Origin of the sequence: Desulfurivibrio modestus (genome assembly GCF_044068625.1) — a bacterium.
GTDB lineage: Bacteria > Desulfobacterota > Desulfobulbia > Desulfobulbales > Desulfurivibrionaceae > Desulfurivibrio.
The window spans coordinates 112,971-170,339 of sequence record NZ_JBIPKH010000001.1; the positions used below are offsets into that span (position 1 = coordinate 112,971).

Consider the following 57,369-nt stretch of genomic DNA (forward strand, 5'->3'; position numbering starts at 1 on the left):
AAGCGTGCTTCCCGACGGGGTGGCGGCCCGGATCGCCATCGAAGCCGGTCGCAGCGACGGCTGGTACAAGTATGTCGGCCGCCGGGGCAAGGTGATCGGTCTGGATCGTTTCGGGGAATCGGCCCCGGCCGAGCAGCTTTTCCCGCTCTTCGGCTTCACGGTGGAAAAGGTGCTGGCGGCTGCCGCCGAATTAACCGGCAAGTAGTGGCTGCTGTTCTACGAATTGGGGGAATAACGGCCTCCAGCCCCCTGGTGGCCGCTCCCCTGGCCGGGTACTCCGACCTGGCCTTTCGCCTGCTTTGCCGGGAGTATGGGGCCGGAATCTGCTGGTCGGAGATGATCAGTTGCCACGGGGTGGTGCGCCGCCAGTCCCGGACCCTGGATCTGGCGGCGACGGTGGCGGCGGAACGGCCGGTGATTATGCAGCTCTTCGGCTCCGAACCGGAGATCATGGCCGAGGCGGCGGCCATCCTGAGCGAACTGCCCATCGACGGCCTCGATATCAATATGGGCTGCCCGGTGCGCAAGGTGGTCAAACGGGGGGCGGGCTCGGCCTTGATGAAGGAGCCCCGACTGGCCGCCAACCTGACCCGGGCGGTGGTGGCGGCCACCAGGCTGCCGGTAACCGTCAAGATCCGCTCGGGCTGGAACCACCAGGCGATCACCGCCCCGGAGTTCGCCAAAATGCTGGCCGACTGCGGGGCAGCCGCCATCACCATCCATGGTCGCACCTGGAGCGACGGCTTCACCGGCCGGGCCGATCGCCGGGTGATCGCGGCGGTGAAAGCGGCGGTGGATATTCCGGTGATCGGCAACGGCGATATCGTAAGCCATGGCGAAGCCCTGGCGATGATGGCTGAAACCGGTTGCGACGGGGCGATGATCGGCCGGGGGGCCTTGGGTTCCCCCTGGGTTTTCACCCCGGATTGCCCCGAACACCCGCCCCTGGCTCCCCGCCTCCGCGCCGCCCTGCGCCATCTCCTTTTGCTCCGGGAGTTCCACCCCCGCTGCAACCCGATCCACGCCAGGAATCAGTTGGGCCGCTATTTCAGGGCCCTGCCCAACGGCGCCCTCCTGCGCAAACAGATTTACGACCTCGGTGACACCGACCAACTGGAAAACTTTTTGCGCGGTTTACTTGCCGGGGAACAGCAAGGAAAAGCTGGGGCGCTTTAGCGCTGGCCGCGGATAAACTCCTGGTAGAGATCCACATCACGACGGCTGCCGACCACCAGGGGAACCCGCTGGTGAAGGCCATCGGGCTGGATCTCGCTGATCTCCAGGCCGTCATCGGTGATGGCCCGCCCGCCGGCCTGCTCCACCAGAAAGGCCATGGGAGCGGCCTCATAAAGGAGACGCAGCTTGCCGTAGGGTTTGGTGGGGTCCTTGCTGTCGCTGGGATAGAGAAAAACGCCGCCGGCGATCAGGTTGCGGTGGAAATCGGCGACCATCGAACCGATATAGCGGGCGCTGTATGGGCGGCCGGTGGCCCTGTCCTCCTCCTTGAGGTATTCGATATAGCGGCGCACCGGCTCCTGCCAGTACCGATAGTTGCCCTCATTGACACTGAGATACTTGCTCTTCTCGGGAATCCGGATGTCGGGATGGGAGAGGAAAAACTCGCCCACGCTGGGATCCAGGGTAAAGCCCTGGACCCCTTCGCCGGTGGTGAAAACCAGCATGGTACTGGAGCCGTAGATGATGTAGCCGGCCGCCACCTGCCGACCGGCGGGCTGGAGCAGGTCCGACTCATCCCCGGGTCCGCCGTCGGGGGAGAGCCGGCGATGGATGGAGAAGATGGTGCCGATGCTGACATTGACATCGATATTGCTGGAACCGTCCAAGGGATCAAAGGCCAGGGTGTATTTACCCTCGTAGCCCTCCACCACCGGAATGATATCGGCCTCCTCCTCGGAGGTCATGGCGCAGATATAGCCGCAGCGAGCCATCCGTCGTTTGATGGTGTTGTTGGCAAAATCATCCAGTTTCTGAACATGCTCGCCCTGAATATTGGTCTTGCCGCTCATCCCCAGAATATCGGCCAGGCCGGCCATGTTGACCTCGGCCGAGATGGTCTTGGCCGCCACGATCAGTTCGTTGAGCAGGCCGGTGAGATCACCGGTGGCCTCGGGATGGAGGCGCTGGCTGTCCATGATATGACGACTTACCGTTATTCCCAAAGGTCTGGTCATGCTTGTCTCTCCCTGATCCCAAAGCTGTCATCTTGAAGGTCTGGCCGCTGGCGGGTCCCGCTTGCCGGATCAACTTAAGCAAGATGGGGAAGGCGGTCAAACAAATTCCGCTTTAAAGCGGCCTTTTGCCCCCCTTTGCGCTTGACAGCCCCGGCGAAAAAACTCATTTTGGCCCGATGTCTGCCATGGAACCGCACCCCCCAACCGCTCCCAGGGCCCACCTGCCCGCCGGGGAGTGGCGCTCATACGTGATCCTCTTTGCCGGCAACCGCAACTATCTGCGGTTCTGGCTGGCCGGGGTGATCAGTCAGTTGGGCAACTGGTTCAACTATATCGCCGTCTTTGTCCTGCTCAACGAGTTGGCCGGCTCCGGGGTGGCGGTAAGCTGGTTCCTGATCGCCAAGTTCATGCCCACCGCCATTCTGGCCCCGGCGGCCGGGGTCATCGCCGACCGTTTCTCCCGCAAGAGGATCATGATCGCCTGCGATCTGGGCCGGATCTTCGTGGTGCTGGCCTTTCTGCTGATCCGCGACTCCTCGCTGATCTGGCTGGTTTTCGTGCTGGCCCTGATCCAGGAGGCGATGTGGAGCTTTTACGATCCGGCCCGGCGGGCCTCGGTGCCCAATATCTGCCGCCCCGAGGAGCTGCACCTGGCCAACGCCCTTTCCGGGGCCACCTGGTCGATCATGCTGGCGGTGGGGGCGGCCCTGGGCGGCCTGGTCACCGCCGCCTGGGGCTGGCAGACCGCCATTGTGCTCGATGCCCTCACCTTCGCCCTTTCCGCCCTGCTGCTCAACACGGTTATTCTGCCCCATACCTCCCGCCAGCGGGAGGGCAAGACGGGATGGCGGGAATACACCGGGCTTAATGATCTGGTGGCCGGCTTCAGCTACCTGGCCGGGCACCGGCACGTGGCCGCCCTGCTGCTGGTCAAGAGCGGCTGGGCCCTCTCGGGGGGGATCATGGTGATGCTGGCGATCTTCGGCGAGCAGGTTTTCCAGGTGGGGGGCCAGGGCGGAGGCGGCAGCGGCATCCTCTACAGCATGCGCGGGGTGGGGGCGGCCATCGGCCCGATCCTGGCCTGGCGACTGCTGGGGGAGAGCGACCAGCAGATGTACCGTTCCATCGGCCTGGCCTTTTTTCTGGCCTGTGCCTGCTATCTCGGCTTCAGCCAATCCCCCACCCTGGCCTGGGCGGCCCTCTTCGTGATGCTGGGCCATCTGGGCGGGTCGGTACAGTGGGTATTCAGCACCACCCTGCTGCAGAAAAAGGTGGAGGACCAGTTCCGGGGCCGGATCTTCGCCGCCGAGATGGCTCTGCTCACCCTGATCCTGAGTTTATCGACCTATTTCACCGGGGCGGCCCTGGACCGGGGCGCCGACCCGCGCACGGTCACCGCCGTGCTGGCCCTGCTCTTCCTGCTGCCCGGCACCCTCTGGACCATCTACGCCAAATTGCGTCTCCGGGCCAGCAAGGCCCGCTGAGGCGGCGGCCGCCAGGGCCAAATAGTGTTCACCCTCCCCGGGGCGGCCATGTTTCAGGCAACCCCGACCATAGATCAGAGATTTACGAACCAGTTCCCGGCGGGCCAGCTCGACCTGAGCGGCGGTAAGCTTGGCCTCGGCCAGCAGTTTTCGCAGGGCCTTGATCCGAAACCGATCCATGCCCAGGCGATAACGCACCGAAAGCTGGTCGCTGCGGCCACCATGTTTCTCGGTCAAGGGCAGGTCGACAAACAGCACCGGGAAGCGGGCCGTTACCCGTAGCCAAAGTTCGTAATCCTCGCAGCAGGGCAGTTCCTCGTCAAACCCGCCCACCTCCTCCAGCAAGCGGCGCCGCAACATCACGGTGGACATTCCGATCACGCACAGCTCCAGACTGCGGGCGAAGAGATCACCCCCCTCCTTGCGATGGCGTTTTTTGGGGTTGAGATGCTCGCCCCGCCGCCGCCAGACCTCTTCGGTATGGGAGAGCGGCAGGCGGGAATTGGCGGCCATGGCCGCCGCCTGGATGGCCAGCTTGCCCGGCAGAAAACGGTCATCGCAGTCAAGGAAGGCCAGCAGGTTGTGGGAGGCCTGGCGAACCCCCAGATTACGGGCCGCCGACGGGCCCCGGTTTTCCTGAAAAAGATAGCGCAACTCCAGGGCCGGGGCGGCGGAGAGGGTCAACTCCCCCGCCCAGTCGCGCACCACCTGCCGGGTATGATCGCTGGAGCCGTCGTCCACCACCAGCAGTTCCAGGGGGCGATAATCCTGCTCCACCACCGATGCGATGGCTCGCTTAAGCCAATCGGCCCGGTTATGGGTGGGGATAATAACGGAGACCGGTTCCACCATGGCCAGATCAATCCGGTTTGGGGACGACAAAATTTCCATGGATCAATTTACGACCCCGGCTGCTGGTGAGCTGGCTGACGGAAAAAAGCAGGGAGGAGGTCTCATCGGCCTGCACGGCGGTTTCCCGACCGATCAGTTCGACTCCGGCCAGATCGAGGCGGCTGGCGGTCACCGCCAGGGCCGTATCCCCCTCGACCCGCAGGCCGCTGGCCACCACCACCGAATCGACAATCCGCAAAACGGTCCCCTCGCCCCGGATCACCCCCTGCTCAATGGTGACCCGCGATCCCCGGATGGTCACCCCGTTGGCATGGAGATCCACCAGCCGGATCTCGCTGCAGTCGACAATCTCCAGCCGATCATAACGACCGCTGAAGGTCAGGCCCTGCTCATTCTGGCAGATTCCAATCCGGCCGGTGGGTTCAAGGGGGGGAACCCTGGGCGGGGGGCTCTCAACCAGAGCCTTGTTCAGGGCCGCCCGGAACAGCTTGGGCTGCTGGACCATCGGGACATGACCGGCGCCGGGAATCACCAGCAGGCTGGCCTGGGGCAGCAGGACTTCCAACAGCAGGCCGGTGCGCAGAGGGGTGACCTGATCCTCCCCCCCCCAAATGATGAAGGTGGGGGCCTGCACCGTTCGCAGGGTCCGGCTGAAATCCTCCTGGACCAGGGCCAATCCGGCGATCCGCCCCGGGTCGCCGGCCAGAACCCGGGCGCGCAGGGTTTCGCTGGCCAGGATCTGCTCCACATCCATGGGCAACTGGGGCAGGCTGGTGATCAGGTTCCCCACCCACTCGTCAATCCGCTCCAGCGGCCGGGTGGGCAGCTGGGGCAAACGTCCCCGCAGATTGGGATCGAGCATGTCCCGGGTTATTATTTTCCGATGGAGAATACCGGCCACATCGATCAGCACCAGCCGTTGCACCTGGCGAGGGTAATCGGCGGCAAAACGCAGGGCCACCCCCCCACCCAGCGAATGCCCCACCAGCACCACCGGTTCGGTGCTGAAACGATCAACCAGCCAACGCAGATAGGCGGCATACTCCTTGGGCGAGTAAAGGCGATTGAGCTTGTCGGAACGGCCAAACCCGGGCAGATCCACCGCCAGCACATGGTAATCGACGGCCAGCTCCTCAATGAGTCCGGCCCAGGTGGAGGAGGCTTGATCACCCAGGCCGTGCACCAGCAACAGAGTTGGGGAGTTGCCCCGACCCGCCTCCAGGAGAAAGGCCTGGCCACCAAAAATCGGCTCATCCACCAGATGCTCCCGGACCGGGGGGGGGTGAGCTCCCACCGCCAACGGCCAGCAGCAGAGCAAGAACAACAATATTTGCAATTTTAATAAGCGCATCCTGGGCTCTCAAGGGCCGAATTGGGAGGTTGAATCGCGGGTGGTGGCCAATCAGTCGCGCAGCAGTTGCCGGAGCAGCCCTTCGAGTTCAGCCAGCAGAAAGGGTTTGCTCAAGCGACCGTCGAAACCATGATCCCGGTAGTTGGCCAGCACCCCCTCATGGGCGTAGCCGCTGGCCACCACCACCTTCACGGTGGGATCGATGGCCCGCAGTTTACCCACCGCCTCCTGGCCGCCCATGCCGCCGGGCACGGTCAGATCCATGATCACCAGATCAAAGGGCGTTCCCGCCGCGATGGCCTGCTCAAAAGCGGTGACGGCCTGGGCGCCGTCGGTAACGGTATGAACCTGATGCCCCAGGTGCTCCAGGGCCCGCCGGGCCACGCCCAGCACCATCTTGTCGTCGTCCATCACCAGAACCCTGGCCTTGACCGAGGCCTCCGGCCCTTGCGGACCGCTCTGGGCCGGAGCCGCCTGCTCGCCGCTGGCCGGCAAGAAGATGGTAAAGGTGGTCCCCACCTCGGGCCGGGAGACCACTTCGATCCGCCCGTCATGCTTGGCGACAATGGAGTGGCAAATGGCCAGCCCCAAACCGCTGCCCTCCGCCTTGGTGGTGTAGTAGGGGTCAAAAATGCGCTCCAGCTCGGGGACGGAGATCCCGGGGCCGCTGTCACTGATTGAGATGGCGACCAAGTTAACCTGTTGCCCCCCCGGGCGATCATCCCCTTCCCCCACGTTGCGGGCGGCGATCACCAGCCGACCCTTGCCCCCCATGGCCTGGCTGGCATTGATCACGATATTCTGGATCACCTGGCTGATCTGCCCCTGGTCGATTTCGGCCGGCCACAGGTCAGCGGGAATCTGATAGTCACAGCTCACCCCACTGCCCCGCAGGACAAAATCGGTGGAATCCCGGATCACCGCCCCCAGAGATGCGACCTGGCGGACCGGCGCCCCTCCCCGGGCAAAGGTCAGCAACTGCTTGGTCAACCCCTGGGCCCTTAAACCGGCCTTTTTGGCCTCGGCCAGCAGGCCGGCCTGCTCCCCGTCCTCCCGCCGGGCCGAACCGGCCAGCTCGATGTTGATCATGATCGCGGTGAGCAGATTGTTAAAATCATGGGCAATTCCGGCCGCAAGCATCCCCACCGACTCCAGCTTTTTTATCTTCAGCAACTCCCGCTCAACCCGACGCTGCTCGGTCATATCCCGAAAAACCAGCACCACCCCGATAACGGCGCCGCTGCGGTCGCGGATGGGAGCGCCACTGTCGGCAATGGGCCGCCGGGTGCCATTCTTGTCGATCAGCAGGGTATGGTTCTCCAGGGCCACAATTTGACCGCTGGCCAGCACCTTCTCCGCCGGATTTTCACAGACGCGGCCACTGCGTTCGTTGATGATATTAAACACTTCCGTCAAGGGGCGGCCGACGGCCTCCACCTGGCTCCAGCCGGTGAGCTGGCTGGCCACCCCGTTGAGCAGCATCACCCGACCCCGCCGGTCGGTGGTGATCACCCCATCCCCGATACTCTGCAGGGTGATGGCCAGGCGCTCCTCACTGGCCTGCAACTCCTCAAACGCCCGGTTCAGTTCAGCCTCCCGCTTGCGGATCACCTCGACCTGCGCCGCTGCCTCCTCGACATTGCGGTGCAGGGAAGCGACCATGGCGGCAATATTCTCCCGGAGCCGGGACAACTCCAGCAGGTAGGTGCCGGTGGGCGGGACTACCTCCTCACCCGCCTCCACCCGGGTGGCATAATCGGTAAGCCGGATCAGGGGCAGGACCAAGAGCTGGCGGATCGCCAGGGTCAGCAGGACCGCGATCAGCAGCACCACCGCCAGCACCAGCAGATTGAGCCGCAGAAAGGTGTGACGGGGGGCGAAAAGCTCGGCCTCGCTCACGCAGATACCCAGGTAGTTCTGCCAGGGTTCATAAAACATCATGGCCGCCATCCGTTTTTCCCCGTCGACGCTGAAGCGATAGACCTCCGGCTGCCGCCGGCCCTGCAACTGAGCAAACAGCTCGGCAAAGTCGTGATCTTTCTGCACGGCAAATTCCCGGGTCAGCACCGAACCGCCATCCTCCCCGATCACCATGACCATGCCGCTCTTCATGTAGCTGAAGCGGGAGAACTCCTGGAGGGCGGTCGTTCTGATCTCCTCCAGGTGAACCTGGCTGTCCTCCAACCCCACCCGCTGCAGGGTTTCGTAGCGGCGGTCAACGGGGTCAACCAGGGCCTGGAGCTTTTCCAGCAGCAGATCGGAGCCCAACTGGCAGATAATGTTGTCCAGCAGCCGGTTGCCCGAGTAGAGCAGAGGCAGGGAGAGAATCAGGATTAAGCCCGTCATACCCAGCAGGAACAGGGTGCGGATGGAGCGGATGCGGGGGGGCTGGTGGGTCATTGGCGGTTTCAACACTCCTCTCTCCCCCTCTCAGCGGAGGACAAAATCCACCGCCTCCAAGGCGGCAAAAGGGATGGCGAGCTGGAGACGCTCGGCGTTTTTCAGGTTGATAAAGGCCAACTGCATGGACCGGCGGGGCTGGATTTCACCGATGGAGGTGATGCCGTCGAAAATATCCGCCGCCATCTCGGCGGCTTGGGCCCCGCCATACTCGAAGGGGTTGAACAGCCCGGCCACGATATTGTCCTCAGCCATGTACCGGCCCAGGGTTTCCCGATCAATATCGAGGGTGTAGGAGGTGATCACCGGGATCCCGCTGACGGCCAGCTCCAGCCGATGCTGGAACACCCCGACGATGCCGCCGAAGGCATCGATCTCCTGCTCTCGCAGGGCGGCGATCACCGGCTCTACCCCCGCCGCCAGGTCAAGATAAACAAGATTTAAACCATGATGTTCCGCCGGGGATATCTGTTGATAGGCCTTTTTGTAAACCAGGTCGGCGGGAATCCGCGAATCGTAGATATAAGCGTAATTACGGCTGGCCGGCAGCAGCAGGCGGGTCAAACGGAGGATCTTTTCCGGGTGATACATCAGATAAAGACCGGAAAGATTGGTCTCCGGGGGGGCGGTAACCGACGGCAGCATCTCCAGGGCCACCGAGTGCAGTACCGGCACGAACAGTTGCGGCACCCCGGTATCCCGCAGAATCTCCCGGGCATGAAGGGAGACCCAGCCGCAGGTGACGAAAAGATCGGCCGAATCAAGATAACGATTCACCGCGGCCACCACATCGGGCACCGCGCTGAGGTCACTGCTCCGGGTCAGAATATCGAGATATTCGATTTCATACCCTTCCCGATAACCCCGGGCGGTCATTCCCGCCTTGAACCGGTTAACAACCGAAGCGAAGTGACCGGGTTCGATGGGGTAACGGATAAAGACCACCCGCAAGGGGTGTGCGGACTCCCCGGAAACGGCCTCCTCAGGGGCGGCACCGGCCAGGGATAAGGGTGAAAGGAGCAGCAACAGCACAAAGAAAAAAGATGGCCAGATCCGGCACTTTCCCATGGTCACGTCCCGGTGGAATTGGTGGCTGGCGGCGGCAGAAAAAAATGCCCAATATCCACTACAAAGTAGTAGTGTTAACTCATCACCTGATGGGTGTCAATTATATTCTCACTTCAGGACAGATAGAGGATCTCGCCGGCATATTCGGTAACCCGGCGCCCGTCGGCGGCCAGCCGCAGCACCAGCCCACCGCCCGGGTCGATCTCCTCCACCACCGCCTCGTACTGGGGGGACTGCTGGATATCGAAGCCGAAGAGAACCCGGCGGCCGATGGTGTCGCTCAGCCCACGCCAGGCCGCAAGCAGGGGGTGGGAAGGGGGCGGTTCGCCGCTGTCGCCCTCCTCCGCCAACTGGCGGGCCTCCACATAGTGGAGCAGACCGATATTCCAGCGCAGCTTGGCCAGCAAACGGGCGGCCACCAGCTGCAGATCCAGCTCACCCCCCAGGACCTCTTTCATGGAGAGGGCCAGGCCATTGAGCTCGGCGGGGAAAAGATCGTTGTTGACGTTGATGCCGATGCCGATCAGGACGTACTCTTCGCGACCCAGTAGCCCCCGGTCGGTTTCAATCAGGATCCCGGCCAGTTTGGCCGGTCCCACCAGAATATCGTTAACCCACTTGATCCGGGCCTCTACCCCAAAGGAGCGCACGGTTTCGGCACAGGCCACTCCGGTGGCCAGGGGGTAGAAGCGACCATGCTGGGGCAGCAGGGTGTTGACCAGAACCAGGGTCAACCAAAGTCCGCCGGGGGGGGCATGCCAGGAGCGGGCAAAACGGCCCCGACCGCCGCTGAGCTCCCGGGCGATAAAGACCAGACCGCTGGGAAAGGCTCGATCAGCGGCCTCATATTCCCGGATCAGCTCCCTCGCGTAATCCATGCAGCGGCGCTGGTGGGCGAAAACCTCCACCTGACTGCCCACCATCGCTCCCCGGGCCAGCACCTCATCCGCCATTGCGGCCGGGAACCGCCGTCGCCGATGGGCCAGCTCCTCGGCCAGTCCGCTTAATCCCATTCGGCCTTAACGCGGGTGATGATCCGCTCAATCAGGGAGAGGCGATCCTTGGGGCAGACTCCGAAGAGGGGCTCGCCCTGCTCCACGCTGACCCCCGGCTTGAAATAGACCGAATGGATGATTCCCGGCTCGCCATCGTAGTAGACCGGGGTATCGCGCTTCATCAGGGACATGGTCAGCACCTCATCCCCGGGCTTGATCGATACCGCCCGCAGGCCGTACTTGTCCACCCTGGCCTGGAGATCCATGGAGAAGAAATATTTGGCCTTTTCCGGGGCCTTGTAGGGGGTCAGCACCTGGCGGAGGATATACTCGATGATCTCCCGCTTGGTCAGGGGGTGCTTGATGGTCATGATCTGCTCGCCGGCCTCGACGAAATTGCCCTCCAGATCGGCACGAATCATATCCACCTGCCCGTTGGTCCTGGAGGTGAAACGCTTGGGATTACGCTCCCTTTCCAGTTCGTAGAGCAGGGTCCCGGGGATGTGGCGAAACTTGCCGGTCACCCCCTCGACCTGGTCACCCTTGGCCACCTTGAAACGCAACCGCCCGGTATGGGAGGTATGCACCGCCATATAGTCGAAGGGATCAGCCCGGTAACGGCTTAAAATAGCGTCGAAATCAATATCCTGTTCCAGCATGGCCATACTAGTCCGTTATCTGTAGTAGAGATTACCGCCGCCCATGGTCATCAGCGATTTATGCAGGTTGCGGCGAAATTCGCGACGATCCCAGATTCCCTGGATATGACCGCGTTTCAAGGCGCTGCGGGCGCTGTGGTAATAGGGCGGCACATCCTCGCCGGTGGTTTCCCGGATCACCCGGGGCCCGGCAAACCCGATCCGACTGGAGCGGATGGCGAACTGATAGGGGGAACAGCCCAGGAAGCTGGCCACCGGCCCGGCATAGGAGTTGTTGTCGTAAACCACCAGATAGAGGCCGCCGGAACCGATATACTCCCGGACCGCCATGGTACATTTAGGCATCTGGATCACCCCCAGAGTCCCCTCGTGGATGCGAATCCCGCCGGTGGTATGGACGTAGGCAAGCAGGGGTCGGCGCTTGATCTTGGCGACCTCGCAGGCCCGGACAAACTTCTCCCCCTCCGCCGCTCCCACCGTCCCGTTACGGAAATTGCTGTAGAGCATGGCCACCACGATGTCGATCCCCATCACCCGGGCATCGAAGGTGATCATCGCGCAGGGGCGGTCGGTTTTCTTGCGAGCGAGCTCCAGCTTCTTGTCGATCCCCGGGAAATCCAGGGGGTTGATCGAGGCCAGATCGGCATTGAACTCCCTAATGGAATCCGGCTCGAAGAGGTGGCGCATATACCACTGATATTCAAGAGGAAAATGGTGGCCACAGGTTTCACAGACCCCACAAAACTCACCATAGAGGTCGGGAACCCACAGATCCTTGCAACCATGCCGTTCGGCGTTGGGGCAGGTGACGGTGCGATCTTCGTTGGCCAGCGAGGAGGTGTAGATCTCGCCGTACTCCACCTGCTCCTCGCTGCCGCCCCCCCACAGGGTTCCGCTGCGGGTCGGACGTCCTCCCGGTTTGCGGGAGATGAAGTCGTAGGCGGCGGAAAAGGGGGCGGAGACCTGCTTGATCAACACCGAACTCTCACCGGAGACATCCTTGATCACCTTCTTGACCTGCTTGTGCTGGCTCTTGAGGATGTCGTAGCGGAAGGTGTAATAGAGCTTGGCCAGGCTCTGACCGGCCCGGCGGTAAAAAGCGGCGTAACCGGAAAGTTTCTCCTGGTAGCCCTGCCGGGCCATCTCCCGATACTTGCGGGAACGGAGCTGCAGCAGCCGCTCGATCTCGTCGTCGGCCAGCTCCCAGGAGACATCGATCCGCGGCTCATCATCCAGGCCGGCCTCGCCGCCCTTCTCCAGTTTCAATTCGTAGGCCCGAAAGGCGCGCAGGCTCTTGGTCTTGAGCACCACCTCGTCGGTCGCCCGGATCATCTCCGCTTTAACCCGGCGGAAAAAAGCGAAATCATCACGCTTGGCCCCCAGAATCGGCTCGGGAATGACACGATCAATGGTCCCCAGCCGCAGATTGTCGGCGGCGGTGATCGCCAACCGGTCGGCACAGGTTTCCACCAGGTCCTTGGGCAGCTTGTCCCCCTCCCTGACCTTACCTTCGATGGCGGCGGCCCCCTCCGGCGAGATCACCGAATAGTAGCCGTGGGAGAACATCAGGCGCATGTCGCCCATCCCCACCGCCTCGGCCCCGCCGGAACCGCCTTCCGAGGTCACGGCGATCATCGGCACCCGCAGTTTAGCCATCACATAAAGGTTGCGGGCAATCTGCTGGGCCGCGCCGGGATACTCCTCCACCGGAAAGGCGCCGGGGGTGAAGATGTAGAAATGGATGGGAATCCCTTCGGTTTCCGCCACCCGCATATAGCGCAGGGCCTTTTCGTTGCCCCAGGGCTTGGTACTGCCGCCGTTGCGGTACTCCTCGCCGTGGCCCTTCTCGTGGCCGATCACCATCACCTGCTGCATGATGGTCTTGTTCTTGATCCGCCGGCAGATGCTGGCCCGGGCCGCCACCAGGGCCGGATCGATATTGGCATCCTCTTCGCCACCGAGTTCGGTGTACTCCTCGTAGACGTTCTCCAGGAGATCCTTGAGGGAAAAACGGAGGGGACTGCGGACAATCCTGACCCGCTCCATGGAGCTCAGGGTCTCTTCGCAGCGGGCTTCCAGGAATGAGACCGACTCCTCGAGGGAAGCGATCTTCTCCGCCAGGGCTTCCTGGCTCAGGTCGTAAAAGGAATCCCGCACTCCCTTCAGGCTTTCCTGCAGGGCCGGGAGGTTGCCCCAGTCGGGGCCTTCCTTGATCTGGCCGAGATAGACAATTCTTTCCTCGACCTTGAGCAGGCGTTTGCGTAAGTGTTCCATCTAGTTCAAACCATCCAAATTTAGAAGGTCAAGAGGCGATCCATGTTGTCCGCCAGATACTGCAGGTTGGTGACAATCGGCAGACCAGCCGCGTTGCTACCTTCGATGACCATTTCATTGAGGAAACGCCGAGCCCGTTCTTTGGCTTCGGCCATGGAGTCACCCCAGACCAGGGCCAGGGCCAGATTGGGATCGTAGTCACTGGGGATCACGTAGGGACGGTCGGTGGGAACGTGGGTGTAAACCGCGGACCACTCGTGCTGGGGGTAGCTGAAACGGGAGATGGTGCCGATCCAGGGGGCAAAACCCCGCTGGGTATCCTCGGCCACAATCCGCAGCTCGATACTGGTGCCCCGGAACTGGATATCGTTCTGGTTGTAGCCCAGCTTGTCGCCCAGGGCCAGGCGAATCTGTTCCCGCAGCAGATTGGGGTGCTGGCCGTTGATATAACTGATCCGGGCCGAGACATCGTTCTCCACCTGGATGCGGGTGTTAACCTCCAGCAGGTAGGGGCGGCCATCGCGGCTGACGATCCACTCCCAGGTCCCGACATTATCATAGCGGACATGGGAGGCCAGTTTCAGGGAGTACTCGACAATCCGCTCGAGCACCGCCGGGCCGTCGAACTCGTAGGGGAAACAGGTGGGATCAAAACCGGGGGCGGCCTCCAGTCGCTTCTGGCGGCCGGTACTCTGGATCGTGCAGTTCCGGGTTCCGAAATGGACCCGCTCGCCATGGCGACTGCAGAGCAGCTGCACCTCCAGGTGGTTATAATCCCGCAGGCACTGTTCGATCAGCACCCCGGGGTCCCCAAACTGCCGTTTGGCGTAGTTCTGAACCTGGCGATAGACCCGGCGGAACTGCTCGATCTCGTGAACCTCCTCGATTCCCATCCCGCCGCCGCCGGCCGCGGCCTTAACCAGAATCGAGGGACGATGGATCTTGCGCTCGGCCTGGTCATCGAGGAGATGGCGGGCGATCTCCTCGGCGTCGATCTCATTATAGATCGGGCCGTCGGTGCCGGGAATGGTGGGAATCCCCAACTGGTTGGCCACCCGTTTGGTGTTGATCTTGTCGCCCAACTCCTTGATCACCTCCCAGGTGGGGCCGATGAATTTCAAGGGTCGGTCGCGAATCGTCACCCTCCGGGCAAAACGGAAATCCTCGGAGAAAAAGCCATAACCGGGATGGATGGCCGTGCATTTGGTGTGGTCGGCCACCGCCAGAATATCGTTGGGATCGGTGTAGCTGGCCACCCGCCAGGCCCGACGATTGTTACCCTTGCCGTCGAGATTGAGCCGAACATGTTCGGAGTGCTCATCGGCGGCGGTGTAAACCACCACATAGTCCAACCCCAGGTCCTGACAGGCGCGCATGATCCGCAGCGCGATCTCACCTCGATTGGCGATCAGTACTTTGTCCTTCACTGTGCTCCTCTATTCCGCTCCGGTAAACTCCGGCCAAAAGAAAAGGAAAAGAGCAAACGGAACCATTAAGACTCCTGTTTGACCACTTTTCCTTGAATTTCCCCATTATTACCCGATTCTGACCCAAAAGGGAAGTTTGAAATCGGGGTTCCATATACTTCGTTGTCGCCCCGCCGTCAATTTTTTTATCCGCTTTTCCGGACCAGGCGGCGGCATCCGGTGTGATCGTTATCTCTTGCCGAGCCGAAGAAAAGACGATATATAGCGGGATAATTCAAATCCAAATCACTCGTCAGCGCAAACCAGCCACTGCCCATAACCAAGATGCCAAACTCATCCGATCAGCCCCCATCGCCCAAGGCGGAAGAATCCCTCTTCCGCCGCCTGCTGAACCTGCTGGGGATCAACAGAACCCCCGATTCCGCCGAAGAGATTGAACAGGAGATCCAGGAGATCCTTGACGAAGGGGAGGAGCATGGCCTGATCACCCCCGAGGAGGGGGAGATGATCGCCGGGATCATGGAGTTGAAAGATACCCTGGCCTACGAGATCATGACCCCCCGCGCCGAGATGGTGATGGCCGAAGCCGGCAGCCCACTGCCCGACCTGATCCGCTTGATCATCGACAAGGGTTTCAGCCGGATTCCTATCTACCAGGACAATCCCGACCAGGTGATCGGCCTGATCCACGCCAAGGATATCCTGCCCTACTGCCTGCAGGGCGACCAGCAGCCCACCGCCGGCATCCTGGCCAAGCCCGTTGAGTTTGTCCAGGAAAAACGCAAGATCATCAAACTGCTCAAATATTTCAAAGAGAACAAAACCCACCTGGCGGTGGTCACCGACGAGTTTGGTGGCGTCAGGGGTCTGATCACCCTGGAGGATATCGTCGAGGAGATTGTCGGTGACATCAGCGACGAACATGACCGGACCACCCGGCGCTGGAAGGTGGTGGATTCCCGCACCGTGCTGGCCGACGCCAAGGTCGATATCGAGGAGGTGGAGGAGTTTTTCGGCACCGAACTGCCCGAGGGCCCCTACGAGTCGGTGGGGGGGCTGATCCTGCACCACCTCGACCGGGTGCCGGGGGCCGGCACCACCCTCAATATCGACTCCCTGGTCTTCGAGGTCCTGGCCGCCGATCAACGCCGGGTGATCACCGTTAAAATTCAGCAGAAAGAGTGAGCGGCGTGTATCGGTTGGCCCTGGCCGCCGCCAGCGGCCTGTTGCTCTATCTCTCCTCGCCGGGCTCCGGCGGCCACGGCCTGATCGCCTGGCTGGCCCTGGTTCCGCTGCTGCTGGCAACCCGCGGCCTCGCCTCCTGGCGCCACTGTGCCCTGCTGGGCCTGCTGGCCGGACTGATCTACCATCTCCCCCTCCTGCGCTGGATCATGGTGGTGCTGGGGGAACACGGCGGCGTGGCCATGCCGGTGGCGGCCCTGGCCCTGGTCCTGCTGGCCCTCTACATGAGTCTCTATCTTGCCCTGCTGACCGCCCTGCTGCCCCTGCTCACCCCCTGGGGCGCCCCCCCCGACCGGGGCCGAGGGGATCGGCTGGCCCTGCTGGTCATGCCCTGGGCGGTGCCGGTGATCTGGGTGGGCCTGGATCTGCTGCGCTCCCGGCTCTTCACCGGCTTTCCCTGGCAGGATCTTGCCTACAGCCAGTACCGGTTCCCCCTGCTGATCCAGGCCGCCGATCTGGCCGGCCATTACGGGATCAGCTTCGTCATCGTCCTGGTCAACACCCAGCTGGCCCTGCTGCTCAGCCGCACCCGGCGCCACCAAGGTTTCCCGCTGCCCCTGCTGCCCGCCCTGCTGCTGCCCGTGGCCCTGGTGCTTTACGGCTCCTGGCGGCTGGCCCAGTTGGAGCAAGACACTCCGACCACCACCATGGTCAGTGTCGTCCAGAGCAACATCGCCCAGGATGACAAATGGGATTACGACCACCAGGCCACCACCGTGGAGCGCTATCTGGAGTTAAGCCGGCAGGCCCTGGCCGCCCGGCCGGAACTGATCGTCTGGCCGGAGACCGCCCTTCCTTTCTTTCCCTTGGAACACGAGCTTTTTCAGCGGGTGGAAAGCTTCGCCGCCGCCCAGGAGAGCTGCCTGCTGGTGGGGGCGCCCCACCGGGAACGGGATGCCGCCGGGATTACCCGTTATTTCAACAGCGCCCTGCTGCTCGCCCCGGTCAAGCCCGGCCAGGAGACGGACCCCCTGGCCGGAATCTACCATAAGCAGCACCTGGTACCCTTTGGCGAATATATTCCCCTGCGCCGCCTGCTCCCCTTCTTCGCCCCCATTGTCGAGACCTTGGGCGACTTCACCCCCGGCCCCGGCCCGACCCTGCTCAACTGTAATCAGCGCCGACTGGGGGTGCTGATCTGCTATGAGGCGATCTTTCCCCGCCTGGCCCGGCAGATGACCGCCGGCGGCGCCGACCTGCTGATCAACATCACCAACGACGCCTGGTTCGGCCCCACCAATGCTCCCCACCAGCATCTCTCCATGGCGGTGCTGCGGAGCGTGGAAAACCGCCGCTCCCTGGCCCGGGCCGCCAACACCGGCATCAGCGCCCTGGTGGGACCCGACGGCCGAATCCGCCAGGCCACCGGCCTGTTTGTCGCCGACCAGCGCAGCGCCCTGCTGCCCCTGCCGGCCCATTCCGGCCAGACCAGCCTCTTCACCGACGGCGGCCATCTCTTCGCGCCCGGGTGCCTGCTGCTGCTTATTGCTGGCATCATCAGGCGGGTTTATGTTAGAATGATTCCTTTAAGATATCGCCCTTAAGGGGCCGTTACCCCTGCCCCCTAACTGCCGCAAAGGAAACCGCAATGAGTATCAGCAACGCCGCCGAACTGAGGGAAAAATCAGCCAATCTCAAGGCCCGCCTCCTTACCCTGCGGAGCCATCTTTGACCTGGACAACAAGCTGCTCCGTATCCAGGAGCTGGAACATCGCAGTGCCGCCCCCGACTTCTGGAACAACCCCGACCAGGCCGCCGTCGTCCAGAAGGAGCAGGGGGCCCTGCAAAATATCGTCGACGCCTTCAACGAGGTAAACAGCGCCCGGGAAGAGGCCGATCTGCTGCTTGAGCTGGCCGTCGCCGAGGGTGACCGCGAGGTGGAACGGGAGGTGGCCCGCAGCCTGGCCAAACTGGATGAGCGGATCGAGGGCCTGGAACTGGAGTGCATGTTCAACGGCGAACATGACTTGAACAACGCCATCCTCACCATCCACGCCGGGGCCGGCGGCACCGAGGCCCAGGACTGGGTGGAGATCCTCCTGCGGATGTACCTGCGCTGGACCGAACAGAAACGTTTTGCCACCGAGATCGTCGATATTCTGCCCGGGGATGAGGCCGGGATCAAAAGCGTTACCGTGATGGTCAAGGGCCGCTGGGCCTATGGCTACCTGCGCTCGGAGATGGGGATCCACCGCATGGTGCGGATCTCCCCCTTCGATGCCGGCGGGCGGCGGCACACCTCGTTTGCCTCGGTATTCATCTTCCCGGAACTGGACGACGATATCGAGGTGGAGATCAACGACAAGGATCTGCGGATCGACACCTACCGGGCCAGCGGGGCCGGCGGCCAGCACGTCAACAAGACCAGCTCGGCCATCCGGATCACCCATCTGCCCAGCGGCATCGTGGTCCAGTGCCAGAATGAGCGCAGCCAGCACCGTAACAAGGACACCGCCATGAAGATGCTCAAGGCCCAGCTCTATGAACGGGAACAAGCCAACCGCCGGGAGGAGCAGCAGCATCTCCATGGCGACAAGAAGGAGATCGCCTGGGGCAGCCAGATCCGCTCCTACGTGATGCAGCCCTACCGGCTGGTCAAGGACCACCGCACCAACCACGAAACCGGCAACGTGGACAGCGTCCTCGATGGCAACCTGGACCCCCTGATCAAGTCCTACCTGCTTTGGCAGCATTAAAGGCCGGCTCCGTAAGAGGCCCCGGCGACCGATGAAAAAGCGATCCCAGCCGGCGGCCAAACCCGGCGAAACACCAACCTGCGCCAAATGCGGGGCCTGTTCCACCGTCTGCCCGGTTTATCGGGTCACCGGCCGGGAATACCACACCGGCCGGGGCAAACTGCACCTACTGGAGAAGCTTGACCCGGCCGCCGCCTCGGCTGCCTACGCCGAGATCCTTTCCCGCTGCCTGCTCTGTGGAGCCTGCAGTGCCGTGTGCAGCCGTAAAATTCCGGTGGCCGCCCAACTGGCCGCCGCCCGGGCCGAATTAAACCGCCGGGCCGGCGAGCAGGCGCTGAAGCGCCATCTCGTTGGCGATCTGCTGGCCAGGCCCCGGCTGCTGGAGCTGCTGGCCCCGCTGGCCCGGCGGTTCAACCCGGCCCCAATCCCCGCCGATTCCGGGCTTAATCTGCGCCTGGGCCTGCCCCCGCAACTGCCGGCCGAAGCGGAGAAGCCTCCGAAACCGGCTACGGCGCCGCCAACCACCACCCCCTACCTCTTTGCCGGTTGCTACGGGACTTATCTCGCCCCCGCCATCGGCCACGCGGTCCAATCCTTGCTGGGCAAGGCCGGAGTTGAAGCTCCCCAGCGGGCCGCCGGCTGGGGTTGCTGCGGCCTGGCGGCTTATGGCGCCGGCCGCCTGGATCAGGCCAGAGGGTTGGCCCGGCGCAATATCGCGGCCCATCCCGGCCCCGCCTCCATCGTGGTCTCCTGCGCCTCCTGCGCCGCCCACCTGAGCCACTATCCCCAACTGCTGGCCGACGACGAGCAGTGGCGCCCCAGGGCAGAGGAATTTGCTGGTCGAATCAAGGAATTTTCCCTGTTCCTCCAGGAGACCACCTCCGACCAGCCCCTGCCCCCGACCCCAGGACCAGGGCCAGAACCCGGACCACGGTTGAAAATTCTCTACCACGACCCCTGCCACCTGCGCTTCATGCTGCCGATCACCAAGCCCCCCCGCAAGCTGTTGAGCGCCTTGCCGCAAACCGAACTGGTGGAACTGCCCCGGGGGCCCCGTTGCTGCGGCCATGGCGGCCTTTTCAATCTGGCCCACCCCACCGACGCCGCCGCCATCCTGGCGGAACTGGCCGCCGAATGCCGGCAAAGCGGAGCCGAAATCGTCACCAGCACCTGCACCGGCTGCCTGCTCCACTGGCAAAAGGCGGCCACCCAACAGCTGATCCCGGCCCGGGTTCTCCATCTGGCGATCCTGCTCGACCGGCTGACCTCCTCCGCCGGGAGCTAACAGCCCGTTGAAAAACGGGCTGTTAGCGGCCCATGGATGGGCCGCCGAATTCATTGGCACTGAAAGTGGCAATGAATTCGTGAGGTTGGCCAAAGCCATCTTTGGCCAACCGTTAGTTGAAAAAGCCAGGGATGGCTTTTTCAACGGACTGCTAAAGGAGCCGTCTCAGCCCTTGCGCATTTCGCCCCAACCTATATAATGGCGCCTTATTTTCACTCCTCGCCGCGAAAAAAGAAAATAACCCCGCAAAGGAGACCCCCATGCCATTTCGTCGTTTTTTCGTAGCATTGCTGCTCACCATCTGTGCCCTGACCGCCCCTCTCCAGCCGGCAGTCGCCCAGGTTTCCTGGGAGCTGGAGCAGACCATCACTTCGCCGGAGAAAATCATCGATCTGGCCTCATCCCTGGACGGTAGCCGGATCTACCTGCTAACCAAGGATGGAATGGTCCGGGTTTACGACGGGGAGGGCAACCTGGCCGGGACCATTGCGGTGGGCAAGAATGTGGAGCGGATCAGGGCCGTGGGCCTGCAGGCCGCCGGAATTCCCGAAAGATTGCTGGTGGCCGAAGGCAGCCAGGTCAGGGAGCTCTCCCTCCAGTTCGCGGTGAAGATCGACATTGACGGCGCCCCATTCCTCGGACCCGCCGATGCCCCGATCACCATCGTCGAATTCAGCGACTTCCAGTGCCCCTTCTGCGCCCGGGTCAAACCCCTGATCGAAGAGGTGATGCGGCGCAACCCCGACCAGGTGAAGGTGGTCTTCAAACATTTCCCCCTACCCTCCCACCAGCTGGCCCGCCCGGCGGCGGTGGCCGCCATGGCCGCCCAGAACCAGGGTAAATTCTGGGAGATGCACGACCGGATCTTCGCGGCCCAGAAGGAGTTGAGTCCGGCAAAAATCCGGGCCATGGCCCAGGAGCTGCAGCTGGACATGGCCCGCTTCGACCGCGATATCAACAGCCCGGAGATGGCCCGCCGCCTGGAAAAGGAGATCGCCGACGGCCAGCAGGCCGGAGTGCGCGGCACCCCGGCCCTCTTCGTCAACGGCCGACCGGTATCCCAACGTACCCCGGAAGGAATTCAACAGATGATCGACGAGATCCTGGGCCGCTAACCTCCCGGAAACAGCCACCATTCAGCTCGGGAGCCGCCCAGCTTGATCAGAGAAGAGATCACTTTTGCCGACAATCACCTCGCCCTGCTCCTCTACGGCGATCTCAACCGCAACCTGAAGATCATCGAGGAGAGCGGCGGGGTGGCGATCCAGGTCCGAGGCGCCACCCTTGCCCTCAGCGGCCGGGAACACGAGGTGGCCTTGGCCGCCTCGGCCCTGCACAAGCTCTATGAGCTGATCCGGGCCGGCTACCCCCTCTACCCCCCCGACGTGGCCTATGCCATGCGGGTGCTGGAATCCTCACCCAAGGCGGTGCTCAAGGATATCTTCCTGGACAAGGTCTATATCACCGCCGAGCACAAGGTGGTTTCGCCCAAAAGTATCAACCAGAAGCACTATATCGATGCCATCCGCCGGCACGACATAGTCTTCGGCATTGGCCCGGCCGGGACCGGCAAGACCTATCTGGCGGTGGCCATGGCGGCGGCGGCCTATGCCGCCCGCCAGGTCAAGTCGATCATCCTGGCCCGGCCGGCGGTGGAAGCCGGTGAACGACTGGGGTTTCTGCCCGGCGATCTGGCCCAGAAGGTCAACCCCTATCTCCGTCCCCTGCAGGACGCCCTCCAGGATATGCTGGGTTCCAGCCGGGCCTCGGAGCTGTTGGAAGAGGGAGTGATCGAGATTGCCCCCCTGGCTTTCATGCGGGGGCGCACCCTGAACAACGCCTTTGTGATCCTCGATGAGGCCCAGAACACCACCTCGGAACAGATGAAGATGTTTCTGACCCGCCTGGGCTTCAACTCCAAGGCGGTGATCACCGGCGATATCACCCAGGTTGATCTGCCGCCGGAGAAGAGATCGGGCCTGGTGGAAGCCCGGCGCTTGCTGGGCAAGATCGGAGGCATCGCTTTCTGCGACTTCAGCGAGGTCGATGTGGTCCGCCACCCCCTGGTGCAGAAGATTATCCTGGCCTACGCTAAGCAGGAGCGGCGCCGAAAATGACGGTCCTGCTCACCCATCAGGGAGGGGAGATCAGCTCCCGGGAGTTGGCGCGGCTGCAAAGCCGGGCCGAGCTGCTCCTGGGCCTCTGTCGACGACTCCGGGCCGAATTGAGCGTCCTGCTGGTGGATGACGACCGGATGCGGCGACTCAACGCCCAATACCGGAACAAGGACCGGCCCACCAATGTGCTGGCCTTCCCCCAACAGACCGGGGAGCCGGGCCCGGCTGCCGGGGTTGACAGCGGCCCCGATCTGCTGGGAGATGTGGTGATCTCCCTGCCCACCGCCGCCCGGGAGGCGGCGACCCAGGGGATCACCTTCGAGCGCCGCCTGGCCTGGCTGCTGATCCATGGCCTGCTTCACCTGCTGGGCCACGACCATGAACGCTCGGAACGGGACGCCGCGGCCATGGAGGCCGCCGAACAACAACTGCTGGGGCAACTGACCAGCGCAGAAAGGAGAAGCAGGATGATCCAGCTTGCCGTCAATGTCGATCACGTGGCAACCCTCCGTCAGGCCAGGGGAATCAATGAACCTGACCCGGTTTTGGCTGCGGGAATCTGTGAACTGGCCGGGGCCTCGGGGATTGTCATCCATCTGCGGGAGGATCGCCGCCATATCCAGGACCGTGATCTGCTCCTCCTTCGCCAGACCGTGAAAAGCAAACTCAATCTTGAAATGGCCGCCGCCCCGGAGATCATCGCCATGGCCCTCAAGGTGAAGCCGGACATGGTTACCCTGGTGCCGGAAAAGCGGCGGGAGCTGACCACCGAGGGGGGGCTGAACGTTTCCGGCCAGCGCAAGAAACTGGCCAAGGTAATTGAGGATCTCAACCGGGCCAGAATCCCGGTCAGCCTCTTCATCGACCCGGACCCGGCCCAGATCGCGGCGGCGGCCGAGGTTGGAGCCACCTTCGTCGAGATCCATACCGGCCGCTACTGCGACGCCAGTACCGAGGCCGATCGGGACCAGGAGTTCGCCCTGGTGGCGGCGGCGGCGGAAGAGGCCCTGGCTGCCGGCCTCAAGGTCAACGCCGGCCACGGCCTCAACTATCTCAATACCGGCCGGGTCGCCGCCCTGGGCACCATCGAGGAGTTGAGTATCGGCCACGCCATCATGGCCCGGGCGATCATGGTGGGCCTGGAACGGGCGGTAAAAGAGATGCTGGCGGTTATCCACTCCTGACCGACTCCATCCTGGGACAACCTGTTTTTCGTTGACAAGCATAGCGGTGGCGTCTGATAATGTGGTCGCTTTGCTCTGATTATGACAAAGCAACCATACTTATCCGTCCCCGCTTCTCCTCTCCTGCAAAAGGAGGAAAGCCATGCAGCTTTCCGCTTATCGCCAACCCACGGGCCGCAGTGGCAGCCACAAACATTCCTCCGCTCACCGTGAGCACGTCCTGATAAAACGCCATGTCGATGATGGCCCAACCCATGCCCCTTTGTACCTGCAAAGGTCGCTGTTAAACGCCATCGCCGGTTTTTCCTTCATCCCTGCCAACCACCCAACCGGATACTGCCAGCCCAAGCTGACCATCGGCAACCCCTATGACGCCTATGAGCAGGAGGCCGACCAGGTGGCTAACGCAATCATGCGACTGCCTGACAAGACAATTCCGGCTGCAGGCCAAGAGTTGGAGGAACCGTTTTACGACGCAAGGATCCAGACCAGCCCGATTACAACGGGGGCAATCCAACGTTTATGCCCCCATTGTGTTGAAGAGAGGGAAGATGAAGGAGAAGAGGAAACGGTACAAAGAAAGGCCGGGAACGAACCAGCGATTGCTTCCGGCCAGCGGCTGGCCCATTACCTGCGCTCCGGGAATGATGGCAAGCCAGTTCCCGGACAGGTGCGCGACAAGGCTGAAGCTGTGCTGGGCAGGGACTTAAGCCGGGTGCGCGTTCACCAAAACCAGGCCGCCCAAGACGCTGCCCGCCAGATCAATGCCCGGGCATTTACCCACAGCAACCATATCTATTTGGGCCGGGGGCAAAGCGCCAACGACACCAAACTGATGGCCCACGAGTTAACCCATGTGGTCCAACAAACCGGCGGAGACCGTCGTGGCGGAAACGCCGCCAGGGTTTCCCCGGTTTCACCGCGAATCGCAAGATGGCGCCTTGATGTGCCGGCAGGGGTTGCCACCAGTGACCGCAACAGCGATACACTATGGGGCCTGGCCCGCCTGTTGACCGGCCAAGGATCATGGTGGCCTTTGGTTACCCCCATCAACATGCAGTCTCCACGGGCGGGCCACCCCGAATTTTGGCGTTATATCTGGATCGGAGACACCTTCAGTATCAGCGGCCTGACGATGCTGGTGGGCTCCCTGCCCTGGAACCCCAACACCATTGTCACCTTTTTGGCTCGCCGTGGAGACCAAGACACCATCCAAAGCCTGCTGGCAGCCGGCTACGGCATTTATCGGTTTACCACCACCATGGTAACCTGGCGGGATAATGCAACCGGAGTTGAGACAGAAGAAGATGAAACCGGCTCTTTGGGGGGAACCTGCGAAACCGGCCGGGAGATGGGCTGCGTGGGGGCCAGGGAAATTCTGATCCGAACCGGACTGCCCACCGATGAAGCGGCCTCCACCCTGTTTCATGAGCGCGGACATGTGATCAGTGGTGAACCGGATTACCTGGAACAAGAGATCCAGGTGCGGATCGACGAAGAAAATTTCAGGATTCGCCATAACATGCCGGAGGCGGAGCCGGGTTATCGCAATCCGGATGGAACGGTAAACGAAGCCGCCATCCGCCTCAGCGTAACCGGATCGGACTTCTATAACCCAACCACCCGCACCATGGTCGCCTTGCGGGATACCGGCCGGCGCCGGACCCTCGGCTGGGCTCGATTGCTGCGCCTGATCTGCCCATGACGAAAGACCTTTTGATCAGGGCCCGGATTGTGGTTTTCACTGAAAATGCGATGCATCGCCGTTTTCGTCATGGCGGCTGCCGGTTCTATGATGTGACCCTATTGGAAATTCTAACCCCGGAAGAACTTCTAGGCAGGAGGTTGCCGATCCATCACGACAAAGATCAGCATTTGGCCGACTACTGGCGCCGCCCCAACGCGGTTTTGCGCTTTAAACTCAGTCCCAAATTCCTGACCGATCATACGTTGTTCACCGGGGTCGCGAAAGAAGTCAGCGAGGAGGATTCACAAGAGTAACTAGGGGTTTGAGAGGGGCCGAAAATGGTCACCCCTCTATCTCAGGCGCCGGCGGCCTGTTCCTCGGCGCTCATTTTGCGAATCAGGATCTGGCGGCTTTCCCGGTCAAAATAGACCACGGACTGCTCCTCCTCAGAGGTGACAAAGCGGGTGGCGCTGCCGATACTGATCACCGCTCCGGGATGGATGGTTCCATAAACAAAGACACTCTCGGCCACCATCTGCTCCAGTTCCGCCTCCAGGGCGTTGGCCTGCTCGGTCAGGGCGTTGACCCGATCCATCGCCTTGGGCATGGCAAGCTTGTACTTCTGGAGCATGGTGGTCCGCTCCTGGGGAAATCCGCCGCCCTGCTCCTTTTTCATCTTCTCCAGCGTGCTGATATTCTTGATAATCTCATTGAGACGTTCGGCCCAGAGGCGCAGATCCTCGTCAACTTTCTGCTTGCGCCCCTGCAGGGTGGGCACCACCCCGACATGGAAGTTGGTTTGCACTTCGGCCTCCGATCCCAGCTCACGGACATAAACCGAACCGCCGACGATATACTTGCCCCCCACCACCACCCCCTTGCCCCGGGCATAGAAGTTGCCCCCCACCAACCCCTGGCACTGGATGCTGGATTCCCGGATCAGCAGATTGCCGCCGGCCTCGACGCAGGGGCCGTTCTCCATGAAGGCGATCTCCACGTCACCTTTAGCGCGCAGCACCGTCTCCTCCCCCACCACACTGCCCGCCACCGTCAGCTTGCCGCCGGCCATCACCAGGCTGTTGTGGACCCCCCGGTCGATCATGATATCACCCCGGCATTTCAGCGAAAAACCCGGGGGAACCTCGCCATGGACAACCAGAAGCTTGCCGCCGAAGGCGATATTGCCCACCGACATATCGATATCGCCGTTGACCACATGCTCCTCGTAAACCGCCGGCCGACCATCGACCATGACGAATTTGCCGTCGCAATCGGCAAAAACCTTACGCTCATTACTGGAAAGGGTGATACCGGGACCGCGCTTGAGTTTGCGCTCCTTGCCGGGCTTGGGGGGGATCTCGGCGCCGAACAGATCCTTTCCGGGGGTTCCGGGGGTGGGGGGGATAATCTCCAGGAGCAGCCTGCCCTTATCGACATTGACGATGCTGCCCAGCTCCCGAAAATCAACCTGATCCCGCTCCGGATCCTTAACCTTGGGGGAGCGGACCACGGCGGGCTTGACATGCATCTTAACCTTGGAGTCCTCGCCATGGATGGGGGCCAGCCCCTGGGCCACACAGAGACCGCCGCTGGAGCGGACCGCCGGTTCCGGCAACACCCCGTGGACGATCCCCTCCTCCTCCATCACCCGCCGCAGCTCTTCCCGCTTCAGTTCAACGGCCTCTTCGCTCTCCCCCGGAACCACCACCGCCAACAGCCGCTCCTTGGAAACCTTAAGGAGAAAGGCCCCCTCCTGGAGGGGCAGCCCTCCTTTGAACAGTTTTTCACTCGCCATCTTCTCCCCCGCAGAGCTCCTCCACCGTTCAATCTACATAAATACCTCTCTGAGGATACTTAACCTGCTGTCTTATGTAAATATTTATGTGGTCAAACGGAAATCGCCCGCAACCACGCAGTGCTAAAAAAAAGATCGGTCGATCAAGGGGGGTTGATAAGAAAAAAATGGCGCCGGGGCCGAGGGCCGCCGGAAGCCACGGGAGGAGAAGCTTTCAGGGAAGAAGATCGGCCTGCCGCACCGCGGCCACGGCCCGCTGGATGAGGGTGGGCTCCTTGCGGCCGGGAGCGGTCTCCAGGCCGGAGTTGAAATCCACCGCAAAGGGCCGAACCTGGCCGATGGCGGCGCTCACGTTGTCCGGAGTCAGACCGCCGGCCAGCACCACCGGAGCAGGGGGAGCCAGTTGCGGGACCAGCTGCCAGTCGAAGGTCCGGCCGGTGCCACCCTCCTGATCCTTACTGTAGGTGTCAAGCACAAAGCCGCTGACCACGCCCCGAAAAGGAGCAAGGTCGGCGGCCCGGCTCTCTTCACCGACCCGGATCGCCTTCAGGACCCGAACCGGCATGGCCCGACAGAATGAGGGGTCCTCCTCGCCATGCAACTGCACCATGGTCAGACCGCAATACTGCACGATATCCCGGATCACCCCCAGCTCCTCGTTAACAAAAACCCCCACCGCATCAACAAAGGGGGGCAGGGAGGAGATCAGCCCCCTGGCCTGCTCGGGCTCCAGCCGCCGAGGGCTGGCCGAAGCGAAAATAAAACCCAGGGCATCCACCCCGGCGGCCACCGCCTCCCGCACCCGGACCAGTTCGGTCATCCCGCAGATCTTTATCCTGGTTCGCCCTTCCATGGCCATCATCCGGGGGTTACGCCCGTCCCCGCAAGGCCAGCAGAGCCTGGGCGGGATCAGCGGCCCGCATCAGGGTTTCCCCCACCAGGGCGGCGCCAATACCATGTTCGGCCAGGGCCATAATATCGGTGTGATCACGAATTCCCGACTCGCTGACCAGGGGAATCTCCGGCGGAATCAAACGGCGCAAACGGAAGGTGGTGTTGAGGTCCATGGAAAAATCGCGCAGATCACGGTTATTGACCCCGATCAGCCGGGCCCCGGCCATTAGGGCCTGCTCCGCCTCGGCCTCATCATGGATCTCCACCAGGACATCCATCCCCAGCCCCTCGGCCTGCTCCCGCAACTCCCGCAACTGGGAAACCTCCAGGATGGCGGCGATCAGCAGAATGGCATCGGCTCCGCAAACGGCGGCCTCCTCCACCTGCACGGGGTCGATCAGGAAATCCTTGCGCAGAACCGGCAATGGCACCCGGTCGCGGACCTGGGCCAGGTAAGCCAGCGAACCCTGGAAAAAATCGCGGTCGGTGAGGACCGAAATGGCGGCGGCTCCACCCCGAAGATAGCCATCGGCAATAAGCACGGGATTGAAATCGGGCCTGATCACCCCTTTGGAGGGGGATGCCTTCTTGATCTCGGCGATGATCGCCACCTCGGCGGGTCGGGCCCGGAGGGCGGCCATAAAACCCCGCGGCCCTGGCGGCGGCTGAGCAGGGGGACGCACCCCCCGGCGCCTCAACTCGGCCACCTCCTCCCGTTTGCGGGCCACGATCCGATCGAGAATCATGCGACCGCCCCCGTCCGGCGACAAAAATCGATCAGGGCCTCGAGCTTGCCCAGGGCAGTACCGTCGGCCACCAGGGAGCGGGCCAGCTCGACCCCGGCTGCCAGGTTCGGACAACGCTGGGCCGCCAACAAAACGGCGGCGGCATTGAGCAGCACCGTATCCAGCCGGGGGCCGGGCTCACCGGCCAGAATCGCCCGAACCAGGGCCGCCGACTCGGCGGCATCGGCGCCCCCGCTTATCTCCCCAATGGTGGCCCGTCTGATTCCCAGTTCTTCCGGCTCGATGAGGTAGGAGATCACCTCGCCGTTGCGGTATTCAGCAACCCGGGTGGGGCCGGTCACCGTGATCTCATCGACATTGCCCTCGCCGCAGACCACCAGGGCCCGGCGACAACCCAAACGACCCAGTACCGTGGCCAGGGTCTCCACCAGCGCGGGGTCATAGACCCCCATCACCTGGACGTTGGCCCCGGCCGGATTGGTCAGCGGCCCCAGGATGTTGAAGATGGTACGAATTCCGATCTCCCGCCGGGGGCCGATGGCATGTTTCATCGCCCCGTGGAGAGCGGGGGCAAACATAAAGCCGATTCCAACCTCGCGGATCGCCCGACTGATCGCTGGAGGCGACAGGTTTAAATCAACGCCCAGGGCCTCCAAAACATCGGCGCTGCCGCAGGAGCTGGTGACGGAACGGTTACCATGCTTGGCCACCGGCAAGCCGGCGGCGGCCACCACGAAAGCGGTGGTGGTGGAGACATTGAAGGTTCCGGAAGAGTCGCCGCCGGTCCCGCAGGTATCGACCAGGACCTGGCCGGCCGCCAGTTCGGCGGCCGAAAAGGGGGTCACCGGGGTGGCCTTCTCCCGCATTACCCGGGCGGCGCCGGTGATCTCGGCCACCGTTTCCCCCTTGAGGCGCAACGCGGTGATAAAGGCGGCGATCTGGGCGGGAGTGGCCTCCCCCCCCATGATCTCGTTCATCACCACCACCATCCCGGGTTCGTCGAGATCATGGCCGCTCACCACCTTGGCAATCGCTTCCTTAATCATGGGCTCTCCTCAAATAAACAGCCTAGCCCAGGTTGGGATAAGCCGGATCGATGAAATTTCGCAGCAGGGCGACTCCGGCGGGAGTCATGATCGATTCGGGATGAAACTGCACCCCCTCCACCGCCAGCTCCCGGTGGCGCAGCCCCATCAGTTCGCCCTGGTCGGTCCGGGCGGTGATCTCGAAACAGGCGGGCAGGCTGGCCTCATCCACCATCAGGGAGTGGTAACGCATCGCCTCGAAGGGGTTGGGCAGGCCCCGAAAAACCCCTCGGCCGTCATGGGTGACCGGACTGGTCTTGCCGTGCATCAACCGGGAGGCCCGGACAATTTTACCACCGAACGCCTCACCGATGGCCTGATGGCCCAGACAGACCCCCAGGATCGGCAGCTTGCCGCTGAAATGCCGGATGGCGGCAATGGAGATCCCCGCCTGGACCGGAGTGCAGGGGCCGGGAGAGATCAGCAGCCGATCGGGCCGACAGGCCTCGATGGCGGCCAGATCCACCTCATCGTTGCGGAAGATGGTCATCTCCGCCCCCATCCCGCCGATGGTCTGAACGATGTTATAGGTAAAAGAATCGTAGTTATCGATCACCACAATCATGGCGCCAGCTTCCCCCCCTCTCCGGCCTGGGCCAGCTGTAACGCCCGCCGCAGCCCCATGGACTTGTTGATCGTCTCCTGAAACTCCGCCTCCGGCACCGAATCGGCAACGATCCCGGCCCCGGCCTGGACCCAAAGCTGTTGCCCCAGCATCACGAAGGTGCGGATGGTGATACAGAGATCCATATTGCCGGTGAAGCCGAAATAACCCACCGCCCCGGCATAGGGGCCGCGCCGCTGGGGTTCCAGCTCTTCGATGATCTCCATGGCCCGGATCTTGGGGGCTCCCGAGACAGTGCCGGCGGGGAAGCAGGCCCGCACCACGTCAAACTGGTTTTTCCCGGCAGCCAGCTTACCATGGACCCCGGAAACGATATGCATCACATGGCTGTAACGTTCAATCACCAGCAGGTCGCGCACCTCAACCGACCCGTAACGGGCCACCCGGCCCACGTCGTTGCGGCCCAGGTCCACCAGCATCAGGTGCTCGGCCCGCTCCTTGGGATCGGCCAGCAACTCCTTTTCCAGGGCCAGATCTTCCACCGGATCACCTCCCCGGGGACGGGTACCGGCAATGGGACGTAACTCGATATCATCCCCCTCCAGACGGACCAGAATCTCCGGCGAGGAACCGATCTGGACCAGATCGCCAAGTTTGAGATAGAAGAGATAGGGGCTGGGATTGATATGGCGCAGGGCCCGATAGAGCTTGAGCGGCGGGACCGCCGTTGAGGCTTGAAAACGCTGGGACAGCACCACCTGGATGACATCACCGGCCAGGATATACTCCTTAGCCCGCTCCACCATGGCGGTAAACTCCTCCCGGCTCATGTTGGCACTGAACTCGGGCACCGGGGCCTCAACTCCGGCCTCCCCGCCCAGCAGGCCCACCGGCCCCGGCTGCTCAAGGGCGGTCACCAGCTGCTCGATGCGGGCAAGCGCCCCCTGGTAAAGCCGATCGAGATCGGCTTCCGGGGTAATCGCCACCCAGTTGACCGCGGTCAAACGCTGGCGCAGGTTGTCATAAACCAGAACGATCCGGGGGATCAGGAAACTGCTGTCGGGGAAACCGGCCAGGGGAGGATTAACCGTCGGCAGCCGCTCCATGAAGCGGACCATGTCGTAGCCGAGAAAACCCACCGCCCCCCCGCAAAAACGGGGCAGCGAGGAATCGGCCATGGCCGGTTTAAGCTGGTTAAGAAGCTTCTCCAGCTCCCGCAGGGGATCACCACGGAAACGCTCCTCGCTGAAACCACCCGAAGAGTCTTCGTAAGCGGCGCGCCGCAACAGGATCTCCTCGCCCCGGCTTTCAAAGATCAGCAGCGGGTCGAATCCGATGAAGGAGTAACGGCCCCACTTCTCCCCCCCCTCCAGGCTTTCAAAGAGGAAGGCATGGGACTGTTCGCCGGCCACCTTGGTGAAGATGGTCAACGGGGTGTCGAGATCGACAATCAGTTCACGGGCCACCGGCACCAGGGTGTGCCCGGCGGCAAGTTGCTTAAAGTGTTCCAGGTCCGGCCGCGGCATGGGAATTCCTGTGTAAGAACAAGAAAGCCACGGTCAACCCGCACGGGTAGCCATGGCTTGCAAGCGCTACTAAAAAGGGGTTCAACCCCGGAAGGAACTAGGCATTTTGCGACAGGGCATTGACCCGGCGGCTCAAGCGGGACACCTTGCGGGCGGCGGTATTGCGATGAAGGGTGCCCTTGTTCACCGCCCGATCCAAACCGGGAACCGCGGCCTGAAGGGCCTCGCGGGCCTGCTCGGGAGAGTTGGCGGTCACCGCCTCGTTAACCCGCCGCACCAGGGTCTTGAGCCGGGTACGGTTGGCCCGGTTGCGCTCGCGACGAACCTCGTTCTGCCGATTTCTCTTCATTGCCGACTTATGATTGGCCAAAGCTAGATCTCCTTAAGAAAAAATAGTGTTCTTTCCTGCCACCGCGGGCCTCGGGCCGGAGCGGGGAACGTTCCGACGGGCACCAGACACGGCGGCCCATGCAAAAGGAGGAATAGTACCGTTGTTGTCCTCCGGTGTCAAGCGGCAAGCCGGAGAAAAAAATCTTTCCCGGCAGGTTGCCCGGCCGTCAGCGGCAACATAATGCGCCCAGCTCCGAAAGAAAATGATTTTTTTCTGCAAAATCAAATACTATGCTTGCCCGAGCACCTTAAAATCGGCTACTTTATCAGACACCACGGCGCAAGCAGGCCCAGATCGGCCCCCAGCCAACATCATTACAACGGTTCTACAGATAGATGCTCACAATCCTCACCTCATTGCGCTGGCAAGACTTTCTCGATATCCTGATCGTTGCATACCTTATTTATCGTGTAATCCTGTTGATCAGGGGCACCAGGGCCGTCCAGATGCTCATCGGCATCGCCGTCCTGATCGTCATCTATTTCGCCGCCCGGGAGCTGGAATTTCTCACCCTCTACTGGCTGCTCAGCACCTTTCTCAGTTCGATCTTCCTGATCATCATCATCATATTTCAAAGAGATATCCGCCGGGCTCTGGCCCAGTTCGGTCGCACCCCCTTCGGCAAATCCAGCGAGGAGACCACCCAGATTCTGACCGAGGTCACCACGGCCGCCTTTCTGCTGTCCCGGGAGCGGATCGGAGGGCTGATCGTGATTGAACGGGAGACCGGACTCAAGGATTTTTTGGAGCTGGGCCACCGGCTCGATTCCCTGATCAGCCACCAGCTCCTCTTCTCGTTGTTCCTCCAAGACTCCCCTCTCCACGATGGGGCCGTGATCATCAAGGACCAGCGGATCGTAGCCGCCGGCTGTGTACTGCCGTTGACTAAAAACCCTTACATCAGCAAACACCTGGGCACCCGCCACCGGGCCGCCATCGGCATTTCCGAAGAGACCGATGCCGTGGTGGTGGTGATCTCCGAGGAAACCGGCCACGTTTCCCTGGCCCAGCATGGGGCCCTGACCCTGGACCTGGATGAGAAGGGCCTGAAAAGCCGCCTGGATGCCATTTTTCTCCCAAAAGAGTATATTTCGCCGAAAATATGGAAAAACTGGTTGAACAGATAAAGAAAATCGCCACCGTCGAATACACCGACTACTGGCCCAAGGATTGGGTCCTGCGACTGCTGGCTCTTTTTTTCGCCATCTTCCTCTGGTACTTCGTGGTGGGAGAGGACAAGGTGGACACCCACCTGCTGGTCCCGGTGGAGTTGGTCAACCTGCCCCGTGATCTGGTGATCGCCAACCAGTTCAAGCAGCAGCTGGAGGTAACCATCACCGGTCCCCGGGGCCTGATCGATGGACTGCGGCGTCAGCCCATCACCCGAACCATCAATCTGGCCGAGGCCAAGCCCGGCACCATGGCGATCCGCAACGAAGCGGAATCGCTCCCCTTTCCCCGGGGAATTGAAGTCTTACGAATCCAGCCGGCCCACACCACCCTGGTGATCGACCGATTGAAAGAGAAAATGCTGCCGATCCAGGCGGAAACCAGGGGGGAGCCGGCCCCGGGCTTTGAACTGGCCAGCCTGCGACTGGAACCGGCCGCCATCACCATCAATGGCCCGGAGGCCCTGCTTGATCGCATCAATCTGCTGCGCACCACCCCCATCGACCTCTCCGGCCTTAACTCCACCACCATCCGCCAAACCCCCCTGCTCCTGGACCAGGAGCTGCTGGAGTTGCTGGGAGAGGCAATGGTAAACGCCATGATCGAGATCCAGGAAAAAACCGGCGAGCTCACCCTGCGGGAGGTGGAGCCGGTGTTGATCGATCGCCGGGAGCAGTTCAGCTACACCCTTAGCCCCCGCGCCCTGCAACTGCGGCTGCTGGCCCCCTTAAGCCTCCATCGCGACCCGGCGGCCCTTCGCCAGCGGGTCGTCCTGACCCTGCAGGTGGGCGAACTGGAGGCCGGCAGCCATCGTCTGCCCCCCCTGGTCACCACCGATGACAAGATCAGCGTGGTCGCCATCAACCCGGAACAGATCACCGTAAAAGTGACCGAAACCAAATAATTGAGCGAGAGAGATGAGAAGACTCTTTGGAACCGACGGCATCCGCGGTGAAGCCAACCTCTATCCGATGACCACCGAAATCGCCATGCAGGTAGGCCGGGGGATCGCCTTTCTGGTCAAACGCCAGCGCCGCCGCCACCGGATCGTGATCGGCAAGGACACCCGGCTCTCCGGTTACATGATCGAAAACGCCTTGGCCGCCGGAATCTGCTCCATGGGGGTGGACATTCTGCTGGTCGGCCCCCTGCCCACCCCCGGCATCGCCTTTATCACCACCAGCATGCGGGCCGATGCCGGCCTGGTGATCTCCGCCTCCCACAACCCTTTTCAGGATAACGGGATCAAAATTTTTGCCCATGACGGCTTCAAGCTGCCCGATGCCGAGGAGCTGGCCATCGAAGAGCTGATCTTCTCCCAGAAGATGGCAACCCTGCGCCCCACCGCCGACGAGATCGGCCGGGCCTCCCGGATCGAGGACGCCCGGGGCCGCTACATCGTTTTCCTGAAGAACACCTTCCCCGCCCAGTACACCCTGGATGATTTTCATATTGTCCTGGATTGCGCCCACGGCGCCACCTACGGAGTAGCCCCCGCCGTTTTCACCGAGCTGGGGGCCAGGGTAACCTGCCTGGGGATTGAGCCGGACGGCACCAACATCAACCGGGAGTGCGGAGCCCTCTGCCCGGAACTGATGGCGAGCAAGGTCCGGGAGCTGGGCGCCGATATCGGCATCGCCCTGGATGGCGACGGTGACCGGCTGATCGTGGCCGATGAAAATGGGGAGGTTCTCAACGGGGATCAGGTGATGGCGATCTGCGCCGCCGACCTGATGGCCCGTAAGAAGTTGCGCAAAAAAACCCTGGTCGCCACGGTGATGAGCAACCTGGGCCTCGAGCTGTTCATGCGCCAGCTGGGGGGCCGCCTGGAGCGCACCCAGGTGGGTGACCGTTATGTGGTGGAACGGATGCGGGCCAAGGGCTACAATTTCGGGGGCGAGCAGTCCGGCCATCTGATCTTCCTCGACCACAACACCACCGGTGACGGGATTCTGGCCGCTCTGCGCCTGTTGGTGGTTATGATCAAGGAGAACCGCAAGCTCTCGGAACTGGCCGGAAGAATGACCGTCCTCCCCCAGGTGTTGAAAAATGTCCGCCTGGAGCGCAAGGTGGCGGTCAGCGCCATCCCCGGCCTCAAGCAACAGGTCGCCCAGATGGAAGCGGCCCTGGGCGCCGACGGCCGCATCCTGATCCGAGCCTCGGGCACCGAACCCCTGATCCGGGTGATGGTTGAAGGGAGCGATCGCCAGCGCATCGACGCCATGGCCGACGAACTTTGCGCCCATATCCATGAAAGAGCGGCTCGATAAACTGCTGGTGGCCCGGGGGCTGGCGCCGAGCCGCCCACGAGCCCAGGCGATCATCGCCGCCGGTCTGGTGCGCTCGGGGGACAAGGTGCTGGACAAGGCGGGCATGGCGGTGGCAAGCGACGCCCCCCTGGTGATCAAAGAGAACCCCTGCCCCTTTGTCAGCCGGGGCGGACTCAAGCTGGCCGGCGCCTTGGACCATTTCGCCATCGATCCCGCCGGGCTGATCTGCCTTGATATCGGGGCCTCCACCGGCGGCTTCACCGATTGTCTGCTGCAACGGGGGGCCGCCCGGGTTTACGCGGTGGATGTGGGCTACGGCCAACTGGCCTGGAAGCTGCGACAGGACCCCAGGGTGGTGGTGATGGAACGCACCAATGCTCGCCACCTCACCCCCGGCGATCTGCCGGAACCGATGGACCTGACGGTCCTGGACGCCTCCTTCATCTCGCTTAAGCTGTTGCTGCCTCCACTCTTGGCCCTGCTGCGGCCGAGTGCCGGGATCATCGCTCTGATCAAACCGCAATTCGAGGTGGGCAAGGGCCGGGTGGGCAAGGGGGGGGTGGTAAGGGATCAGGAGCTCCACCAGGAGGTTGTTGCCGCGCTCAGGGAGTTTGCCCAAGGATTAAAGCTGAACTGGGTGGGGGTGGTTCCATCCCCCATTCTGGGCCCCAAGGGCAACCGGGAATTCCTCGCTTATCTCACCTTCAGCGACGAACTTTCGGGTCATCGGTAAAGGAGGCGAAAGATGGAACAGGCGTCCGGCGCTCAGCGCAGCAACACCCGCCTGCACGAGCACCTTGCCCGACTGGCGGAGATCGGCATCGCCCTCTCCTCCGAAAAGAACCTGCCGGTTCTGCTGGAAAAGATCGTCGACGAGGCGCGCAGTCTGGCCGGAGCCGACGCCGGCACCCTTTATCTGACTGATGGGGAGCGGGACCAGCTGGAATTCGCCATCATCCAGAACCAGACCATGAAGATCCGGATGGGAGGGGCCGCCGGCCCCATCACCTGGCCACCGATCCCTCTGCATCTCGACGGGGCACCCAACCACGCCAACGTCTCCTCCTCCGTGGCCATGACCGGCAAGATTGTCAATATTCCCGACGTTTACCAGGCGGAAGGTTACGATTTCTCCGGCACCAAACAGTTCGATGCGGGCACCGGCTACCGCTCCCAGTCGATGCTGGTCATCCCCATGCGCAACAAGGAGCGGGAGGTGATCGGAGTTTTGCAGCTGATCAACGCCCTCAGCCCGGAGAGCGGTCGACCGATTCCATTCCCGGCCGAAAACGTCGACCTGGTGGCCTCGCTGGCCTCCCAGGCGGCGGTGGCCATCACCAATGTTCGCCTCTACCGTGACCTGGAACTGCTTTTCGACGCCTTTATCCAGGCCATCGCCACCGCCATCGATGAAAAGTCACCCTATACCGCCGGTCATATCCGGCGGGTACAGCAACTGACCATGGCCACCGCCAGGGCGATTAACCAGGAGAATACGGGCCCCCTTGCCGGGTTCAGGCTCAACGAGGACCAGATGCGGGAGTTAAGCCTGGCCGGCTGGCTGCATGATATCGGCAAGATCGTCACCCCCGAGCATGTGATGGACAAGTCCAGCAAACTGGAGACCATTTTTGACCGCATCCAGCTGGTTGAAGCCCGCTACGAGGTGCTGAAACGGGATCAACGAATCCGCCAACTGGAGGCCCAACTGGCCGGCCGGCAATCCACCGTTGCCACCGCCCCCCCTCCCTCACCCCAGGCCGACGGCAGCGCCGAACAGCTTGAAGAGGAGAAACAGTTTGTCAGTCACTGCAACCTGCCGGGTGAATACCTGGGCGATGAGCAGATTGCCCGCCTGAAAAAAATCGCCGCCCGGTCGTGGCACAACAACGGCAGTCCCGAGCCCCTGCTCAAAGAGGATGAGCTGAACAATCTTCTGGTCCGCAAGGGTAATCTGACCTCCGCGGAACGCCAGACCATCGAAAATCACGCCATGGTCACCTATAAGATGCTCAAACAGTTACCCTTTCCCAAAAAGCTGCGGCATGTGGCGGAATACGCCGCCGCCCACCATGAAAAGCTTGACGGCAGCGGCTACCCCTTTAGACTCAAGGCCCGGGATATCCCGCCCCAGGCCAGAATAATCGCCATCGCCGACATCTTCGAGGCCCTTACCTCCCGTGACCGGCCCTACAAAAAAGCGATGCCGGTGAGCCGGGCCCTCAGGATCATGACGGCCATGAAAAATGAGGGACACATCGACCCGGATATCTTTGATTTATTTGTGAAACACAAAGTTTACCAGGAATATGCCCGCCGGGAGCTGGATCCGTCCCAGTGGGACTGTTGACCAAGTTTACCGACCCGGCCGCGCTCTTGCGGTTGACTTACCTTTGGCTTGGTGCTAACTTATCGGTTTTACAAGACGCTTTATCTAAACAGGAGCATCCCCATGAGCCTTCCCAACACTCTTTTCCCCTTTCGTCGCGGAATTATGGCCATCATGGCCATCACCTTGCTCTTCGCCCTGCCCGGTGCGGCAGCGGCTGAGTATGTCAGTATCCAGCGGGAGAAGGTCAATATCCGCTCCGGCCCCAGTACCGACCACGAGATCCTCTGGGAGATTTTCCGCGGCTTCCCCCTCCAGGTCACGGAGCGGCGGGGTGAATGGGCCCGGGTGGTTGACTTCGAAGGTGATCGGGGCTGGATCTTCACCCCACTGCTCAGCAATGACAAAAGAGTGATTGTCCGGGTCAACACCGCCAACATGCGAACCGGCCCCGGCACCAACTACGAAGTGATGGCCACGGTCCGTTACGGGGTGATCTTCGAGCCCGTTGAACGGCGGCGCGACTGGATCAAGGTGAAACATGCCGATGGCACCACCGGCTGGATCAGCGAACAACTACTCTGGCCGGCCGACATCATCTGATCTCCACTGTTAATGCAGAGGTAAACAATATGAGCGCGGCCACCGACATCTATCCCCACTGGCCAATTCTTCTGGTCGACGACGAAGAGCATACCCTGGCCAGTTTTGATATCGCCCTGAAGAGCCACGGCCTTACCAACACCATCCGTTGCCCCGACGGACGCCGGGTCCGGGAGATCGTTGCCGGCCAGGAGATCGAGATTATCCTGCTTGATCTGATCATGCCCCAGGTCTCCGGCCAGGAGATCCTGGCCTGGCTCAACGAACACCATCCCGAAATCCCGGTAATCGTGGTCACCGGCGTCAACGAGGTGGAAACGGCGGTCAACTGCATGCTGCAGGGAGCCTTCGACTACATCGTCAAGCCGGTGAGTGTCGAACGATTACTGCCCAGTGTCAACCGGGCCCTGGAAGTTCGCCGCCTGCGTCGGGAAAACAGCCGCCTGGCCGATCGCTTCTTTCGCCCCGAGCTGCGCCACCCCGAGATCTTCGCCCCCATCATCACCCAACATCCCAAGATGCAGAAGATCTTCCAGTACTGCGAGGCGGTGGCCGAAAGTCGCCAGCCGATACTGATCACCGGGGAGGCCGGAGTCGGCAAAGAGGAGGTGGCCAAAGCCCTGCACCGCCTGAGCCGGCGCAAGGGCCGGATGCTGACGGCCAAGGTGGCCGACCTCGACGAGCAACTTTTCGCCGACACCCTCTTCGGCCACGTCAAGGGCGCCTTTCCCGGAGCCGACAAGGCCCGCCCGGGCCTGGTGGAAAAAGCCAAAGGCGGCACCCTTTTCATTGATGAAATCGGGGATCTCAGTCCCGAATCCCAACTTAAACTCCTGCGGCTGGTGGAGAATGGTGAATATTGTCCGCTGGGTTCCGAGCAGGTCAAGGGTTCCGATACCAGGATTCTGGTGGCCAGCCAAAAGGATGTCGATGCCTTGGGGGAGGAGGGGGGAATACGCCGGGATCTCTACCACCGGCTGCGCGCCCACCATGTTCACCTGCCGCCGCTGCGGGAGCGCGCCGACGACATCCCCCTGCTGCTGGACCATTTTCTGGGGGAGGCCGCCAAGGAGTTGCGCAAGAAAAAGCCGGTTTATCACCAGGAGATCATCCCGCTGCTGAAAAACTACTATTTTCCAGGCAACGTCAAGGAACTTCGGGAGATGGCCTTTGATGCCATGAGTGGCCACCGGGCCCGCCTGCTCAAAACCGAAACCTTCATCAAGGCGGTCAAGGGGCGCCTCACCTCCCCGGGGCTGGGCGGCCAGGGCGTTCCTTCAGCCACCCTGGACAGCGAGTGGATCCAGAAGCTGGATCGTCTGCCCACCCTGAAGGCGGCGGCCCTGATTCTGGTCCAGGAGGCCCTGCGCCGCTCGGGGAACAACCAGCGGGTCGCCGCCAGCCTCTTGGGTATAACTCCCCAGGCCCTCAACCAGCGCCTGAAACGCCTCTAGCCGAACCCGCCACCGGATTATGACCCCCCACCAGCCCCCAGACCAGCAGCCACCGCCGGGGCGTCCCTCCAAGGCCGCCCCCAAGCGCGGCCAGCTCCTGGTGGTGGATGATGAACCCTTCGTCCTCCAGCTCATCTCCATCCAGGCCAAAAAATTGCGTTACCAGGTCTGCACCGCCACCAGCGGTCGCGAAGCCCTGGAGATCATCAACGGCACCGGAGCAACCCCCGGTCGCCGTTTCGACCTGCTGCTCACCGATATTCTGATGCCGGGAATGGATGGATTGACCTTCATGGCCGAGGCCCGTCGGCGCCAGCCCGACCTGGAAGTGATCGTAATCTCCGGCCAGCACGAGATCAAAACGGCGGTGGAGGCGATGCGCCTGGGGGCCTCCAACTACCTGCAGAAACCGTTCTCCCGACAAGAGCTGGAGATCGCTCTCGACAAGGGGATGGAGCAGGTCCGCCTGCAGCGCGAGTTGCGGGAGAGCCAGGAAAAGCTGGCCAGCTCAACCAGGAAGCTGGATGAATACCGGCGCCACCTTGAACAGCTGGTGGAGGAACGCACCGCGGAGCTGGCCGCCGCCAACCGCAAGCTCCGGGCGGATATCAGGGCCCGGAAATTGGCGGAGAAGGAGGCCGAAGAGCGGCGGCGGCAACTGATCGAAGCGGACAAGATGGCTTCGTTGGGCATTCTGGTGGCCGGAGTGGCCCACGAAATCAACAACCCCAACAACTTCATCGCCATGAACGCCCCGATCCTCCGCAGGATCTGGTTAGACATCAAGCCAATACTGCAAGATTACCGTCGAACCCATGGCGAGTTTCAGATGAGTGGTCTCCCCTACTCCAAAATGGCGGAACATGTCCCGGAGCTGCTGGAGGGGATCGCCAGCGGCGCCGAGCGTATCACCAAGATCGTCAGGAATCTCAACGATTACGCCCGCCAAAGCGCCGCCAACATGAATCAACTCTTCGATCTAAATCAGGTGGTGCAGGCGGCCCTGACCCTGCTGGCCTCTCCCCTGAAGCAGGCGACCCACCACTTGGAAGTTGATCTGGCTGAAAGTCTGCCCCCGGTCCGGGGCAACTTCCAGCGGGCCGAACAGGTGGCAGTCAATCTGCTGCAGAATGCCTGCCAGGCCCTGGCTGCGCCCACCGCCGCCATCCAGGTACAAACCACCAACGAAGATGGGCTGATTATTCTCCAGGTCCGCGACCAGGGTCGGGGCATTCCGACCCGGGATCTCAAGCGGATCCAGGATCCTTTCTTCACCACCAGGCGGGACAGTGGCGGGACCGGGCTGGGGCTGTCGATCTCCGCCGGCATCATGGAGGAACATGGCGGCCGGCTGGTTTTTTCCTCCCAACCAGGTCAGGGCACCACCGCCCGGGCCCTCTTTCCCGCCGCCTCCTAACGGGGATCCGGCTTAACCCGGTACCACCGCGACTTCCTCATCATGCCTTGAGCACCTCCGGGTCGAGGTGGCCCTGCTTCATCCGCAACATCCGGGACGCCGTTTTGGCCAGGGCCCGGTTGTGGGTGATCAGGATCATGGTAACCCGTTCCTCCCGGTTGATTCGGCTCAACAGGGCCATGATCTCGGCTTCGGTCTGCTCATCCAGATCACCGGTGGGTTCATCGGCCAACAGCAGTTCCGGCTGGTTCATCAAGGCCCGAGCAATGGCCACCCGCCGTTGCTGGCCGCCGGAAAGCTGCCAGGGATAGGCATTGACCCGATCGCCGATCCCCACCAGATCCAGAAGGTGATCGGCCCGCTCCTGCTCCCGCCGGGAACGGTTCTCCCCGAACAGGGCCGCCAGCATCACGTTTTCCCGGGCGGTGAGAACGGGCAACAGGCTGGCGAACTGAAAGATAAAGCCGACCCGGCGGTTGCGGTAGGCCGAAAGCCCGCCATCATCCAGGGCGCTGATATCGTGGCCACCGAAGAGGACTTGTCCGGAGCTGGGCCGCAGGATTCCGCCGATCACCGACACCAGGGTGCTCTTGCCGGAACCGGAGTGGCCGACAACGGAGAGAAACTCACCGCGCTCCACCCGCAGCGAAACCTGATTCAGGGCCGGAATGGCGGTTTGGTCCACCCGATAGATCTTACTGACCGCGACCAATTCAAGCTGGCTCACTCTTCAAACCTCCTTTATCGCCAGCAACGGCTCAATCTTTTTGATCCGATTGACGGGAATCAGCGCCCCGGCCAGACAGACTCCCCCGCCGACCAGCAAGCCACCCAACCCAATCAGCAGTTGCTGACCAGGTTCGAGCCCGGCGGAGATTGAGCGCATCAGCTCAAAATCGGCCGCCAGGCGCACCGCCAGCCAGGTTCCGCCCAGCACTCCCAGCAGGCTGCCCACCGCCCCCAGCAAGCCGATCTCCAGGAAAAACAGTTTGGCCACCTGCGCCTGGCGGGCGCCGATGGCCCGCATGATCCCGATCTCCCGGGCCCGTTCACCGGCCATGGCGGTGAAGATCGACCAGACCAGAAAAATGGTGAGCATTGAAGAGAGGGAGATGGTCACCAGAAAGATCCGATTGATATCGGCCAGGGTATTGAGCCAGCGCACCCCCATGCTGCTGCGGGTGACCACATCGACATTGTAGATCTGCCCCTCGATTACCCGCCCCATGTAATCAGGGTCCAGACCCTCCTCCAACCGGATGAAGATCACCGATATCTGCCCCTGAGCCAAAGGGGAATAGCCGCCATCGATGATCTTTTGCAAACTATCCACGGTCATGAAGAGGGCATTGTCCAGCCCGGTGCCGGTGGCCTCCAGCTCTCCGACAATGGTGAAGCGCTGATTGAAGAGGGTGGCTTCCACATTGAGCAACCCCAGGCCGAGGTTCTCGGCGGTGCCAGCGCCGGCGATGGCCTCGCCGGGGAGCAGCTCCCGGCCGATCGCCCGGTTGAGCCAGGGTTTGACGATAAAATCGGTGGCCGGATCAAAGGCCACGATACCGGTGGGGATCACGTCGCAGCAGAGGCCGTCGATGGAGGAGATATAGGTCTGATGGGTGACATCCCGGACGCCCTCGATCCCCTTAACCTCTGCGAGGAGTTCACTGGGCATATAAAAGGAGCGGTTCCGCGCCTCAAGCAGAAACTCCTGGGCCTCGGTCCGGGCCCCCACCGGGACCGCGATGATATCGGCGCCCAACCGCTGGGAAACCCGGTCGATGGTGGAGGTGATGCTGATACTGAAAGAGGCGGCGAAAACCAGCAGGGCGACGAAAAGAGCAATGGCGCAAACCAGGACCAGGGTGCGCACCGGTTTGCGCCGCAAATTTTTCAGCGCCACGGATAAAAAACTGATCTGCATCAAGAGCGCCGTTTTATTGCCAGTTGGCATCGATTCCGCAAAGAATGGCGCTGCCGGACTTGCCCATCATCTTATGACAGGCCAGACAGACCGAAGTTACTTCACCCACCATTTTTTTGGCCTGAACATCGTAGAGGGCCAGGCTGCCGTCGGTGACATCGCCCTCGTCGGCGGCGGAAAAGACCTTGTTCCGCACCGCGAAAATCCCGTACTTGCCATCGGGGGTCGGCATGAAGTCATGGGCTTCGCCGGGCAGCGGGGTGGCGACCTGAACCACCTTCAGGGTCCTGGCGTCAATGATGTAGCCCCGATCACCACCGGACTGAAAGAGATATTTGCCATCCTGGGTAAAGTACTGGCGGAAGGTGATGGTGCCGCCGGAGGCATCCCGGGGCTTGCCGGTGATGGTCGCCTCCGCCACCTTCTTGATCTTACCCTGCTCCAGAGCTTTCATCTCCAGCAGGATCAACTGGTTGTTGCCGGTGAACTTGGTGTGCCCCTCGGGGGTCAGATTGAGGGTGAGCAGGAAGTGCTTCATGTCCGGGGTATTGGTGCCGTGGGCAAAGGTGTACTCGCCGGGCTTGTAGCCCAGATCATCAAAAAAGACCCGGTGCTTATGGGCAAGGTCCCTCTTGGCAAAAACATCGATATAACCCTCGTCCCCCATATAGACCGGCATAAAATAATCGCTGGACTGGCCGGACCCGCAGTAGTTGGCCCCGGTCCAGGTGGCCCGTTGATCCGGAGGCAGGGCCACGTCGATCAACACCTTGCCGGTGGTCAGATCGGTTTTGCCCACGTGGAGATTGCCGTCGCCGTCGGGCCGGTAGGTTGACCAGAACATAACGTTGCGGTCATTGACATCGATGCGGGCATCATGGGTGGGGTGGGTCTTGCCGGTACCGATGGTGACCATGCCAAGCATCCCATTAAGGGCGATGGGCTGCCGACCGTTATTGGGATCGATGGTTACATTGGCCTCGGCAAAATGGCCGCCCATCCCGGCCACGTAAATCTTGGCCTGGTAAGTCTGTTTAGCGGCCACCGCCTGGGCGGTTTCCGAGTCCACCGTGGTGAATGTCAGATATCCGCCAACCAGCATCGTCAGAGCCGCCGCCGTCGCCATTACCTTTTTCATCTTTACCCTCCGCGCTTTTACGGTGAATGTTACCGGTCAAAGCAGACCGGCTCGGAACCAGGTGCGACATTTTGTCACACGTTGTAGCATAATGCCTTTATCGGTGAGCCATCGCAAGCAGAAATTTCCTGTTCGGCAAAAAAACACCCAGTGGCAGTAGTCGGGCCCGAGGCCAAAGGAAAAACGGTTGACCACAAAGCCGGAACAAACTAGATAAATAGCACCAATCACCACCGGGGAGCCGAGAAGGGAACTCCAATCGATACACAACCAAAGGGAAGAAAATAAGATGGTCACCATCGCCACCCCGGGTCCGGAAGGCTCGCACGCCTGGCAGGCCGCAAGGCAATATGCCCCCCAGGCTCAAATACTGGCCCTGCCCGACAACGCCGCCGTTTTTGCCGCTCTCGCCCAGGGGAGGGCTGACCACGCCCTGCTCCCCGCCTACAATACCCGCGAAGGGCGCAAACGGGATTTCTGCCATCTGTTGGCCGAAAACCCCAACCATTACTGGATCGACAATGTCGTTGTCCCGGTACACCTTTCACTGGGAGCCTTGGACGGCGAAACCCCGCTGACCACCCTGATCGGGCGCCCGCCCCTGCTCCAACAGTGCGAGGAGTATATCACCCACCATTTTCCCACCGCCGATCTGCTGGCGGTCCACGACCTGGAGGCGGCGATGGCCAGACTCAAGGCCGGGGGGCGGAGCGATTGCGGAGTGATCGAAGCGGAACCTGCCCTCCTCGCCGGCGGTCTTCTCCTGCGGGAAAGGGAGATAACCCCATACAACCGTACCCGTTTCGCCCTGCTGGGGAAAAAGTTGCCTCCCATCAGCGGCTACGATGCCACCGCCGCAATCACCACCCCGCTCAAGGACCGGGTGGGCCTGCTCCACGACATGCTGGGGGAGTTTGCCCGCCGGGGCATCAACCTGCTGGATATGGACTCGGAAACCGACCCCAGGAGCCAGGAGCTGCGCTTCTATATCGAGATGGAGGGACACATCGAAGATCCCGGCATCCAAGAGGCCCTGCGCCTGATCGCCGACGAAGTGATCAGGGAAACCGGCAGCATCAGGGTGCTGGGCAGCTACCCCCGGGTGGACATGCGCACCAAACGGATCAAGAAATGCGGTTTTATCGGCAGCGGCGAGATGAGCCAGTGGTTTGCCCGCCGCCTGGAGGGGGAGGGTTACCAGGTGCTGCTCACCGGCCGGAACAGCGAACTGCGCCCCGAGGAGATGATTCCCCAGGTGGAGCTGGTGGCGATCTGTGTGCCGATCAGCGCCACTGCGGCCACGGTGCGGGAGTATGGCCCCCTGTTGAGCGAAAAACAGGCCCTGATCCTGCTGGCCGGCGAAGCCGAGGAGAGCGTGGCCGCCGCCCTGGAAGCCACCGCCCCCGGGGTGGAGGTGATGCTGGTCCACAACCTCTGGGGCCCCAAGGCCGCCACCATGAAGGACAAAAACGTCTCTTTGGTCCGCACCCAGCGCAGCGGCGTACTTTGCCGGGAGTTCGAGGCGTTTTTGTACAAGCACGGCGCGACCATTTCCCTGGATTCCGGCCCTGATCACAACCTGCTGATGGGGGTTGGCCAGAAACTGCCCAGCGCCAGCGCCATCGCCTTGGCCATGACCCTGCGCCAGCATGCCCTGCCCTCCCAGGAAATTGAGCGCCACTCCACCCTGACCTCGGCCTACTCCATGCTGGCCATGGCCCGGGTCCATTTTCAGAATCCGCGCACCTACGCCGAAATTCTGGCCTGCCCAGGCCAGGGCCGCCGGATTCCCCGGGATTTCGCGACCAACCTTCAGACCGTGCTGGAGTTGGCCGAAGGGGGAGATATCGGCGCCCTTTGCCAACTGGTTGAACAGAACCGGGCCTTCCTGGGGGAGGATTTCCTCCGCCCCACCATGAAAGTGGCCCTGGAAGTGGACAACCTGCTGGGCAAGACGCGCAACTGAAGGTCAAACTTTTTTTTGGAACCTTTCCGACCTGCCGCTGTCTAATCAAGCAAAAGCCCCTTTCCTCCTTCCAAAGGTTTTGTGCTTTTTACCCTCTCTCCTTCCAAACGCCCTTAACAGGGCAAAGCAAAAAGGCCGTCCCCCGGAAACGGAGGGCGGCCTTTTTCTTTGCCTTTGGGCGCTGTTTAGGCTGCTTCAGCCTCAGCCGCACTGCACCTCAATCCGGCGGGGCTTGGCCGGCTCCACCTTGGGCAGGACCAGATTGAGCAGGCCATCGGCCATGGAGGCCACAATCCGAGCTTGATCAATGGTCTCGGCGATGGTGAAACGGCGCTGATAGTGGCCGGTCTCAAACTCCCGCAGCAGAACCCGCTCCTCGCTGCCGCCATTGCCGCCCTTGTGCCCCTTGATGGTCAGGGTATCGTTTTCCAGGTTAATCTCCACCCCATCCTTGTCCACTCCGGGCATCTCCGCCAACAGATGGACCGCCTCATCGGTTTCATAGATATCAACGGCGGGCACGAAATAACGCTCGGGCTTGGTGGGCTCCCCGGCCTGCCGCACTTCCTGTTTCTGATGGACCTGCATCTCTTTGTCGCTCATATCAAACCTCCTGATGGCATCTTACGCAACGCATCAACTATTCGACCTAATCACCCTTGACCTCGATCCGGCGGGGTTTGACCTCCTCGGCTTTGGGCAGGGTAATCAGCAGAATGCCGTTTTGGCTGGTGGCCTTCACCCCTTCGGGATTGATCCGGGTGGGCAGGGTCAGGGCCCGACTGAAGCGACCCCGTTCAATCTCCCGGCGGTGATAAGAACATTTCTCCCCCCCGGTTTCGAGCCGCCGCTCACCCTTGATGGTCAGGGTGTCACCCTCCACCGCGATATCCAGTTCGGCGGCCTTGACCCCGGGAATCTCGGCCCGGACATAGATCGCGTGTTCATCCTCGGCCACGTTCAGGGCGGGGAAAACCGTGGCACCGGATCCCGGGGGAAAGTCGCCCGGGGCTCTCCGAAAAAGGGTGTCAAACTCCCGCCGCATCTTCTCCAGGTCCGCCCACGGATTACGGAAAACCGGCTGATCATAAAATCTCATAATCGCCATAAGCCACCTCCATAATTTATAATGGTTGATGATCGGCACCATCGCCAGGCTCGTTCTCTTTCCCTTTGCTCGCAAAAAATAAGACCGATCCCGCCGCTGTCAAGATCACCCCAACCCTGTCGGTTCAGCACTTTTTCTCTTTGCCTTGTGGTCTTCCAAGTGGTTAATGTAATAAATCAACACAAAAAACAACGCCAGCTGACCGGAGCCGCGCCATGACTTTTCAGGAGCTAGAGGAAGCACTGTCCATTTTCGGCCTTGAACGGCAAGCCACCCTGGGGGAGATCAAAACTCGCCACCGGGAGCTGGTCAAACGCTACCACCCGGATGCCAGATCCACGACGAAACCTCCTGATGCTCGCGAGGAGCGGGAGATCCGCCGGATCAACGCCGCCTACCGCCTGCTGCTGGCTTATATTTCCGCCTACAGCTTCTCCTTCAGCAAGGAGGAGTTCTACCGCCAGAACCCCGAAGAGCGCCTGCAACATCAGTTCGGCAACGATCCCCTCTGGGGCAACGGCTGGAGTTGACCCACCCCTGAATCTCCCCCCGGCCTAGATGACGGTTGACAATAAATTCCCATCGCTTATGTTAGTAATTAATTACTTACAACTGACAACGGAATCGACGAGATGAAAAACAGCGGCCAAAAGCACCTGCCCGGGGAGCAACGGCGGGAATTGACGGTGGCGACGGTGATCGAACTGGCGGGGGAGCAGAATCCCGAGGAGATCACCACCGGCGCCATCGCCGAGCGGATGCAACTGACCCAGGGGGCGCTCTTTCGCCATTTCCCAAGCAAGGAGGCGATCTGGCAGGCGGTGCTGGAATGGGTTGCCCGGCAACTTAGCCGGCGGGTGGAGAAGGCGGCCTGGCAGGCGGCCTCCCCGTTGGCCGCCCTGGAAGCAGTTTTCAACACCCATATCGATTTCGTCGTCCAACACCCGGGGGTGCCGCGAATGCTGTTCGGACAACTGCAAAAAGCCGGAGATACAGCCGCCAAACAGGTGGTTCGCAGCTTGCTGGCCCGCTACGGGGAACACCTGCAGGAGATCATCGAAGCCGGCAAAGAGCGGGGGGAGATCGCCGCCGCAATCGACGGCACCGCCGCCGCCAGCCTGTTTATCGGTTCAATCCAGGGGCTGGTGATGCAATCCCTGCTGCTGGATGATTTCACCCATGTCCGGCGCCAGGCTCCGGCGGTCTTCCTCCTTTTCCGGCGGGGGATCATGGCATGAAAAGATGGCGAACCGGCTTGCAAGCCGTGCTGGTGGCCATCCTGGTCCTGACCTTGATCGCCTTGGTTGGCTGGCGCCTTTATCGGGTCACCAGGCCGCTACCGCCCCCCCAGGCCATTCACCCCCTGGTGGAGATCCAGACCCTGACCGTGCAGGCCCTGGAGTTATGGGCGGATTACGTCGGCACCGTGGAAGCCCGCCGCCGCGCCTCGGTTTCGGCTCTGGTGGGCGGGCGGCTGGCTGAGCTCCCCCGCCGGGAGGGTGAAACGGTGAGCAAGGACGAACTGCTGATCCGGCTTGACCAGCGGGAGTTGCGGGCGGAACGGGACCGGCTGGTGGCGGCTCTGGCCGGGGCCGCAGCCGAAGTCGTTTTCTGGCGCGAACGCCTGGCCGCCGAGGAGTCGCTCCTGGGCCAGGGGGCGATCAGCCGGCTGGAGGTTGACACCACCCGGCGTATCCTCCAGACCGCCGAAGCCGGCCACCGGGAAAAAAGCGAAGCCCTGGAGGTGGCCCGCCTGCGCCATTCCCATGCCGAAATCCTGGCGCCCTTCGCCGGCCTGATCGCTCGGGTCCATATCGACCCGGAGGAGACGGTGGGTGTGGGCCAACCTCTGCTGGAGCTGGTCTCCCACCGGGAACTGAAAGCGGTGATCCCGGTGCCCCAAAACGATCTGGCCGCCCTGGCGGTGGGCCAAGAGGCGCGGCTGAGCGTGGCCGCCCTGGGACTCGACTGGTCGGCTCAAGTCGATCGCCTCCACCCCGATCTTGATCGCCAGAGCCGTAGCGGCACCCTGGAGATCTTTTTCGGCAACGATTTCAGCACCGCGGCCCAACAGTTGCGGCCGGGGATGGCGGTGCGGGCCCGGATCCTGCAAGCCAGGATAGCCGACACCCTGCTGGTGCCGGGGGCGGCCCTCCGGCAGCGGGGGGATGAGCGGGGGGTTTTCCTCTACCGGGATGGCCTGGCCCATTGGCGGCCGGTGGCGCCCGGCCTGACCGCCGCCGATGGCCGGGTCCAGATCAGCGCCGGTTTGGCCCCTGGCGAGCAACTGATCATCACCCCCCATCCCGAACTGGCCGATGCCCGGCCGGTGCGGGTCAGGTAAGCCGCGCCCATGAGCTGGCCCGCTCTCTCCTTCCGCTATCGCCACACCGTCTATGCCCTGCTGATCGCCACCCTGATCTTCGGGGTGGTGTCCCGCCTCAATCTGCCGGTGCAGCTTTTCCCCGATACCGACCCTCCAGTGGTGACGGTGATCACCCCCTACCCCGGCCTCTCGGCCCCCGATGTGGCGAGGACCCTGAGCAAGCTTATCGAGGAGGAACTGATCGGCATTGACGGCATCCGCCAGGTGGGCTCCACCAGCCAGACCGGCCTGTCGGTGGTGAAGGCCGAGTTCCACTACGGGCGCCAGGTGGCCGCTGCGGCGGTGGATGTGCAAAACGCCATCGGCCGCATCCGTCATCAACTTCCCGCCGGCATCGGCGAACCCCAGGTCCTGGAATTCTCCTCCTCCGACAAGCCGATCGTCACCGTTGCCCTGAAAAGCGAGCTGCTGCCGCTGAACCAGGTCCGGGAGCTGGCCGAAAACCAGTTGCGCGACCGTCTGCAACTGGTGGCCGGGGTGGCCGGCGTCGATATCTTCGGGGGTTGGCACAACCGGCTGGAGGTGGCGGTGGATCCGGCCCGACTGCAAGCCTACGGCCAGACCATGGAGGGGGTCAAAAGCGCCCTGCGGGGCTGGAACCTGCTCGATTCCGGCGGCATCATCAGCCGGGCCGGCCAGGAACTGGTGATCCGTTTCGACGCCCCCTTGACCGAGCCGGAGATGGTGGCGGAGCTTCTGCTGGAGCGGAGAGCGGACCGGGAGATTCGTCTGGGCGACGTGGCCCGGGTGACCCTGCAACCCGACGATACCCCCCGGGCGGCCTACCGCTTCAATGGTGAGCCGGCCATCGCCCTGCAGATTCTCAAGCGGAGCGAGGCCAACACCGTGGCGGTGGCGGCCCTGGTCCGAGCAGCCCTGGCGGAGTTGGGCCAGGCCCATCCGCAACTCAAGCTGGAGATTGCCGACGACGATTCGATCTTCACCGAGGTGGTGATCAACAACATGAACAGCACCATCCTGACCGCCATCCTCCTGACCCTGGTGATTATCCTGCTCTTTCTGGGGAATCTCCGCCAGGCCGTGATCGTCGGGATCTCGATTCCCGTGGCCTTTCTCCTCACCTTTATCGCCATGGCCGCCAGCGGCATCGATCTCAACATGGTGACCATGTCGGCCATTATCCTGGCCATCGGCATGCTGGTGGATGGGGCGGTGGTGGTGATCGAAAATGTCGAACGCCACCTGGCCGCGCCGAATGCCACCCCTAAAAAGGCGGCCATCGCGGCAGCGGAAGAGCTGCTGCAACCCCTGCTGGCCGGGTTAAGCACCACGGTGGCGGTGCTGCTGCCCATGGCTTTCCTGGGGGGCTTTGTCGGCCGGCTTTTCGGCCCCCTGGCCTGGACCCTCCTCTTTGCCCTGACCTCCTCCTTTCTGGTCACCATGACCCTGGTTCCCCTGCTGGCCGCCGCCTGGCTCAAGCCCAAGGTCGGCGGCCCTTCAGGCCGCTTCTTCAACCCCGGCCCCATTCTCCTTGACCACCTGCGGGATTTCTACCTGGCAACCCTGGGCCTGGCCCTCAAGCACCCCGGTAAAACCCTGCTGCTGGTCCTGCTGCTGCTGCTGGGCTCGGGCCGGATCATCAACCTGCTGGGCAGTGAAATGCTGCCCCGCTTCGATTCGGGCAACTTCCAGTTCACCCTGGATCTGGTCCCGGGCACCCCTTTGGCGACCACGGCGGCGGCGGTGGCGGCCATCGAAAAAGAGCTGCTGCTGGAACCCTCGGTGGTGGGGATAAGCTCCTCAATAGGCTATGAAGCCGGGGCCCGCTCCCTGGGGGACCGGGGCGCCATGGACGGCAACCAGGCCCAGCTCACCGTCAACCTTACCCCTCGCAACCAGCGCCAGGAGACCATGTGGGAGGTGATGGAACGGACCCGGCTGGCGGCCCTGGAAATTCCCGGGGTCACCCTGGCGGTCCCCAAGGAGAAGGGCGGCACCGCCCGGGCCACCACCGCTGCCCCCCTGACGGTGCGGATCTCCGGCCCCGACCCCCAAGTCCTGACCCGGTTGGCCCGGGAGGTCCTGGGACTCTACCTAAACATTCCGGGAGTGACCTCCCCTTATGCCAATTGGGCCCTGGACAACCCCCAACTCGAGGTGACCCTCGATCCCCAACGGACCACCGAGTTGGGCCTGGACGGCAAACTGGTGGCGGCGGCGGTTTACGGCGCCCTGGAGGGAGAAACGGCGACCACCCTCTCACGCTCCGACCGCCGCGATCTGGAGGTGGTGGTGCGTTACCAGGCCGCCGATCGCCGGCAGCCGGGCGATCTGGCCGGGGTGCGCATCCCGGTGGCCGGAGGCGGCAGCGTCCCTCTGCGGGAGCTGGCGGAGTTCAGCGAAACCTTGGGCCCCCGGATCATCACCCGGGAAGACCTGGAGATTACCCTGGAGGTACTGGCCTACAATCAGGGTCGGCCCCTTTCCAAAATCGTCGGCGAACTGCGGGCCGACCTGGCGGACCTGGCCGTGCCTCCCGGCTACCGGTTACAGATCACCGGCGAACAGAGCGATTTCGAAGAGGCCCGCGGCCGGATGCTGCGGGCCCTGCTGCTGGGGGCCCTGGCGGTCTATCTGATCCTGCTGGCCCAGTTCCGCTCCTTTCTTAAACCCCTGACCCTGATGGCCGCCATCCCCCTGCAGTTTATCGGGGTGGCCCTGGCTCTGCTGCTGGCCGGCAAGGTGGTGTCGATGCCGGCCCTGCTGGGGATCATCATGCTGGTGGGAACCGTGGTCAACAACAGTATCGTGCTGCTCACCTTCGCCGATGATCTGCGGGCAACCGGCCTGGCCATGCCCGAGGCGCTGCGCCGGGCGGTGGCGGTGCGCTGCCGCCCCATCATGATGACCACCTTCTCCACCGCCGCCGGCATGCTGCCCCTGGCCCTGGAGCTGGCGGTGGGGGCCGAGCGTTTCTCCCCCATCGCCACGGTGATCATCGGCGGCCTGACCGCCTCCACCCTGCTGACCATGGTGGTGATTCCGGTGCTGGCCAATCTGGCCGCTAAGCGCCAGGATCGCGCTCCCGCCAGCATGCCATAACCACCTTTACGCCGCTATCTTCAGACCACAATTATCCAATTGACAGGATGATCAACCATCATTTAACGTGACTCATGGGGACAGTATGCCCCCTTTTCACCGACCACCTTGGCGATCATGGCAACTGACCCATAATTTCGCTGCTAACCGAAAAATCAGACCACAGGAGGTAACAGGATGGGAACCAGCAAGGCTCTGATCATGACGGGACTCATTTTGGTCATGGCGGCCCCGGCGATCTGGGCGGGAGGGCATCTGCCCGAAGAGCGGGGCCAGAAACTTTTTCAGGACCAGAACGCCTTCGGGGGTGAGATGTCATGCAGCGCCTGCCATCCCGACGGTCGTGGTCTGGAGCAGGCCGGCGGTAAAACCGGATTCAGGGTAATGGGCCAGAACCTGAACACCCTGGAGGAGGCGATCAACCTCTGCATCGTCAATGCCAACAAGGGCAAAGCCATTGCCGTTGATTCGGCAGCCATGCAGGATCTGGTGGCTTATATCAAAAGCCTGGCCCCCAAAACCCCGGCCGCTCCCGGCTATGGCGCGCCGCCACGCGGCACCAGCCCCGGTTATGGCGCCCCCAGACCGGCGCCCGGTTACGGACGGTGAGTTAATCAGACCTATGCGGCCTGCAGTTTGGCCAGGAGGAAGGCGGCGCCGCTGCGTGAGAGCCCCAGTTCGGCGGCCAGGGCAACGGCGTCGCCCTCCGGCCGCTTTTTGAGAAAGGCCGCCGCCTCCTCCTCAAGTTCATCCAGCCAGCTTTCAAACAGGTTAAGAATCTCCGGCTCTTCAACCACCGCCAGCAACTGCCTGGAGCGGGCGACCTTGTGAACCAGGCTTTGACACATGTTGGTTGGATCGACACCTTCGTCCAGGCAACGGGCCAGTCAGAGGTTGACCATCCCCACCAGCTTGTCGTCGCCATTATCCCCTAAAAAGCGGGAAAGCCAGGCCTGACGCGCCTCGTCATCCAGGTGGGCCAAGGCCTCCCGCACCGTCGGCAACAAAGTGGTTAAAATCTCCCCAGGCTCAAGATCGACAAGCAACCCCTCCAACTTCCCCATAACAGCCATCTCCTCTTTTCAACCATAAACTAAAAGCTACTCCGGCGGGCCAGCAGATCGGCGGCCAACTCGCCCAAATTATCAAGCAGTTCCACCAGGCGCGGATCGGCCAGGCGGCAGTAGACAAAAGGTCCGCGCCGATCGACATTGACCAGCAAGGCCCGGCGCAGCTCCTTAAGATGGTGGGAAACCAGGGGCTGGGAGATCCCCAGTTCCTCCACCAGCCGGGAAACCGGTTTCTCGCCGCCCCCGGCCAAGGCCCGGAGAATCCGCAGCCGATTTTCATCAGCCAAGCCCTTGAGCAGCACCACCAGGTCCCGGGGACCGACCGCCGTCGTCCCGGTTGGCGACATCAGCTTATGATCTGATTTGTTACTTTTCACCCATCTTCCCGCTTATGTTTAGCTGAGCCGACCAAGCCATCACGGCAGATTACTGAAACCATGCCGCATTTTCCAGAGGAAATAGCGTTCCAGGCCGATCTTGGCCCAGCGCACCCAGCGTCCTTGGGCCAACACCGCCCGCTGGCGGGGCGGCAGTACCGGTTCGGCCAGCATCAGGGCGGCGGTGTTGCCCATATCCAGCATGCAGATCACCATTAAATCGCCCCCGCTGACCGGCGGCTGATTGTCGAGGTCGGCGGCGATATTGTGGGCCGCCGCCTTGGCCATCTGCACGGTCATATAGCCGGTTTTGGGCACCCCCACCGGGATCGGGGTCGGCTCCTTGGGGGCCATGGCCACCGCCACCCCCACCGCGAAAATATTGGGATGAGCGGGATGGCGATAGAATTGATCCACCGGAATAAAACCGCGGGGGTTGCCCAATTCGGCCACCGCCGCCACCCCCTTGAAGGGCGGACCCAACATGGCCAGGCCAAAGGGCAGGCTTTCACCGCCCTCCAGATGGATGCGGTCGGGATCGACCCCGGCCACCGCTCGATTGGTCATGATTTTGATATCGCGGGCGGCAAACTCGTCCTCGATAAAGCGGCGGGAGTTCTTAAGGCCGTCGATCCCCATATGGCCGGGATAGGGCTCCGAGCTGAGATAGGTAATCGGGACCTTGTGCCGCAGCTTGCGGCGCCGCAGCTCATAATCCAGCTCGAAGGCCAGTTCGTAGTAGGGACCGAAACAGCTGGCCTTCTGGGTGGAGCCCAATACCACCGGGCCTGGTTTTTCCAGGATCTGCCGCCAGGCCCGGCGGCTCTTTTCGGCATTCTTCAGGGAGAAGACGCAGTGGGTATAGCCCTGCTCCGGCCCCAGACCGCCAATCTCCTCGCAAGCCAGATGGGGACCGGTGGCGATCACCAGGTAATCGTAAGGCAACACACCCCCTTCACTCTCCACCCGTTGGGCCGCCGGATCGACTCCGGTGGCGGCGGTATGGACAAGGTTGATTCCCCGGGTGGTCAACACCCGGCGCAGCGGCAACGACAACCTCTCGGCGGTGCGGTGACCGGTGACCAGCCAGGGCAGTGAAGGCAGGAAAACGAAACTCTCTTCCCGGCTGACCACCGTGATCTCCACCCGTTGGCCCAAACGGCGGTGAAGCTCCAAGGCGACGGTGAGGCCGCCGAAGGAGCCACCCAGAACGACAATTTTTTTCTTCATTAACTCACCCGGCTTAGAAAGTAAGCACCTTCTCGCTCTCCGCCACCATCTCGTAAAGGTCGGTCATCATGCCCAGAGGACAGGAGGCTGATCCCGTAAGACCACGGGATTTCACACAGGAGCCTCAGACCAGAAAGTTGCCCCCCAATCGGTCGAACTCGGCCAGTTGGCCGGCCACATCGAACTGGGAGCTGTTCAACTGCTCGTATTCCACGCCCCGGCCCAACATGAACATGTTGACACTCTTGCCCCCCTTGATACTGGCGTTGGCCAGCCGCGCGGCGTTGAACACCGTTTCCGGATCGTTGGTCGAGATAATGAACAGCCAGCTCATGGGTCACCTCCTGGTTTTGTGATTGCTGTTTCCCGGGCGCGCCACCATTCGCGCCAGAGCACTCTCATATAAACATATGAGTATATAATTAATACGGCAGTCAAGTTAAAAATGTTTGGCCAGCCTGGACAGCCAAGCATGGTTTTTTCCTGTTCGATCCCGCTAAAATCGTGTATATAGTCCCCTCTTTACTAAAGCTCATTCACCATATCCCCAATAAGTTACGATTGAAGGAGGTTTAACGATGAAACTGATTCTTTTGGGCGCCCCCGGCGCCGGCAAGGGCACGGTGGCCAAAATGCTCACCGCCATCGACGGCTCGGTCCAGATCTCCACCGGCGATATCCTGCGGGGCGAAGTGCAGGCCGGTTCCGATCTGGGCAAGCAGGCTGAAGAGTTCATGAAAAAGGGCGACCTGGTGCCGGATTCCCTGATCATGGGCATCATGGAAAAACGGCTGCAGCAGCCCGACTGCGCCAAGGGTTTTCTGCTGGACGGCTTCCCCCGCACCATTCCCCAGGCCGAGGCCCTGAAGGAGCTGCTGGCCAAGCTGAGTATCAAGCTGGACATGGTGGTCAGCATCGATGTTCCCCGGGATGTGATCCTCGACCGGCTCACCACCCGCCGGACCTGCTCCAACTCCGATTGCCAGGCGATCTACAACGTCAAGAGCCAGCCCCCCAAGCAGGAGGGGATCTGCGACAAGTGCGGCAGCCCGGTGATTCAGCGGGACGACGAAACGGTGGAAGCGATCAGCCACCGCCTGGAAACCTACAACCAGAAGACCGCCCCCCTGGTCGGCTTCTATGAAAAGGAGGGGCTGCTCAAGAGCATCACCGGCACCTCCAGCGACGTCGTGGTCAACGCCATTAAATCCGAACTGGGTCTGTGAGCGAAAAGATCACCATCATCGGCGGCGGGCTGGCCGGAGCGGAAGCGGCCTGGCAGCTCGCCCGCCGGGGTTTGTCGACCCTCATTTACGAGATGAAGCCGGGCGCTTTCAGCCCGGCCCATCGTTCACCCGATCTGGCCGAATTGGTTTGCAGCAACTCCCTGCGCGCCGAGGGGGTCCATGCCGCCGTGGGACTGCTCAAGGAGGAGATGCGGCGGCTCAATTCCCTGATCATGGCCGCCGCCGACGCCACCCGAGTTCCGGCGGGCCGCGCCCTGGCCGTGGATCGGGAACAATTCGCCCGCTTTATCACCACCCGCCTGGAACAACATCCCCTGATCACCATTGTCCGCCGGGAGTTGAGCGAAATTCCTCCCCCGGGTTCCACCCCCCTGATCATTGCCGCCGGCCCCCTGGCATCGGCGGGGCTCTCCAGCTCCCTGGCCCGGCTGATCGGGGCCGAACACCTGGCCTTCTACGACGCCATCGCCCCCATCGTTTATGCCGAATCCCTGGACATGAAGGTGGTTTTCCAGGCCTCCCGCTACGAGGAGGGCCCCGGCGACTACCTTAACTGCCCCCTGAACCGGGAACAGTATCAGACCCTGATCGCGGCCATGCTGGCGGCGGAAAAGGTTCCGTTGCACGATTTCGAGGAACCAAAATACTTCGAGGGCTGTCTGCCCATCGAAGTGATGGCCGCCCGGGGGGAGGACACCCCCCGCT

52 protein-coding genes and 1 pseudogene (2 of these 53 running past the window's edge) are annotated in these 57,369 nt (G+C 62.2%); 28 read left to right on the forward strand and 25 right to left on the reverse strand.

Going from position 1 to position 57,369, the window contains the following annotated elements:
• Both tkt and dusB read left to right on the forward strand, forming a co-directional pair.
• Positions 1-205 carry the 3' portion of a transketolase gene (gene tkt, locus ACHHRT_RS00530; protein WP_395496708.1) on the forward strand. The gene continues 1,796 nt to the left of window position 1, outside the view, so only the last 205 of its 2,001 coding nucleotides appear in the window; its start codon lies beyond the left edge, outside the window; its stop codon occupies positions 203-205.
• Positions 205-1,176: a tRNA dihydrouridine synthase DusB gene (gene dusB / locus ACHHRT_RS00535; protein WP_395496709.1), complete on the forward strand. Its 972-nt coding sequence runs from the start codon at positions 205-207 to the stop codon at positions 1,174-1,176. The genes tkt and dusB overlap by 1 nt, the downstream gene beginning before the upstream one ends.
• On the opposite strand, the gene fbp is transcribed toward dusB, so the two are convergent.
• The gene (gene fbp / locus ACHHRT_RS00540; protein ID WP_395496710.1) at positions 1,173-2,192 is read right to left on the reverse strand and encodes a class 1 fructose-bisphosphatase; all 1,020 of its coding nucleotides are present in this window, start codon (positions 2,190-2,192) and stop codon (positions 1,173-1,175) included. The genes dusB and fbp overlap by 4 nt on opposite strands.
• A 185-nt stretch (positions 2,193-2,377) precedes the next feature.
• On the opposite strand from fbp, the pseudogene ACHHRT_RS00545 reads away from it, so the two are divergent.
• A pseudogene (locus ACHHRT_RS00545) lies at positions 2,378-3,487 on the forward strand (MFS transporter); the annotation flags it as partial.
• Positions 3,488-3,529: 42 nt separating this feature from the next.
• Here ACHHRT_RS00545 and ACHHRT_RS00550 read toward each other — a convergent pair.
• From ACHHRT_RS00550 to ACHHRT_RS00585, 8 genes are all read right to left on the reverse strand, one after another.
• Positions 3,530-4,528 carry a glycosyltransferase family 2 protein gene (locus ACHHRT_RS00550; RefSeq protein ID WP_395496711.1) on the reverse strand — a complete coding sequence of 333 codons (999 nt, stop codon included), beginning with the start codon at positions 4,526-4,528 and terminating at the stop codon, positions 3,530-3,532.
• A gap of 7 nt (positions 4,529-4,535) precedes the next feature.
• On the reverse strand, positions 4,536-5,852 hold the full coding sequence (locus ACHHRT_RS00555) for an alpha/beta fold hydrolase (protein ID WP_395496712.1): 1,317 nt from the start codon (positions 5,850-5,852) through the stop codon (positions 4,536-4,538).
• Between the two features lie 78 nt (positions 5,853-5,930).
• Positions 5,931-8,294 carry a hybrid sensor histidine kinase/response regulator gene (locus ACHHRT_RS00560; RefSeq protein WP_395496713.1) on the reverse strand — a complete coding sequence of 788 codons (2,364 nt, stop codon included), beginning with the start codon at positions 8,292-8,294 and terminating at the stop codon, positions 5,931-5,933.
• A gap of 15 nt (positions 8,295-8,309) precedes the next feature.
• Complete coding sequence (locus ACHHRT_RS00565; protein WP_395496714.1) at positions 8,310-9,347, reverse strand: ABC transporter substrate-binding protein; 1,038 nt, start codon at positions 9,345-9,347, stop codon at positions 8,310-8,312.
• 113 nt (positions 9,348-9,460) lie between these two features.
• Positions 9,461-10,360 (reverse strand): biotin--[acetyl-CoA-carboxylase] ligase, encoded by a 900-nt coding sequence (locus tag ACHHRT_RS00570; protein WP_395496715.1) that lies wholly within the window; start codon positions 10,358-10,360, stop codon positions 9,461-9,463.
• Positions 10,351-11,007 (reverse strand): biotin/lipoyl attachment domain-containing protein, encoded by a 657-nt coding sequence (locus ACHHRT_RS00575; RefSeq protein ID WP_395496716.1) that lies wholly within the window; start codon positions 11,005-11,007, stop codon positions 10,351-10,353. The genes ACHHRT_RS00570 and ACHHRT_RS00575 overlap by 10 nt, the downstream gene beginning before the upstream one ends.
• Positions 11,008-11,016: 9 nt before the next feature.
• Positions 11,017-13,275 (reverse strand): acetyl-CoA carboxylase carboxyl transferase subunit alpha/beta, encoded by a 2,259-nt coding sequence (locus ACHHRT_RS00580; RefSeq protein ID WP_395496717.1) that lies wholly within the window; start codon positions 13,273-13,275, stop codon positions 11,017-11,019.
• A gap of 20 nt (positions 13,276-13,295) precedes the next feature.
• Entirely contained in the window at positions 13,296-14,702 is a 1,407-nt protein-coding gene (locus ACHHRT_RS00585; RefSeq protein WP_395496718.1) for a biotin carboxylase N-terminal domain-containing protein, read from the reverse strand.
• Between the two features lie 324 nt (positions 14,703-15,026).
• Here ACHHRT_RS00585 and ACHHRT_RS00590 point away from each other — a divergent pair, with 324 nt between their 5' ends.
• From ACHHRT_RS00590 to ACHHRT_RS00630, 9 genes are all read left to right on the forward strand, one after another.
• Positions 15,027-15,887, forward strand: coding sequence for a hemolysin family protein (locus tag ACHHRT_RS00590; RefSeq protein ID WP_395496719.1), 861 nt, complete (start codon positions 15,027-15,029; stop codon positions 15,885-15,887).
• The gene (gene lnt / locus ACHHRT_RS00595) at positions 15,884-17,488 is read left to right on the forward strand and encodes an apolipoprotein N-acyltransferase (protein ID WP_395496720.1); all 1,605 of its coding nucleotides are present in this window, start codon (positions 15,884-15,886) and stop codon (positions 17,486-17,488) included. The genes ACHHRT_RS00590 and lnt overlap by 4 nt, the downstream gene beginning before the upstream one ends.
• Before the next feature lie 44 nt (positions 17,489-17,532).
• Positions 17,533-18,640 (forward strand): peptide chain release factor 2 gene (prfB, locus tag ACHHRT_RS00600; protein WP_395496721.1). Its coding sequence is split into 2 segments (ribosomal slippage): positions 17,533-17,613 and positions 17,615-18,640, totalling 1,107 coding nucleotides; the frame shifts between segments, so codons are not numbered across the junction.
• A 31-nt stretch (positions 18,641-18,671) separates the two neighbouring features.
• Entirely contained in the window at positions 18,672-19,925 is a 1,254-nt protein-coding gene (locus ACHHRT_RS00605) for a (Fe-S)-binding protein (RefSeq protein ID WP_395496722.1), read from the forward strand.
• Between the two features lie 260 nt (positions 19,926-20,185).
• Positions 20,186-21,040, forward strand: coding sequence for a DsbA family protein (locus ACHHRT_RS00610; protein WP_395496723.1), 855 nt, complete (start codon positions 20,186-20,188; stop codon positions 21,038-21,040).
• A 42-nt stretch (positions 21,041-21,082) separates the two neighbouring features.
• The gene (locus ACHHRT_RS00615; RefSeq protein WP_395496724.1) at positions 21,083-22,042 is read left to right on the forward strand and encodes a PhoH family protein; all 960 of its coding nucleotides are present in this window, start codon (positions 21,083-21,085) and stop codon (positions 22,040-22,042) included.
• Entirely contained in the window at positions 22,039-23,226 is a 1,188-nt protein-coding gene (locus tag ACHHRT_RS00620) for a pyridoxine 5'-phosphate synthase (protein WP_395496725.1), read from the forward strand. The genes ACHHRT_RS00615 and ACHHRT_RS00620 overlap by 4 nt, the downstream gene beginning before the upstream one ends.
• Before the next feature lie 142 nt (positions 23,227-23,368).
• A complete protein-coding gene (locus tag ACHHRT_RS00625; protein WP_395496726.1) occupies positions 23,369-24,931 on the forward strand; it encodes an eCIS core domain-containing protein in 1,563 nt (520 codons plus the stop codon).
• On the forward strand, positions 24,928-25,227 hold the full coding sequence (locus ACHHRT_RS00630) for a hypothetical protein (RefSeq protein WP_395496727.1): 300 nt from the start codon (positions 24,928-24,930) through the stop codon (positions 25,225-25,227). Before ACHHRT_RS00625 ends, ACHHRT_RS00630 begins: the two co-directional genes overlap by 4 nt.
• Before the next feature lie 41 nt (positions 25,228-25,268).
• Here the strand turns inward: ACHHRT_RS00630 and ACHHRT_RS00635 are convergent, their stop codons facing one another.
• The 7 genes from ACHHRT_RS00635 to rpsT all read right to left on the reverse strand — a co-directional run bounded on the left by ACHHRT_RS00635 (position 25,269) and on the right by rpsT (position 31,894).
• Positions 25,269-26,708: a DUF342 domain-containing protein gene (locus ACHHRT_RS00635; RefSeq protein WP_395496728.1), complete on the reverse strand. Its 1,440-nt coding sequence runs from the start codon at positions 26,706-26,708 to the stop codon at positions 25,269-25,271.
• A 214-nt stretch (positions 26,709-26,922) separates the two neighbouring features.
• Positions 26,923-27,561, reverse strand: a complete 639-nt coding sequence (locus tag ACHHRT_RS00640; protein WP_395496729.1) for a phosphoribosylanthranilate isomerase — start codon at positions 27,559-27,561, stop codon at positions 26,923-26,925.
• Positions 27,562-27,577: 16 nt separating this feature from the next.
• Positions 27,578-28,348: an indole-3-glycerol phosphate synthase TrpC gene (gene trpC / locus ACHHRT_RS00645; RefSeq protein WP_395496730.1), complete on the reverse strand. Its 771-nt coding sequence runs from the start codon at positions 28,346-28,348 to the stop codon at positions 27,578-27,580.
• Positions 28,345-29,394 (reverse strand): anthranilate phosphoribosyltransferase, encoded by a 1,050-nt coding sequence (gene trpD, locus ACHHRT_RS00650; RefSeq protein ID WP_395496731.1) that lies wholly within the window; start codon positions 29,392-29,394, stop codon positions 28,345-28,347. Before trpD ends, trpC begins: the two co-directional genes overlap by 4 nt.
• Before the next feature lie 22 nt (positions 29,395-29,416).
• Complete coding sequence (locus ACHHRT_RS00655) at positions 29,417-29,998, reverse strand: anthranilate synthase component II (protein WP_395496732.1); 582 nt, start codon at positions 29,996-29,998, stop codon at positions 29,417-29,419.
• The gene (trpE, locus tag ACHHRT_RS00660) at positions 29,995-31,524 is read right to left on the reverse strand and encodes an anthranilate synthase component I (protein WP_395496733.1); all 1,530 of its coding nucleotides are present in this window, start codon (positions 31,522-31,524) and stop codon (positions 29,995-29,997) included. The genes ACHHRT_RS00655 and trpE overlap by 4 nt, the downstream gene beginning before the upstream one ends.
• Positions 31,525-31,621: 97 nt before the next feature.
• Positions 31,622-31,894, reverse strand: a complete 273-nt coding sequence (rpsT, locus tag ACHHRT_RS00665; RefSeq protein ID WP_395496734.1) for a 30S ribosomal protein S20 — start codon at positions 31,892-31,894, stop codon at positions 31,622-31,624.
• A 356-nt stretch (positions 31,895-32,250) separates the two neighbouring features.
• Between rpsT and cdaA the strand changes: the two genes are divergently transcribed.
• The 8 genes from cdaA (at position 32,251) to ACHHRT_RS00705 (ending at position 41,158) form a co-directional block, all read left to right on the forward strand.
• Positions 32,251-33,042, forward strand: a complete 792-nt coding sequence (cdaA, locus tag ACHHRT_RS00670; RefSeq protein ID WP_395496735.1) for a diadenylate cyclase CdaA — start codon at positions 32,251-32,253, stop codon at positions 33,040-33,042.
• Positions 33,018-33,989 carry a CdaR family protein gene (locus ACHHRT_RS00675; protein ID WP_395496736.1) on the forward strand — a complete coding sequence of 324 codons (972 nt, stop codon included), beginning with the start codon at positions 33,018-33,020 and terminating at the stop codon, positions 33,987-33,989. The genes cdaA and ACHHRT_RS00675 overlap by 25 nt, the downstream gene beginning before the upstream one ends.
• A 13-nt stretch (positions 33,990-34,002) precedes the next feature.
• Positions 34,003-35,355, forward strand: coding sequence for a phosphoglucosamine mutase (gene glmM, locus ACHHRT_RS00680; protein WP_395496737.1), 1,353 nt, complete (start codon positions 34,003-34,005; stop codon positions 35,353-35,355).
• Entirely contained in the window at positions 35,336-36,088 is a 753-nt protein-coding gene (locus tag ACHHRT_RS00685; protein WP_395496738.1) for a TlyA family RNA methyltransferase, read from the forward strand. Before glmM ends, ACHHRT_RS00685 begins: the two co-directional genes overlap by 20 nt.
• A 12-nt stretch (positions 36,089-36,100) precedes the next feature.
• Positions 36,101-37,705 (forward strand): HD domain-containing phosphohydrolase, encoded by a 1,605-nt coding sequence (locus ACHHRT_RS00690; protein ID WP_395496739.1) that lies wholly within the window; start codon positions 36,101-36,103, stop codon positions 37,703-37,705.
• 102 nt (positions 37,706-37,807) lie between these two features.
• Positions 37,808-38,287, forward strand: coding sequence for an SH3 domain-containing protein (locus ACHHRT_RS00695; protein WP_395496740.1), 480 nt, complete (start codon positions 37,808-37,810; stop codon positions 38,285-38,287).
• Positions 38,288-38,316: 29 nt separating this feature from the next.
• On the forward strand, positions 38,317-39,741 hold the full coding sequence (locus tag ACHHRT_RS00700; RefSeq protein ID WP_395496741.1) for a sigma-54-dependent transcriptional regulator: 1,425 nt from the start codon (positions 38,317-38,319) through the stop codon (positions 39,739-39,741).
• A gap of 19 nt (positions 39,742-39,760) precedes the next feature.
• Positions 39,761-41,158: a response regulator gene (locus tag ACHHRT_RS00705; protein WP_395496742.1), complete on the forward strand. Its 1,398-nt coding sequence runs from the start codon at positions 39,761-39,763 to the stop codon at positions 41,156-41,158.
• Between the two features lie 40 nt (positions 41,159-41,198).
• Here ACHHRT_RS00705 and ACHHRT_RS00710 read toward each other — a convergent pair whose 3' ends face one another.
• The 3 genes from ACHHRT_RS00710 to ACHHRT_RS00720 are packed head-to-tail and all read right to left on the reverse strand — an operon-like array spanning position 41,199 to position 44,217.
• The gene (locus tag ACHHRT_RS00710) at positions 41,199-41,885 is read right to left on the reverse strand and encodes an ABC transporter ATP-binding protein (protein WP_395496743.1); all 687 of its coding nucleotides are present in this window, start codon (positions 41,883-41,885) and stop codon (positions 41,199-41,201) included.
• Positions 41,886-41,888: 3 nt separating this feature from the next.
• Positions 41,889-43,079: an ABC transporter permease gene (locus tag ACHHRT_RS00715; protein ID WP_395496744.1), complete on the reverse strand. Its 1,191-nt coding sequence runs from the start codon at positions 43,077-43,079 to the stop codon at positions 41,889-41,891.
• Positions 43,080-43,092: 13 nt separating this feature from the next.
• Complete coding sequence (locus tag ACHHRT_RS00720) at positions 43,093-44,217, reverse strand: hypothetical protein (RefSeq protein ID WP_395496745.1); 1,125 nt, start codon at positions 44,215-44,217, stop codon at positions 43,093-43,095.
• Between the two features lie 289 nt (positions 44,218-44,506).
• Between ACHHRT_RS00720 and ACHHRT_RS00725 the strand changes: the two genes are divergently transcribed.
• The gene (locus ACHHRT_RS00725; protein ID WP_395496746.1) at positions 44,507-46,183 is read left to right on the forward strand and encodes a prephenate dehydratase domain-containing protein; all 1,677 of its coding nucleotides are present in this window, start codon (positions 44,507-44,509) and stop codon (positions 46,181-46,183) included.
• A gap of 201 nt (positions 46,184-46,384) precedes the next feature.
• Here ACHHRT_RS00725 and ACHHRT_RS00730 read toward each other — a convergent pair whose 3' ends face one another.
• Together ACHHRT_RS00730 and ACHHRT_RS00735 are read right to left on the reverse strand one after the other, a co-directional pair.
• Positions 46,385-46,786 (reverse strand): Hsp20/alpha crystallin family protein, encoded by a 402-nt coding sequence (locus ACHHRT_RS00730; RefSeq protein WP_395496747.1) that lies wholly within the window; start codon positions 46,784-46,786, stop codon positions 46,385-46,387.
• Positions 46,787-46,832: 46 nt separating this feature from the next.
• Positions 46,833-47,291, reverse strand: coding sequence for an Hsp20/alpha crystallin family protein (locus tag ACHHRT_RS00735; RefSeq protein ID WP_395496748.1), 459 nt, complete (start codon positions 47,289-47,291; stop codon positions 46,833-46,835).
• Between the two features lie 215 nt (positions 47,292-47,506).
• On the opposite strand from ACHHRT_RS00735, the gene ACHHRT_RS00740 reads away from it, so the two are divergent.
• The 5 genes from ACHHRT_RS00740 to ACHHRT_RS00760 all read left to right on the forward strand — a co-directional run bounded on the left by ACHHRT_RS00740 (position 47,507) and on the right by ACHHRT_RS00760 (position 53,349).
• The gene (locus ACHHRT_RS00740; protein ID WP_395496749.1) at positions 47,507-47,821 is read left to right on the forward strand and encodes a J domain-containing protein; all 315 of its coding nucleotides are present in this window, start codon (positions 47,507-47,509) and stop codon (positions 47,819-47,821) included.
• A 102-nt stretch (positions 47,822-47,923) separates the two neighbouring features.
• The gene (locus tag ACHHRT_RS00745; RefSeq protein WP_395496750.1) at positions 47,924-48,529 is read left to right on the forward strand and encodes a TetR/AcrR family transcriptional regulator; all 606 of its coding nucleotides are present in this window, start codon (positions 47,924-47,926) and stop codon (positions 48,527-48,529) included.
• Positions 48,526-49,635, forward strand: a complete 1,110-nt coding sequence (locus ACHHRT_RS00750) for an efflux RND transporter periplasmic adaptor subunit (RefSeq protein ID WP_395496751.1) — start codon at positions 48,526-48,528, stop codon at positions 49,633-49,635. The genes ACHHRT_RS00745 and ACHHRT_RS00750 overlap by 4 nt, the downstream gene beginning before the upstream one ends.
• Before the next feature lie 9 nt (positions 49,636-49,644).
• On the forward strand, positions 49,645-52,740 hold the full coding sequence (locus tag ACHHRT_RS00755; protein ID WP_395496752.1) for an efflux RND transporter permease subunit: 3,096 nt from the start codon (positions 49,645-49,647) through the stop codon (positions 52,738-52,740).
• Between the two features lie 177 nt (positions 52,741-52,917).
• Positions 52,918-53,349, forward strand: a complete 432-nt coding sequence (locus tag ACHHRT_RS00760; RefSeq protein WP_395496753.1) for a c-type cytochrome — start codon at positions 52,918-52,920, stop codon at positions 53,347-53,349.
• An 11-nt stretch (positions 53,350-53,360) separates the two neighbouring features.
• On the opposite strand, the gene tsoA is transcribed toward ACHHRT_RS00760, so the two are convergent.
• From tsoA to ACHHRT_RS00780, 4 genes are read right to left on the reverse strand one after another with little or no spacing between them, the layout of a single operon-like run.
• Positions 53,361-53,804, reverse strand: coding sequence for an LULAXC motif selenoprotein TsoA (tsoA, locus tag ACHHRT_RS00765; protein WP_395496754.1), 444 nt, complete (start codon positions 53,802-53,804; stop codon positions 53,361-53,363).
• Between the two features lie 29 nt (positions 53,805-53,833).
• Positions 53,834-54,187, reverse strand: a complete 354-nt coding sequence (gene tsoR / locus ACHHRT_RS00770) for an ArsR/SmtB-type metalloregulator TsoR (RefSeq protein ID WP_395496755.1) — start codon at positions 54,185-54,187, stop codon at positions 53,834-53,836.
• 39 nt (positions 54,188-54,226) lie between these two features.
• The gene (locus ACHHRT_RS00775) at positions 54,227-55,417 is read right to left on the reverse strand and encodes an NAD(P)/FAD-dependent oxidoreductase (RefSeq protein ID WP_395496756.1); all 1,191 of its coding nucleotides are present in this window, start codon (positions 55,415-55,417) and stop codon (positions 54,227-54,229) included.
• 13 nt (positions 55,418-55,430) lie between these two features.
• On the reverse strand, positions 55,431-55,751 hold the full coding sequence (locus ACHHRT_RS00780) for a DsrE family protein (RefSeq protein ID WP_395496757.1): 321 nt from the start codon (positions 55,749-55,751) through the stop codon (positions 55,431-55,433).
• 244 nt (positions 55,752-55,995) lie between these two features.
• Here ACHHRT_RS00780 and ACHHRT_RS00785 point away from each other — a divergent pair, with 244 nt between their 5' ends.
• Both ACHHRT_RS00785 and trmFO read left to right on the forward strand, forming a co-directional pair.
• A complete protein-coding gene (locus tag ACHHRT_RS00785) occupies positions 55,996-56,643 on the forward strand; it encodes an adenylate kinase (protein WP_395496758.1) in 648 nt (215 codons plus the stop codon).
• On the forward strand, positions 56,640-57,369 hold the 5' portion of the coding sequence (gene trmFO / locus ACHHRT_RS00790) for a methylenetetrahydrofolate--tRNA-(uracil(54)-C(5))-methyltransferase (FADH(2)-oxidizing) TrmFO (protein ID WP_395496759.1). It continues 608 nt past the right edge of the window; 730 of the gene's 1,338 nt are visible here — the first part of the coding sequence; its start codon is at positions 56,640-56,642; its stop codon lies off the right edge, out of view. The genes ACHHRT_RS00785 and trmFO overlap by 4 nt, the downstream gene beginning before the upstream one ends.

Excerpts from the sequence above, each read along its gene's own strand:
- ACHHRT_RS00580 (WP_395496717.1), bottom strand. The coding sequence starts at position 13,275 with ATGGAACACTTACGCAAACGCCTGCTCAAGGTCGAGGAAAGAATTGTC.
- ACHHRT_RS00700 (WP_395496741.1), top strand. The coding sequence starts at position 38,317 with ATGAGCGCGGCCACCGACATCTATCCCCACTGGCCAATTCTTCTGGTC.
- trpE (WP_395496733.1), bottom strand. The coding sequence starts at position 31,524 with ATGCCGCGGCCGGACCTGGAACACTTTAAGCAACTTGCCGCCGGGCAC.
- ACHHRT_RS00640 (WP_395496729.1), bottom strand. The coding sequence starts at position 27,561 with ATGGAAGGGCGAACCAGGATAAAGATCTGCGGGATGACCGAACTGGTC.
- fbp (WP_395496710.1), bottom strand. The coding sequence starts at position 2,192 with ATGACCAGACCTTTGGGAATAACGGTAAGTCGTCATATCATGGACAGC.
- ACHHRT_RS00745 (WP_395496750.1), top strand. The coding sequence starts at position 47,924 with ATGAAAAACAGCGGCCAAAAGCACCTGCCCGGGGAGCAACGGCGGGAA.
- ACHHRT_RS00755 (WP_395496752.1), top strand. The coding sequence starts at position 49,645 with ATGAGCTGGCCCGCTCTCTCCTTCCGCTATCGCCACACCGTCTATGCC.
- ACHHRT_RS00695 (WP_395496740.1), top strand. The coding sequence starts at position 37,808 with ATGAGCCTTCCCAACACTCTTTTCCCCTTTCGTCGCGGAATTATGGCC.
- ACHHRT_RS00590 (WP_395496719.1), top strand. The coding sequence starts at position 15,027 with ATGCCAAACTCATCCGATCAGCCCCCATCGCCCAAGGCGGAAGAATCC.
- ACHHRT_RS00625 (WP_395496726.1), top strand. The coding sequence starts at position 23,369 with ATGCAGCTTTCCGCTTATCGCCAACCCACGGGCCGCAGTGGCAGCCAC.
- ACHHRT_RS00550 (WP_395496711.1), bottom strand. The coding sequence starts at position 4,528 with ATGGTGGAACCGGTCTCCGTTATTATCCCCACCCATAACCGGGCCGAT.
- ACHHRT_RS00775 (WP_395496756.1), bottom strand. The coding sequence starts at position 55,417 with ATGAAGAAAAAAATTGTCGTTCTGGGTGGCTCCTTCGGCGGCCTCACC.
- ACHHRT_RS00630 (WP_395496727.1), top strand. The coding sequence starts at position 24,928 with ATGACGAAAGACCTTTTGATCAGGGCCCGGATTGTGGTTTTCACTGAA.
- glmM (WP_395496737.1), top strand. The coding sequence starts at position 34,003 with ATGAGAAGACTCTTTGGAACCGACGGCATCCGCGGTGAAGCCAACCTC.
- ACHHRT_RS00620 (WP_395496725.1), top strand. The coding sequence starts at position 22,039 with ATGACGGTCCTGCTCACCCATCAGGGAGGGGAGATCAGCTCCCGGGAG.
- ACHHRT_RS00655 (WP_395496732.1), bottom strand. The coding sequence starts at position 29,998 with ATGATTGTGGTGATCGATAACTACGATTCTTTTACCTATAACATCGTT.
- ACHHRT_RS00575 (WP_395496716.1), bottom strand. The coding sequence starts at position 11,007 with ATGGCCATGCTGGAACAGGATATTGATTTCGACGCTATTTTAAGCCGT.
- ACHHRT_RS00785 (WP_395496758.1), top strand. The coding sequence starts at position 55,996 with ATGAAACTGATTCTTTTGGGCGCCCCCGGCGCCGGCAAGGGCACGGTG.
- ACHHRT_RS00690 (WP_395496739.1), top strand. The coding sequence starts at position 36,101 with ATGGAACAGGCGTCCGGCGCTCAGCGCAGCAACACCCGCCTGCACGAG.
- cdaA (WP_395496735.1), top strand. The coding sequence starts at position 32,251 with ATGCTCACAATCCTCACCTCATTGCGCTGGCAAGACTTTCTCGATATC.
- ACHHRT_RS00750 (WP_395496751.1), top strand. The coding sequence starts at position 48,526 with ATGAAAAGATGGCGAACCGGCTTGCAAGCCGTGCTGGTGGCCATCCTG.
- ACHHRT_RS00725 (WP_395496746.1), top strand. The coding sequence starts at position 44,507 with ATGGTCACCATCGCCACCCCGGGTCCGGAAGGCTCGCACGCCTGGCAG.
- ACHHRT_RS00720 (WP_395496745.1), bottom strand. The coding sequence starts at position 44,217 with ATGAAAAAGGTAATGGCGACGGCGGCGGCTCTGACGATGCTGGTTGGC.
- trpC (WP_395496730.1), bottom strand. The coding sequence starts at position 28,348 with ATGATTCTCGATCGGATCGTGGCCCGCAAACGGGAGGAGGTGGCCGAG.
- ACHHRT_RS00735 (WP_395496748.1), bottom strand. The coding sequence starts at position 47,291 with ATGGCGATTATGAGATTTTATGATCAGCCGGTTTTCCGTAATCCGTGG.
- ACHHRT_RS00605 (WP_395496722.1), top strand. The coding sequence starts at position 18,672 with ATGAAAAAGCGATCCCAGCCGGCGGCCAAACCCGGCGAAACACCAACC.
- ACHHRT_RS00740 (WP_395496749.1), top strand. The coding sequence starts at position 47,507 with ATGACTTTTCAGGAGCTAGAGGAAGCACTGTCCATTTTCGGCCTTGAA.
- ACHHRT_RS00730 (WP_395496747.1), bottom strand. The coding sequence starts at position 46,786 with ATGAGCGACAAAGAGATGCAGGTCCATCAGAAACAGGAAGTGCGGCAG.
- ACHHRT_RS00570 (WP_395496715.1), bottom strand. The coding sequence starts at position 10,360 with ATGGGATTAAGCGGACTGGCCGAGGAGCTGGCCCATCGGCGACGGCGG.
- ACHHRT_RS00610 (WP_395496723.1), top strand. The coding sequence starts at position 20,186 with ATGCCATTTCGTCGTTTTTTCGTAGCATTGCTGCTCACCATCTGTGCC.
- ACHHRT_RS00675 (WP_395496736.1), top strand. The coding sequence starts at position 33,018 with ATGGAAAAACTGGTTGAACAGATAAAGAAAATCGCCACCGTCGAATAC.
- ACHHRT_RS00635 (WP_395496728.1), bottom strand. The coding sequence starts at position 26,708 with ATGGCGAGTGAAAAACTGTTCAAAGGAGGGCTGCCCCTCCAGGAGGGG.
- ACHHRT_RS00715 (WP_395496744.1), bottom strand. The coding sequence starts at position 43,079 with ATGCAGATCAGTTTTTTATCCGTGGCGCTGAAAAATTTGCGGCGCAAA.
- ACHHRT_RS00760 (WP_395496753.1), top strand. The coding sequence starts at position 52,918 with ATGGGAACCAGCAAGGCTCTGATCATGACGGGACTCATTTTGGTCATG.
- trpD (WP_395496731.1), bottom strand. The coding sequence starts at position 29,394 with ATGATTAAGGAAGCGATTGCCAAGGTGGTGAGCGGCCATGATCTCGAC.
- ACHHRT_RS00705 (WP_395496742.1), top strand. The coding sequence starts at position 39,761 with ATGACCCCCCACCAGCCCCCAGACCAGCAGCCACCGCCGGGGCGTCCC.
- ACHHRT_RS00685 (WP_395496738.1), top strand. The coding sequence starts at position 35,336 with ATGAAAGAGCGGCTCGATAAACTGCTGGTGGCCCGGGGGCTGGCGCCG.
- ACHHRT_RS00565 (WP_395496714.1), bottom strand. The coding sequence starts at position 9,347 with ATGGGAAAGTGCCGGATCTGGCCATCTTTTTTCTTTGTGCTGTTGCTG.